The organism is Pseudomonas sp. PA-6-3C (assembly GCF_021605825.1).
GTDB lineage: Bacteria > Pseudomonadota > Gammaproteobacteria > Pseudomonadales > Pseudomonadaceae > Aquipseudomonas > Aquipseudomonas edaphica.
Genome location: NZ_WKDV01000047.1, coordinates 1 through 50046, shown reverse-complemented (window position 1 = coordinate 50046; position 50046 = coordinate 1). Strand labels below are relative to the sequence as shown.

The following is a 50046-nucleotide window of genomic DNA, read 5'->3' as shown; positions in this document are numbered from 1 at the left end:
GCGACTGTGTTGTCACGCCCACGACACGCCCCAGCGGGAGCAAGCTCCCTCGCCACATTAAGATCACTCACCACAGCGGCGATGTCAGACCTGGGATTGCGCGCCTTCAAACCACTTGAGTTTCTCGCGCAACACCACCACCTCACCGACAATCACCAGTGTCGGCGCATGCACTTCATGCTCCGCCACCATGCGCGGCAAATCCGCCAATGTGCCAGTAAAGACACGCTGGTTGGACGTGGTGCCCTGCTGGATCAACGCCGCTGGGGTATCCGCCGCGCGCCCGTGCTTGATCAGTTGCTCGCAGATGATCGGCAAGCCGATCAGGCCCATGTAGAACACCAACGTTTGCGACGGCCCTACCAGGTCATGCCAGGGCAGGTCCGAGGTCCCGTTTTTTAAATGCCCGGTGATAAAGCGCACCGACTGCGCATAGTCACGGTGCGTCAGCGGAATCCCCGCATACGCCGCGCAACCGCTGGCTGCCGTGATCCCCGGCACCACCTGGAACGGGATGCCATGGGCCGCCAGTTCTTCGATCTCTTCGCCGCCACGGCCGAAGATGAACGGATCGCCACCTTTGAGTCGCAGCACACGCTTGCCCTGCTTGGCCAGGTCCACCAGTTGCTGGTTGATCTGGTCCTGCGGCACGGCATGGTCGGCGCGACGCTTGCCGACGTAGATACGCTCGGCGTCACGGCGGCACAGCTCAAGAATCGCCGGCGCTACCAGGCGGTCATACAGCACCACGTCGGCTTGCTGCATCAGGCGCAAGGCGCGGAAGGTCAGCAGGTCCGGATCACCTGGGCCTGCACCGACCAAATAGACTTCGCCCGGCGCGTACGGCGGCGCGCCGTTGACCTTTTCGATCAACAGACGCTCAGCTTCATCGCCCTGCCCGGCCAATTGACGGTCGGCGATCGGGCCTTGGAAAACCTCTTCCCAAAAGGCCCGACGCTGCTGCACATCCGGGTATAGACCTTTGACCTGGGCGCGAAAACGCGCCGCCAAACCGGCCAACTGGCCATAGGTCGACGGAATCCAGGTTTCCAGCTTGGCGCGGATCAAGCGCGCCAGCACTGGCGCATCGCCGCCGCTGGACACCGCAATCACCAACGGTGAACGGTCGACAATTGCCGGGAAGATCACGCTGCACAGGGCTGGCGCGTCCACCACATTGACCGGTACGCACCGGCGCTTGGCATCGCTGGACACTTGCGCGTTCAGCGGCTCGTCGTCCGTGGCCGCGATAATCAGAACGCAGCCGTCAAGGTCTGCCTCCTGATAACCGCGCAGAATCAGGTCCCCGCCACTGCCCAGCACCAGTTCTCGCAACTGGTCTTCGATCTGGGGAGCAACCACCCGCAGCAACGCACCGGCGTCGGCCAGCAGCCGGGATTTGCGCAAGGCAATCTCCCCGCCACCGACGACCAACACACGACTGCCGCGCAGGTTATGAAACAGCGGCAGAAATTCCATTTAGCCGATGACCTCAACGCCGCCCATGTACGGCTTGAGCACTTCCGGCACGCGGATGGAACCGTCGGCCTGCTGGTAGTTTTCCAGCACGGCCACCAGGGTACGGCCTACGGCCAGGCCCGAACCGTTGAGGGTGTGTACCAGTTCCGGCTTGCCGGTTTCCGGGTTGCGGAAACGCGCCTGCATGCGACGGGCCTGGAAATCACCGCAGTTGGAGCACGACGAAATTTCGCGGTACTTGTCCTGGCTCGGCACCCACACTTCGAGGTCGTAGGTTTTTACAGCGCTGAAACCCATGTCGCCGGTGCACAGCGCCAGTACGCGGTAAGGCAGCTCCAGCAGTTGCAGGACGCGCTCGGCGTTGGCGGTCAGGCCTTCCAGGGCTTCCATGGAGGTCGACGGTTCAACAACCTGCACCATTTCAACTTTGTCGAACTGGTGCTGGCGGATCATGCCGCGCGTGTCACGCCCCGAAGCGCCGGCTTCACTACGGAAACACGGGCTGTGGGCCACGAACTTGATCGGCAGCTGCTTGGCGTCGAGAATTTCGCCGGCGACGATGTTGGTCAGCGACACTTCGGCGGTCGGGATCAGGTACAGGTCGGCTTCGCCGTCGCGGCTGATCTTGAACAGATCCTCCTCGAACTTAGGCAATTGGCTGGTGCCCATCAGCGCCGGCGCCTGCACCAGATACGGCGTGTAGGCTTCTTCGTAGCCGTGTTCAGCGGTGTGCAGGTTGATCATGAACTGCGCCAGGGCACGGTGCATGCGCGCGATCGGGCCGCGCAGCAGAGCAAAGCGTGCGCCGGACATTTTGGCGGCCGTTTCGAAATCCAGGCCGCCGGTCAGTTCGCCCAACGCAACGTGATCCTTGATCTCGAAATCAAAGGCTTTTGGCGTGCCCCAACGGCGCACTTCGACGTTGCCGTCTTCGTCTTCACCAATGGGCACGGATTCGTGCGGAATATTCGGGATGCCCAGCAGGATCGAATCCAGCTCGGTCTGAATGCCTTCCAGCTCGACTTTGCCGTCGGACAGCTCGGTGCCCATGCGCTCGACGTCCGCCATCAACGGCGCGATGTCTTCGCCACGCTGCTTGGCCTGACCGATGGATTTGGAACGCGCATTACGCTCAGCCTGCAGTGCTTCGGTGCGGGTCTGGACGGTCTTGCGCTGTTCTTCCAGCGCTTCGATGCGCGCAACATCCAAGGCAAAGCCACGGGATGCCAGGCGGTCCGCTACGTCCTGAAGGTTGCTACGTAACAGTTTGGAATCGAGCATGTCGGTCTCTCGTTTATCAAAGTTTGGTCAAGGACAGGCCAGCCCAGGTGGCGAGCAGCCCGCCGAACACGCTGATGCCCAGGTAACCGAAAGCTACCAAAGCTTGCCCGCTTTCCAGCAGGCGCACCGTATCCAGTGAAAAGGATGAAAAGGTCGTAAGACCGCCTACAAAACCGACAATCAAGCCGGCGCGAACCTCAATCGGCACTTCGGGGCGCAACAGGAACCAGCCGTACAACAGGCCGATAATCAGGCAACCCACCAGGTTGACAGCCAGAGTGGCCGCATAAAAATGCTTCGGCCAATTGGCGCTGACCCAAGTGCCAGTGGCGAAACGCAATAATGTACCAGCGATGCCCGCGGCGGACACGGCAAGAATGGTCTTGAGCACTACTTTCTCCGCTGTTTTGGGCTGAGACGGTCGAGTTGGGCCAGGTGATTGAGCTTTTCACCGATTTTCAGCTCCAGGCCACGCGGCACCGGCTGATACAGCGGCAAGGGCTCAAGCTCATCGGGGAAGTAGTCTTCGCCGGCCGCGTAGGCGTCCGGCTCATCGTGGGCATAGCGGTATTCGTCGCCATAACCCAACTGTTTCATAAGCTTGGTCGGCGCATTGCGCAGGTGCATCGGCACCTCAAGAGAGCCGTATTCGGCAGCGGCGCGCAGGGCGGATTTGAAGCCCATGTACACCGCGTTGCTTTTTGGCGCGCAGGCCAGATAGGTGATGGCCTGGGCCACGGCCAACTCGCCTTCCGGGCTACCCAGGCGCTCCTGCACATCCCAGGCGGCCAGGCACAGGCTCAAGGCGCGCGGGTCGGCGTTGCCGATGTCTTCGCTGGCCATGCGTACCACGCGGCGCGCCAGGTACAGCGGGTCGCAGCCGCCGTCGATCATGCGTGCAAACCAGTACAACGCGCCGTCGGGGTTGGAGCCGCGCACAGACTTGTGCAGTGCCGAGATCTGATCGTAAAAGGCTTCGCCGCCCTTGTCGAAACGGCGGCGCGTGTCGCCGAGCAGGCTTTGCAACAGGTCGACGCCAATCTCGTGGCCGTCTTCGGCCAAATCCGAGGCATTCTCCAGCAGGTTCAGAAAGCGGCGACCATCACCATCGGCGGCGGCCAGCAGAATTTTGAAGCCTTCTTCGCTGACGCTCAGCTGGCGCTTGCCCAAGCCCTTGTCTTCGCTCAGAGCCCGATGCAGCAGCTTTTGCATCGCCGCTTCGTCCAGGCTCTTGAGCACATAGACACGCGCTCGCGAGAGCAAGGCATTGTTGAGTTCAAACGAAGGGTTTTCGGTGGTAGCGCCAATAAAGATTAACGTACCGTCTTCGACATACGGCAAAAACGCGTCTTGCTGCGACTTGTTGAAACGATGCACTTCGTCGACAAACAGGATGGTGCGCTTGCCGTATTGCCCAGCCTGTTGCTTGGCAACTTCTACCGCCTGGCGAATCTCTTTGACCCCGGCCAGTACCGCCGAAACCGTTTCGAAATGTGCATCCGAGACTTTCGCCAGCAGCCGCGCCAGGGTGGTTTTACCCACGCCCGGCGGCCCCCAGAAAATCATCGAGTGCAGCGCACCCTGCTCCAGGGCTTCACGCAAAGGCTTGCCGCGAGCGAGCAGGTGTTCCTGCCCGACGTACTCATCCAGGTTGGTCGAGCGCAAACGCGCCGCCAAAGGCTGAGCAATCGGGTCACTTCGAAACAAATCCATGGGCAGCGTTTGAAACCTCTAGACAGGTTATTCCTGGATCACGTCGGCACCCTTGGGGATGACGAACTTGAACTTGGATGCGTCCACTGGCTGGTTAGCCTTGACGCCGGAGAACAGGATATCGGTCCGCTGGCCCACGCTGTCGATCAGGCGCATGTTGTTGATCACGCCATTGCCGAACGACAGGTTCAGGCTGTCAAACAGCGTGTCCTTGGATTTAGGCTTGAGGGTGAACTCGATCACGTTGCTGGTTTGCTTGGAGGTGATATCGAAGCTGTCGTTGATCTTTGATACATCGCCCGACAGCAGCAGCGCCGGCGTCTGGTTCAAACGAGGGTCGAGCTTCTTGATGGTCGCCTGCTCCAGGTCCGGGTCCCACAGGGTGACCTTCTGGCCATCGGAAACAATCGTCTGCTCGGCCTTGCCTTCGGTGTGCCAGTAGAACAGACCAGGACGCTGTACGGCCATTTCGCCTTCGGTTTGCTGCAACTGGGTGCCGCCGGCATCCAGGGTCAACTGGGAGAAGCGTGCGGTCAGGGTCTTGGACTTGTCCAGCAGGTTAGTCAGGCTGGCCACCGAGGCCGGATCAGCGTGGGCCGAAACAGCAGTCAGGGCCAGTGCCGGCAACAACAGCATGCGGATAAAGCGCATGGGAATCCTCATTGAGTCGTCAAGGCGCGCTGCGTGTTGTCACGCAGCACGGAATCAGTCGCGCATCTGCCCGGGAGCGATGACTTCACGCGAACCGTTGGTGTTCATGGCGGTTACGACGCCAGCGTTTTCCATGGATTCGATCATGCGGGCGGCGCGGTTGTAACCGATTTTGAGCTTGCGCTGCACCGCAGAGATCGAAGCGCGACGGCTTTCGAGTACGAATGCCACGGCTTCGTCGTAGAGCGCGTCGGTTTCGGCATCGTCATCACCGCTGCTACCGCCGTCGAAGCCGCTGCCGGCCTCTTCGACGCCTGCGAGGATGTCGTCGTTGTATTCCGGCGCGCCGCGCAGCTTCCAGGCTTCCACCACGCGGTGAACTTCATCATCGGAGACGAAGGCGCCGTGAACCCGGATTGGCAGGCTGGTGCCCGGAGGCATATAGAGCATGTCACCGTGACCCAGCAGTTGTTCGGCGCCGCCCTGGTCGATGATAGTGCGCGAGTCGATCTTGCTGGAAACCTGGAACGCCATCCGCGTTGGAATGTTGGCCTTGATCAAGCCGGTGATCACATCCACCGACGGCCGCTGGGTGGCGAGGATCAAGTGAATACCGGCCGCACGGGCCTTTTGGGCGATACGCGCGATCAGTTCTTCCACCTTCTTGCCGACGATCATCATCATGTCGGCAAATTCATCGACCACCACCACGATGGTCGGCAGCTTGGTCAGCAGCGGCGCTTCGTCGTGAATGCTTTCGCGCTTGTACAGTGGGTCGGTCAGCGGTGTACCGGCGTCCTGGGCTTCCTTGACCTTGGCATTGAAGCCCGACAGGTTACGCACGCCCATCTTCGCCATCAGCTTGTAGCGACGCTCCATCTCGGCGACGCTCCAGCGCAAGGCGTTGGCGGCGTCCTTCATATCGGTCACCACCGGGCACAGCAGGTGCGGGATGCCTTCGTAGATCGACAATTCGAGCATCTTCGGGTCGATCATGATCAGCTTGGCGTCATCCGGGCCGGACTTGAACAGGATCGACAGAATCATCGCGTTCACGCCCACCGACTTACCGGAACCGGTGGTACCGGCCACCAGCAAGTGCGGCATTTTTGCCAGGTCGGTGATCACCGGCTTGCCGCCGATGTCGTGGCCGAGGGCCAGGGTGACCGGCGATTTGAAGTTGTCGTATTCCGGGGTCGAGAGCACTTCGGAGAAGCGCACGATCTGACGATCTTCGTTGGGAATCTCGATGCCGACGGTGGTCTTGCCGGGTATCACTTCCACCACACGCACACTGGTCACGGCCAGGGAACGGGCCAGGTCTTTGGCCAGGTTGGAGATACGGCTGACCTTGACGCCGGCTGCCGGCTGGATTTCGTAACGGGTAATCACCGGGCCTGGGTGGATCGAATCCACCGAGACTTCGACGCCGAATTCCTTGAGCTTGATTTCCAGCAGGTGGCCGACGGCCGCCAGGGATTCCGGAGAATAATTGAGTTGTTTCTTTTCGGCCGGGTCGAGAATCGAGATCGGCGGCAAGGTGCCCTCTACGGCGCTATCGACGAACAACGGCGCCTGCTTCTCTTTCTGCACACGATGGCTCGGCTCCGGCGCTTTGGGCGGTGCCGGGGCAATCACCGGCGGCACCTGCTTCTCGCGGTCCGACATGTGCTTGCTCAGGGCTTGCTCGCGCTCGATAAGGCGTTCCTTGACCTTGGCTTGCTCGCGGCGGTCCGGCGTACTCGGGGCCACCACTTCGTTAACGCGGGTGTCCACCTCACGCAGTTGCGCGACCATGCGTTTGCGATCGACCCGGGCCGACCACCAGCGGTTGGCGGCGCCCTGGAACAATTCGAGCAGGTCCAGGGTGATCTTGCCGGTCACGTCCATCACCTTGAACCACGACAGGTCGGTGAACACAGTGAGGCCGAACAGGAACAGCGCGATAAACATCAAGGTGCTGCCCTGGATATTCAGGGTCTTGCGCGCCAGGTCGCCGAGGCTTTCGCCCAACGCCCCGCCCGCGCCCGCCGGCAAGCCGGTAGGTGCATGAAAATGAATGTGCGCCAGCGCCGCGCCGGACAACACCAGGAACACCAGGCCGATCAGGCGCCAGGAGAACAGCCAGCCGCTCCACTGCCACGGTTCGTGACGCTGGCGGAAGATCTGCCAGGTCTTGATCGCCAGCAATAACGGGAAGATATACGCGAAGTAGCCCAGCACCATAAACAGGATATCGGCGCTGTAGGAACCGGCGGGGCCGCCGAAGTTCTGCACGTCTTCGATCTTGCTGTTGTGGCTCCAGCCCGGATCGTCCTTGCCATAGGTAAGCAAGGCCATCATCAGGAACAGGCACAGGGCGCCGATAGCGATCAGCGCGCCTTCCTTGAGTCGATAATGCAGGTGCTGGCGCCAGGCCGGCACGACTGCTGCTTTAGGTGTTGCGGCGGATTTCTTCAAAACGGGTCTATTCCTGCGCCTTTAGCGCGTCCATCTGTTGAATGACTGCACACTGCTCAATCCGAGCAGCTGAAAAATGAACGAATGTCGCTGAAACTACTTTTAACATTGGGTGATGAACAGGTGAAAGGGCGAAAACGCCACAATGCCCGCATTGTACGGGTTTGCGTCGACGATGCCACGTACTTGCCCTCACCCGGTGGCCTGCACAGATGATGTGTCATAGCCTGTTCAATTTGAGCACGCATTGTCTTTGCTGACAAAGGCTTATGCGCTGTTTTTATCAAAGCAGGCAAGCTTGGCAATTGGCCTGCATGGCCCAGACCCGATTACGACCGCGCCCAAAGGGTAGAGTTGCAGAAACACCTATTAACGCTATTGCGCGCGGATGCCCGATTCGGGCTGGCCCCACAGCGCCATGTCGACAATAATCATCCCACATGCGGCAGGCGTCATACCTGCCACTCCCCTCCCCTACCGTAAGCCTGGATACCATGCTGACCTGGTTGCAACGCGATTCCCTGACTTTCCCGCCGCTGGCCAAAGCCATGCGCGAACCCAATGGCTTGCTGGCCGCCGGTGGCGACCTGTCGGCCGAGCGACTGATCCAGGCCTACCGCCATGGCTGTTTCCCGTGGTTCTCCGACGGCCAGCCGATCCTCTGGTGGTCTCCAGACCCGCGCACGGTGATATTCCCCGACGAGCTGCACGTGTCACGCAGCCTCGGCAAACTGTTGCGTCAGCAGCGCTACAGCGTGACCTTTGATCAGGACTTCGCCGCCGTCATCCAGGCCTGCGCCGCGCCCCGCGCTTATGCAGACGGCACCTGGATCACCGAAGGTATCCAAAGCGCCTACCTGGAGCTGCACCGGCGCGGCTACGCGCATTCCGTCGAAGTATGGGATGAAGGCAAGCTGGTCGGCGGCCTGTATGGCCTGGCAATGGGCCAGTTATTTTTTGGCGAATCGATGTTCAGCCGCGCCGACAATGCCTCCAAGTTCGGCTTTGCCACGCTGACCCGCCAGTTGCAGGCCTGGGGTTTTGTACTGATCGACTGCCAGATGCCCAATGATCACCTGCACAGCCTCGGCGCCCGCGCCATACCGCGCAGTGAATTTGCCGGCTTCCTGCGTAACCATTTAGACCAGCCCAGCTCTGGCCCGTGGGTTTCCTAGGCGACTTCCTCGTACCTGGCTTACACTTATTTCAAAGCTTATCCCGAGGGTTGATCATGACCGAGCTGGCACGCTTGAAGTTCTATGCCACTCAAGCTCACTCTTGCAGCTATCTGCCTGACGAGCAGGCCACCACACTGTTCCTCGACCCCAGCCAGCCGATGGACGTGCATGTGTATGCCGACCTCTCAGAGATGGGTTTTCGGCGCAGCGGCGATCATCTGTACCGGCCCCATTGCCAGAACTGCAATGCGTGCGTGCCTGCACGCATCCCGGTTGCGCAGTTTTTGCCGGACCGCAACCAGAAACGCATCCTCAAACGTAACGCCGACCTGACGGTCACGGCCACCAAGCCGCAGTACAGCGAAGAATATTTCGATCTTTACCAACGCTACATCGAACAACGCCATGCGGACGGCGATATGTTCCCGCCCAGCCGCGATCAGTTTTCGACCTTCCTGGTGCGCGACCTGCCCTTCTCGCGCTTCTATGAGTTCCGCCTGGACGGCCGCCTGTTGGCGGTGGCCGTGACCGACCTGCTGCCCAACGGCCTGTCGGCGGTCTACACCTTCTACGAGCCGGCCGAAGAACGCCGCAGCCTTGGGCGCTTTGCGATTTTGTGGCAAATCGGTGAAGCCGCGCGCCTGGAACTGGAGGCGGTGTACCTCGGATACTGGATCAAGAACTGCAAAAAGATGAACTACAAGACCCAATATCGGCCTATTGAGCTACTGATTAATCAAAGATGGGTAACGCTTAACTAGAACCCCTTGGCTTAAACACCCTTTTTCGGGCACAATGCACGCCGCTTTTGCCTGGCGCAGTTGCACCGGGCCATTCACTGGATACCGAGGGCTTTACTGCATGTCGAAAGAAGACAGCTTCGAAATGGAAGGCACTGTCGTCGACACCCTGCCCAACACCATGTTTCGTGTGGAGTTGGAAAATGGGCACGTCGTAACCGCGCATATCTCCGGCAAGATGCGCAAGAACTACATTCGTATTCTTACCGGTGACAAAGTGCGCGTCGAGCTGACGCCCTATGACTTGAGCAAAGGGCGCATCACTTACCGCGCTCGTTAAGCAAGTCAATACAAAACGCCCGGTTATACCGGGCGTTTTTGTGTGTGCGCAATTTTGTTCAACACCACAAATCCCTGTGGGAGCTGGCTTGCCTGCGATGGCGGTCTATCAGGAAAATATTCTTCAGCTGACCCACCGCTATCGCAGGCAAGCCAGCCCCCACAGTAGATCTCCAGCGTATTCAAGACAGCAAAAAGGCGCCCTTGGGCGCCTTTTTACTGTGTTGCGATCAGCTATCAGGCCATTTCGGCGGTGGTTTCGAACTCGAAGGTCAGCTCGCCATCCTTCAGGTCGATGTGCACCACGCCACCATGGTCGGAAAGCTCGCCAAACAGGATCTCTTCGGCCAGTGGCCGCTTGATCTTGTCCTGGATCAGACGCGCCATTGGACGAGCGCCCATTGCCGAGTCGTAGCCACCCTGGGCCAGCCAGTTGCGCGCCGCGTCCGTTACGTCAAGCTGCACGCGCTTGTCTTCCAACTGCGCTTGAAGCTCGGTAAGGAACTTGTCCACCACGCTTTTGATGACCTCATGGCTGAGGCGACCAAACTGGATAATGGTGTCCAGACGGTTGCGGAACTCCGGCGTGAAGCTCTTCTTGATCACTTCCATCGCATCGGACGAGTGATCCTGATGCGTAAAGCCAATAGAGGCTCGCGCAGCAGTCTCGGCACCGGCGTTGGTGGTCATGATCACGATGACGTTGCGGAAGTCCGCCTTGCGCCCGTTGTTGTCGGTCAGGGTACCGTGGTCCATGACCTGCAGCAGCAGGTTGAAGACTTCCGGGTGAGCCTTCTCGATTTCATCGAGTAACAACACGCAGTGTGGCTGCTTGGTGATGGCTTCGGTCAGCAGGCCGCCCTGGTCGAACCCGACATAGCCCGGAGGCGCGCCGATCAGGCGCGACACGGTGTGGCGCTCCATGTATTCGGACATGTCGAAACGCACCAGCTCAATACCCATGGCCTTGGCCAATTGCCGCGCTGCTTCGGTCTTGCCGACGCCGGTCGGGCCTGCGAACAGGAACGATCCGACCGGTTTGTCCGGCGACTTGAGGCCTGCACGCGAGAGCTTGATTGCGGTGGACAGCGCGTCGATAGCGGCATCCTGGCCGAACACCGTGAGCTTGAGGTCGCGCTCCAGGTTACGCAGCAGTTCCTTGTCGGAACTGTTGACGTGCTTGGGTGGAATACGTGCGATCTTGGCCACGATGTCCTCGACTTGAGGCACGTCGATGCGCTTCACACGCTTCTCGACCGGCTGCAGGCGCTGGTAGGCACCCGCCTCGTCGATCACATCGATGGCCTTGTCCGGCATATGCCGGTCATTGATGTAGCGCGACGCCAGCTCAGCAGCAGCGCGCAGGGCTTCATCGGTGTACTCGATGCCGTGATGCGCCTCGAAGCGTCCCTTGAGGCCGCGCAGGATGCCGATGGTGTCTTCAACCGAAGGCTCGGAGACGTCGACTTTCTGGAAACGACGCGCCAGGGCACGGTCTTTTTCGAAGATGCCGCGAAACTCCTGGAACGTGGTCGAACCAATGCAACGGATATCACCCGACGACAACAACGGCTTGAGCAGGTTGGAGGCGTCCATCACCCCACCGGACGCCGCGCCGGCGCCAATGATGGTGTGGATTTCATCGATAAACAGAATCGCCTGCGGGCGTTTTTTCAGCTCGCCGAGCAGCGCCTTGAAGCGCTTCTCGAAATCGCCACGGTACTTGGTCCCGGCGAGCAATGCGCCAAGATCAAGGGAGTAGACGACGCTGTTGGCCAGCAGATCAGGCACCTGGTTATCAACGATGCGCTTGGCCAGGCCTTCGGCAATTGCGGTTTTACCCACGCCGGCCTCACCCACCAGCAACGGATTGTTCTTGCGACGACGCGCGAGGATCTGCGCTACACGCTCAACCTCAAGCTCACGCCCCACCAGCGGATCAATCCGCCCCTGGCGCGCCAGTTCGTTAAGGTTGCTGGCATAGGCATCCAGTGGATTGCCCGAAGAAGAAGACTCACCGCCCTCGTCGTCCTGCATATCCTGCTCACCCTCGGAATGATCGCCGTGCCCTGGCACTTTGGAGATACCGTGGGCGATGTAGTTGACGACATCAATACGGGCAACGCTCTGCTGCTTGAGCAGGAACACTGCCTGGCTTTCCTGTTCGCTGAAAATCGCCACAAGCACATTGGCGCCCGTGACCTCACGCTTACCGGAGCTCTGTACGTGGAAGACAGCACGCTGCAATACCCGCTGGAAGCCCAGGGTTGGCTGGGTCTCACGGTCCTCGTCATGCACGGGGATCAGTGGCGTGGTGGAGTCGATGAACTCCTGCAGGTCATGCTTGAGTTTGTCGAGGTTGGCGCCGCACGCACGCAGAACGGTGGCGGCAGCTTCGTTATCCAAAAGTGCCAGCAGCAGGTGCTCGACGGTCATGAACTCATGACGCTTCGAACGAGCCTCCTTGAAGGCAAGATTGAGGGTGACTTCGAGCTCGCGGTTTAACATAGCTTCACCTCATACCCAAGTGGTCGGCGTTAACCGTCCTTCTCGATTTCACAGAGTAGCGGATGCTGGCTTTCCCTGGCGTACTGGTTGACCTGCATGGCCTTTGTCTCGGCGATGTCACGGGTAAACACTCCACATACTGCCCGTCCTTCTGTGTGAACGGCCAGCATTACCTTGGTCGCCAGCTCGCGGTTCAGGTTAAAAAACACCTCGAGCACTTCGACGACGAAATCCATCGGTGTGTAGTCATCATTAAACAAAACCACCTTGTACATCGGCGGCGCCTGAAGAGCAGGCTTCGCCTCCTGGACAGCAATGCCTGCAGAACCGTCGTCATCGTGTTCCTGATCCGGGCGATCCTGATTGAATGTTAGTCGAATCTGGCTGTTTGCATGCATGGAAAGAAAGGTTCGTCAGTGGTTCAAATACAGTGGTGGGGGCGACCTGTCAGATTTTCAACTACTGACCGGTTGGTCGCCTTGACTATCGGCGAAACGGTGTTACAACCAATAGAACCCACAGTGGGTAAAAAAGGTCCGCGCAGTCAACCTTATTTATTCGGGTTAGGACGGATAAACTGGATGATACTCCAGTGATGGAGTCTGGTGCAGAGGGATATGGTTATGTCTGGCGTCAAGGTCAGTGGCAAGGTCAAATGGTTTAACAACGCCAAGGGATATGGGTTCATCAACGCAGATGGAAAATCCGGAGAAGACCTCTTCGCGCATTATTCAGCGATTACCATGGATGGGTACAAGACCCTAAAAGCGGGCCAGCCTGTGGAGTTTTTAATCATTCAAGGGCCGAAAGGGCTGCACGCCGTCGAAATTTGTGCAGCCTGCGCAGTTACATCGGGAACAATCCACGACGAAACGCACGAAACAAAGCCCAGGACAAGTCAGGCCACCCCATCAAAAAAGAAACAAACGGCCTGATAACGCCTTAAGCAATACGACACAAAAAAGCCGGCCATTCTGAGTCATCAGAATGGCCGGCTTTTTTACAGCAGCGCTTTACATATGCGCAATCAACGCATCACCAAACCCTGACGACGACACCAGCTTCGCGCCATCCATCAAACGCTCAAAGTCATAGGTCACGGTCTTCGCCGAAATCGCGCCATTGGTGCCTTTGATGATCAAATCCGCCGCCTCAGTCCAGCCCATGTGCCGCAGCATCATTTCCGCCGACAAGATCAGCGAACCCGGGTTGACCTGATCCTTGCCGGCATATTTAGGCGCAGTACCGTGGGTGGCCTCGAACATTGCCACGGTGTCGGAGAGATTGGCCCCCGGCGCAATACCAATACCACCCACTTCCGCCGCCAGCGCGTCAGACAGGTAGTCACCGTTGAGGTTAAGCGTGGCGATCACATCATATTCCGCCGGGCGCAGTAGAATCTGCTGGAGCATGGCATCGGCAATCGCGTCCTTGACCACCACATTCTTGCCGGTCTTCGGGTTTTTGAACTGCATCCACGGGCCGCCGTCGAGCAGGGTCGCGCCAAATTCTTTTTCGGCAATACCGTAGGCCCACTCTTTGAAGGCACCCTCGGTGAACTTCATGATGTTGCCTTTGTGCACAATGGTCAGCGAATCACGATCATTATCCACTACATATTGCAGGGCTTTGCGCGCCAGGCGCTCGGTGCCTTCCTTGGAAACCGGCTTGATGCCAATGCCGCAGTCCTGGTCGAAACGGATCTTGGTAACGCCCATTTCTTCCTTGAGGAACTTGATCACCTTGATGGCTTCCGGCGAACCAGCCTTCCACTCGATACCGGCGTAAATGTCTTCGGAGTTTTCACGGAAGATGGTCATATCGACGTCGCCAGGCTTCTTGACCGGGCTGGGCACGCCTTCAAACCAGCGCACCGGGCGCAGGCACACATATAAATCGAGCTGCTGACGCAGGGCCACGTTCAGCGAACGGATGCCGCCGCCAACCGGCGTGGTCAGCGGGCCTTTGATGGAAACCACGTAATCCTTGACCGCATCCAGGGTTTCCTGGGGCAGCCAGGTGTCCTGGTCGTAGACTTGAGTCGCCTTCTCGCCGGCATACACCTCCATCCAGGAGATTTTGCGTTTTCCGCCGTAGGCCTTTTCAACAGCTGCGTCGACCACCTTGATCATCACCGGGCTGATGTCGACGCCAATACCGTCGCCTTCTATATAAGGGATGATCGGTTGGTCAGGAACATTGAGAGAATGGTCTGCATTGACGGTGATTTTGTCGCCGACTGCCGGAACCTGAATCTTCTTGTATCCCATGCTGAACTCCATCTATGGATTGAACATCTGGCTGCGTTCGAGCCTACTCCAGATAAATGGCGACTGAAACCTCACGCCATGCTCATTTGCATCGAAAACAGCATAATTTGTCGCCTACAAGCCTGAAAGCAAAGACAAAATCGCCAATCTTGAGCACATCGTGCGACTTTGGTCGCAGTCTGGGCCCTGCGACCTTTAGACCAATGGACGACACACCTTTTGTATGAAGGCTCGGCGTAAGCATAGCGACCTATGTATAATGCCGCCGCTGACCAAAGAGTCACGACGGCGGACCGCTCTAGAACAAAGCCTTCCGCTACAAAGCAGGACTAATACAATAGTCCACCCGCTTGACGCTCGACTGATGCAACCCAACATCACCGCGAAGAAACCTCGACATTTCGCTCATGGATGACTTTGAACGAACGCGCTCCACCCGGCGCATCTCGAGTTTCTGCGCACGCTTTCAGCAAAGAAGAGAGTTAATCCGAATATGCCCACCCGCTCGAAGATCATCTACACCTTCACCGACGAAGCCCCAGCCCTCGCCACCTATTCACTGCTGCCTATCGTAGAGGCCTTCACCGCTTCCGCTGATATTGCCGTGGAAACCCGCGACATTTCCCTGGCCGCGCGCATCCTCGCAAGCTTCCCCGAGCAACTGGGCACCAAGGCTATCCCGGACCACCTCGCCGAACTGGGCGACCTGGCCGTTACGCCTGAAGCCAACATCATCAAGCTGCCTAACATCAGTGCTTCGACCCCGCAGCTGCAAGCGGCGATCAAGGAACTGCAGGCCCAGGGCTACGCCCTGCCGGACTACCCGGAAACCGTAACCACCGACGCGGAAAAAGAAACCCGCGCACGTTACGACAAGGTCAAGGGCAGCGCCGTGAACCCGGTACTGCGCGAAGGCAACTCCGACCGCCGCGCACCGCTGTCGGTCAAGAACTACGCGCGCAAGCACCCGCATAAAATGGGCGCCTGGGCTGCGGACTCCAAGTCCCACGTGGCCCACATGAGCAACGGCGACTTCTACGGCAGCGAGAAAGCCGTACAGATCGAAGCGGCTGACGCCGTCAAGATCGAACTGATCGCCAAGGACGGTACCGCTACCGTCCTGAAAGAAAAAACCAGCTTGCAGGCTGGCGAGATCATCGACACCGCCGTGCTGAGCAAGAATGCCCTGCGCAGCTTCATCGCCGCTGAAATCGAAGACGCCAAGAAACAAGGCGTACTGCTGTCGGTCCACTTGAAAGCCACCATGATGAAGGTCTCCGACCCGATCATGTTCGGCCAGATCGTTGCCGAGTTTTATAAAGACGCACTGGCCAAGCACGCTGTCGTGCTGGAGCAGATCGGCTTTAACCTGAACAACGGCATCGGCGACCTGTACGCCCGCATCAAGGCCCTGCCGGCCGATCAGCAAGCGCAGATCGAAGCCGACATCCAGGCGGTGTACGCCGCTCGTCCGTCCCTGGCCATGGTCAACTCGGACAAAGGCATTACCAACCTGCACGTGCCGAGCGACGTTATCGTCGACGCCTCGATGCCTGCCATGATCCGTGACTCAGGCAAAATGTGGGGCACCGACGGCCAACTGCACGACACCAAGGCCGTGATCCCGGATCGCTGCTACGCCACCATCTACCAGGCAGTGATCGAAGACTGCAAGGCCAATGGCGCCTTCGACCCAACCACCATGGGCAGCGTGCCGAACGTTGGCCTGATGGCGAAAAAAGCCGAAGAGTACGGTTCCCACGACAAGACCTTCCAGATCAAGACTGACGGCGTGGTCCGCGTCACCGACAGCAAGGGCAACCTGCTGATGGAACAGGCTGTCGAAGCCGGCGACATCTTCCGCATGTGCCAGACCAAAGACGCGCCGATCCAGGACTGGGTCAAACTGGCCGTCAACCGTGCTCGCGCCAGCAACACCCCGGCCATTTTCTGGCTGGACCCTAAGCGTGCCCACGATGGCGTGGTGGTCGAGAAAGTTCAGGCTTACCTGAAAGACCACAACACCGAAGGCCTGGACATCCGCATCATGTCGCCGGTCGACGCGATGAAGTTCACCCTGGAGCGCACCCGCAAGGGCCTGGACACCATCTCGGTGACCGGTAACGTTCTGCGTGACTACCTGACCGACCTGTTCCCGATCATGGAACTGGGCACCAGTGCCAAGATGCTGTCGATCGTGCCGCTGATGAACGGCGGCGGCCTGTTCGAAACCGGCGCCGGCGGTTCGGCTCCAAAGCACGTGCAGCAACTGGTTGAAGAGAACTTCCTGCGCTGGGATTCCCTGGGCGAGTTCCTGGCCCTGGCCGCGTCCCTTGAGCATTTGGGTGTCACCTACAACAACCCGAAAGCCCTGGTGCTGTCCAAGACCCTGGACCAGGCCACTGGCCAGTTCCTGGACAACAACAAGTCGCCATCGCGCAAAGTCGGCAACATCGACAACCGCGGCAGCCACTTCTACCTGGCGCTGTACTGGGCTCAAGCCCTGGCCGCACAGACTGAAGATGCTGCACTGCAAGCGCAGTTTGGCGAACTGGCCAAAACCCTGGCCGAAAACGAGGCAACCATCGTTGCCGAGCTGAACGCCGTACAGGGCAAGCCAGTGGACATCGGCGGCTACTACGCGCCGAACCCGGAGCTGACCAGCAAAGCCATGCGCCCAAGCAACACCCTCAACGCGGCCATTGCCAAGTTGAAGTAAGGTTGTAAGGATGCAAAGAAGCCCCGGCCCCGTGCCGGGGTTTCTGTTTGTGCCCCCGATTTCATTGAACAACCCCGATCAAATGTGGGAGCTGGCTTGCCTGCGATAGCGGTGGTTCAGCTGCATCTGGGCCAACTGACAGACTGCTATCGCAGGCAAGCCAGCTCCCACACTGAACGAGTTTCTTCAGTCACTACACATTGAGGCACCTATGACCTGGCAACCCCACATCACCGTCGCCACCCTCGTCGAAGACAACGGCCGCTTCCTGATGGTCGAGGAACTCAAGGGCGGCCGCGCCGTGCTCAACCAGCCGGCCGGCCATCTGGACCCGCATGAAACCCTCACCGAAGCTGCCGTGCGTGAAACCCTCGAAGAAACCGGCTGGGACGTCGAGGCCACCGGCATTGTCGGCATCTACCTGTACACCGCTCCCAGCAATGGCGTGACTTATCAGCGCGTGTGTTTTACCGCCAAGGCCTTGAAACATCACCCCGACTACCAGCTCGATGAAGGCATCGTCCGCGCCCGCTGGCTGACCCGTGAGGAGCTGATGGCCCTGCGCGACGACTGGCGCAGTGAGCTGATCATCCGCTGTATCGATGATTATCTGGCCGGCCAGCGCCATAGCCTCGAATTGATCCGCCCTTCTCTTTAGCCTTGCGGGCGTGAGCCTGTTAGAATCGCGTCCTTTTTCAAGACACCCGTTGAAACCCTATGCGTGATCCAGCCCCTTCTGACACACAAAAGAAGCGCGTCATCGTCGGCATGTCCGGCGGCGTGGATTCTTCCGTTTCCGCCGTTCTGCTCATGGAGCAGGGTTATGAGGTGGAAGGCCTGTTCATGAAGAACTGGGAAGAAGACGATGGAACGGAATATTGCACCGCCATGGACGACCTGGCCGACGCCCAGGCCGTGTGCGACAAGATCGGCATCAAGCTGCACACCGCCAATTTCGCCGCCGAGTACTGGGACAACGTGTTCGAGCACTTCCTGGCCGAATACAAGGCCGGCCGTACGCCGAACCCGGACATCCTGTGTAACCGCGAAATCAAGTTCAAGGCGTTCCTCGACTACGCCATGATCCTTGGCGCCGACCTGATTGCCACTGGCCATTACGTGCGCCGTCGCGATATCGATGGCCGTACCGAACTGCTCAAAGGCCTGGACCCGAACAAGGACCAGAGCTACTTCCTGCACGCCGTGGGCGGTGAACAGATCGCCAAGACCCTGTTCCCGGTCGGCGAGCTGGAAAAACCCGAAGTGCGCAAGATCGCCGAAAAACACGGCCTGGCTACCGCCAAGAAGAAGGATTCCACCGGGATCTGCTTTATCGGCGAGCGCCGCTTCAGCGACTTCCTCAAGCAATACCTGCCGGCACAACCAGGCGAGATCAAAACCACCGACGGTGAAGTGATCGGCCGTCACCATGGCTTGATGTACCACACCATTGGCCAGCGTCAGGGGCTGGGCATCGGCGGCCTTAAAGACGCCGGTGAAGAACCCTGGTACGTGCTGGTCAAGGACCTGGAAAACAACGTGCTGGTCGTCGGCCAGGGCAACGAGCACCCGCTGCTGTTCTCGGGCGCGCTGCTGGCCTCGGAAATCTATTGGGTCAACCCGATCGACCTGAGCACGCCACGCCGCCTGACCGCCAAAGTGCGCTACCGCCAAAGCGACCAGCCCTGCACCCTGGAAAAAACCGCCAACGGCTACCGCGCCACGTTCGATGACCCGCAACGCGCGGTCACGCCCGGCCAATCGGTGGTGTTCTATGACGACGAAATCTGCCTGGGTGGCGGCGTGATTGAAGTCGCCGAAGCCTGGAGCAACCCGGCATGAGCCCGACCCAGGAGCAATTGACGGCGCTCGGCGGAGTTTTCCTCGCCGCGGTGCTGGTCGACAAGATTGCCAAGACCGGCCAGGTGACCGAGGCAGGCCTGACCTGCATGCTCGGCAGCCTGCTGATTCGCGACCCCAAGGACACACTGGAAGTCTACGGCGGTGATGATCTGGCGCTACGCGAAGGCTACCGCGCGCTGATCGGCGCCCTGGAGCGCGACCCAAGCACCTTGCAACGTGAGCCGTTGCGCTATGCGCTGTCGATGCTCGGCCTTGAACGGCAACTGGCCAAACGTGACGACCTGCTCGAAACCATCGGCAAACGCCTGCCGCAGATTCAGTCCCAAGTGGAGCACTTCGGCCCGGCCCACGAAAACGTGATTGCCGCCTGTGGCGCGCTGTACCAGGACACGTTGAGCACTTTGCGCCAACGCATCCAGGTGCACGGCGACATGCGCAACCTGCAACAACCGAACAACGCCTCGAAAATCCGCGCCCTGCTCCTGGCCGGCATTCGTTCGGCGCGGTTGTGGCGCCAGTTGGGCGGTCATCGCTGGCAGTTGGTGATCAGCCGACGCAAATTGCTCAAAGAGCTTTACCCGTTGATGCGCAACGAATAAGTCGCAGCGACCCGTTTTTTTATAGCCTCACGCGTAATACGCCGGTCAGTTGGCGACGGACCGGCGGATTTTTTCATGTATGATACGCGCCCCATTTCGTTGCCCGACTGTCCGAGAACACCCCATGCAGCTCTCTTCGCTCACTGCGGTTTCCCCTGTTGACGGCCGCTACGCCGGCAAAACCCAGGCCCTGCGCCCTATTTTCAGCGAATACGGTCTGATCCGTGCTCGTGTTCTGGTTGAAGTGCGCTGGCTCCAGCGCCTGGCCGCTCACCCTGCCATCAGCGAAGTGCCGGCGTTTTCCGCCGAAGCCAACGCTGTATTGAACACCCTGGCGGAAAACTTCTCCCTGGAGCACGCCGAGCGTGTGAAAGAGATCGAGCGCACCACCAACCACGACGTTAAAGCCATCGAATACCTGCTCAAAGAGCAAGCGGCCAAGCTGCCGGAACTGGCCAAGGTCAGCGAGTTCATCCACTTTGCCTGCACCAGCGAGGACATCAACAACCTGTCCCACGCCCTGATGCTGCGCGAAGGCCGTGATGACGTGATGCTGCCGCTGATGCGCCAGACCGCTGACGCCATCCGCGAACTGGCCATCCGTTTCGCCGACGTGCCGATGCTGTCGCGCACCCACGGCCAACCAGCTTCGCCGACCACTTTGGGCAAAGAACTGGCCAACGTGGTGTATCGCCTGGAGCGCCAGATCGCTCAAGTCGCCGCCGTGCCGCTGCTGGGCAAGATCAACGGCGCCGTGGGCAACTACAACGCCCACCTGTCGGCCTACCCGGAAATCGACTGGGAAGAAAATGCCCGCGCCTTCATCGAAGACGAGCTGGGCCTGGGCTTCAACCCCTACACCACGCAGATCGAACCGCACGACTACATCGCCGAACTGTTCGACGCCATTGCGCGCTTCAACACCATCCTGATCGACTTCGATCGCGATATCTGGGGCTACATCTCCCTGGGCTACTTCAAGCAGCGCACCATCGCCGGCGAGATCGGTTCGTCGACCATGCCGCACAAGGTCAACCCGATCGACTTCGAAAACTCCGAAGGCAACCTCGGCATCGCCAACGCCCTGTTCCAGCACTTGGCCAGCAAGTTGCCGATCTCGCGCTGGCAGCGCGACCTGACCGACTCCACCGTACTGCGTAACCTCGGCGTGGGCTTTGCCCACAGCGTGATCGCCTACGAAGCCAGCCTCAAAGGCATCAGCAAGCTTGAGCTCAACGCGCAGAAGATCGCCGCTGACCTGGATGCGTGCTGGGAAGTGCTGGCCGAGCCGATCCAGACCGTAATGCGCCGCTACAACATCGAAAACCCGTACGAGAAGCTGAAAGAGTTGACGCGCGGCAAGGGCATCAGCCCTGAGGCGCTGCAAACTTTCATCGACGGCCTGGACATGCCAGCCGCCGCCAAGGCCGAGCTGAAATTGCTCACCCCGGCCAACTACATCGGCAATGCGGTGGCCCAAGCCAAGCGCATCTGATTTAGCGCAAGCCCTCTTGAGACGCCCGGCCGCGCCGGGCGTTTTTATTCCTGTCTTAAAAGCGCTTTTTTTCAATAGGTTACACATGAATCCTGATATTCCTCTTCAACTTCTGGGCGGCATCACGGCACGCGAATTCCTGCGCGACTACTGGCAGAAAAAACCGCTGCTGATCCGTCAGGCCATCCCTGATTTCGAAAGCCCGATCGACGCCGACGAACTGGCCGGCCTGGCCCTGGAAGAAGAAGTTGAATCGCGCCTGGTAATCGAACACGGCGAGCGCCCATGGGAACTGCGCCGCGGGCCGTTCGCCGAAGATGCGTTCAGCACATTGCCAGAGCGTGAGTGGACCCTGCTGGTGCAGGCAGTCGACCAGTTCGTACCCGAAGTTGCCGAATTGCTCGGGCACTTCCGCTTTTTGCCCAGCTGGCGCATCGACGATGTGATGATCAGCTTCGCCGCACCCGGCGGCAGTGTTGGCCCGCACTTCGACAACTACGACGTGTTCCTGCTGCAGGCCCAAGGCAAGCGCAACTGGAAAATCGGCCAGATGTGCAATTCCGAAAGCCCGCTGCTGCAGCACGCCGACCTGCGCATCCTCGCAGAATTCGAACAGAGCGAAGAATGGGTGCTGGAACCGGGCGACATGCTTTACCTGCCGCCGCGTCTGGCGCACTTCGGCATCGCCGAAGATGACTGCATGACCTATTCGGTGGGCTTCCGCGCACCGAGCGCCGCCGAAGTGCTGACCCACTTCACCGACTTCCTCAGCCAGTACCTGACCGATGAAGAGCGCTACACGGACGCCGACGCCCAACCAGTCAGCGACCCGCACCAGATTCAGGCGGATGCACTCGACCGCCTCAAAGGTCTGTTGGCCGAGCACATGAGCGACGAGCGCATGCTGCTGACCTGGTTCGGCCAGTTCATGACCGAGCCGCGGTACCCGGAACTGGTCGCCGGTGAAGAATTGGGCGAAGAAGACTTTATCAGCAGCCTGGAAAACGGCGCGATTCTGGTGCGCAACCCGAGCGCGCGCATGGCGTGGTCGGAAGTGGACGATGACGTACTGCTGTTTGCCAGCGGCCAGAGCCGTTATCTGCCAGGCAAACTGCGCGAACTGTTGAAACTGGTCTGCTCGGCCGACGCCCTGCACAGCGAAAACCTCGGCACCTGGCTGGCCGACGAAGACGGTCGTGACCTGCTGTGCGAACTGGTCAAGCAAGGAAGCCTGGGATTTGCCGATGAATAAGATTCACGTAAGTGTCGCGGACTGGCAAAAGGATATCGCTGAGATTCGGCGCATTCGTGAGGCGGTGTTTATCGCTGAACAATCGGTTCCACCAGAGCTGGAATGGGATGCGGATGACGCCGACGCAATGCACTTTCTTGCATTCGAAGGCGATTTTCCGATTGGCACCGCTCGCCTGCTGCCCAGCGGCGAGATTGGTCGCGTGTCGGTACTCAAGGACTGGCGCGGACTGAAGGTCGGCGACAAGCTGATGGAAACGGTGATCGGCGAGGCCGAAAAACGTGGCCAGACCAGGCAGTTCCTGAGTGCGCAGGTGTATGCGGCGCCGTTTTATGAGCGGCTGGGTTTCAAGATCGTCAGTGACGAATTCCTGGAAGTCGGGATTCCGCACGTTGATATGGTGCGCGAGGGCTGATTCGAGATCGAGTCGCCCTTATCGCAGGCAAGCCAGCTCCCACAGGGGAATGCATTCCAAATGTGGGAGCTGGCTTGCCTGCGATAGCGCCATCAGCAACACCCAAAATGCCCTGCCTGCCAGGGCATTTTGCCGTCTACGATTCAACTTGCGACCCGCCAGGCCGACAAACTGGCACTATCAAGCCTAATTGACTCGCAGAGATAACGGACATGTCCCTACGCACCCTGCTCACCGCCCTGCTCCTCACTGCCAGCGCCTGCGCCATGGCCGACACCGAAGTCGTCAACCTGAGCAACCGCACCAGCGCCGACCTGCTGCCCGTCGCGCAGAACTTTATCGGCAAGGACGGCACCGTCAGCGCCTATGGCAACCAGCTTATTGTTAAAGCGGACCCCGGCAAGATCCAGGACCTGCGCGCCCTGCTCACGCAACTGGACACACCCGCCAAGCGCCTGTTGATCACCGTCGACAGCAACGAAAACAACCAGCAGAACAGCGGTGACAGCCAAACCCGCATCATCAGCTACGGCACTGCCAGCCGCGACGGCGGCATCCAGCAGATCCAGGCCAGTGAAGGCGTGCCCGCACTGATTCAGGTCGGCCAGAGCGTGCCACTGACCACCACGCAGCCTGACGCCTACGGCCGCCCGCAGAACCAGACCCAGTACCGCAACGTCACCCAGGGCTTTTACGTGACTGCCAGTGTCACTGGCGAGACCGTACACCTGGCTATCAGTACCAACCGTGACCGCATGAGCCAGGAACGTCCCGATGTAGTGAATATTCAAAGTACCGACACAACGGTCAGTGGCCGCCTGGGCGAATGGATCCCGCTGGCGGGTATCAATCGCGAGACCCAGGCCGATAAATCCTCTACAACCCGCAGCTACTCTACCCAGGGCCGTGATGACCTGACTTTGCGGGTCAAGGTCGACACCCTGAACTAAAGCACCAAAAACTGACTGGCGAGTCGCATTAGACTAAAGATGTAGTGCCTGAAAAATAGCACTACAAAACATTTGACGAGCCAAAAAAGCCTGTGCATGATGGCCTCGCTCCCGCTAATCAGAGGCCCTGGCAAGGGCCTTCGGATCGCCGCTCTAAGCTACCCACCTGAGCCGATTCGTGTCTGTACCGCCCACAAGGTGTGTTTGACGTTGGTTGCGACTGGAACGAAGTTGTCCCGAGGGACGGAAGCTAACCAGGTAACCCGGCTACACACTGATGGATCGTACCAAGGCCCACGATGCCCGAAGACTGTTCGCAGTTTGCCCTTACCTGCTCAACTCGCCCTCTCGCACTGCGTTTATCCCGTCGCCTTCCCCGCCAAACCCGACTTGACCGCCTAAGCTTCTGGTCAGCGAGCAGCCCTGCCCACGCATTGAATGCACGGCTGGCAAAACGGATGTTTTTCCAAACAAGACGCGACGAGGTTTTTCCCCATGGCACTGACACGCGAACAGCAAATTGCAGCCCTTGAAAAAGATTGGGCTGAAAACCCACGCTGGAAAGGCGTAACCCGCGCTTATTCCGCTGCTGACGTCGTCCGCCTGCGTGGCTCGGTTCAACCTGAGCACACCTTTGCAAAACTCGGCGCCGAGAAGCTGTGGAAGCTGGTCACCCAGGGTGCCAAGCCGTCCTTCCGCCCCGAAAAAGATTTCGTCAACTGCATGGGCGCCCTCACTGGCGGCCAGGCAGTTCAACAGGTAAAAGCCGGTATCCAGGCGATCTACCTGTCCGGCTGGCAAGTGGCAGCGGACAACAACTCCGCTGAATCCATGTACCCCGACCAATCGCTGTACCCGGTGGACTCCGTGCCGACCGTGGTCAAGCGCATCAACAACTCGTTCCGCCGCGCCGACCAGATCCAGTGGAAAGCCGGTAAAGGTCCGGGCGACGAAGGCTACATCGACTACTTCGCACCCATCGTGGCTGACGCCGAAGCGGGTTTCGGCGGCGTACTCAACGCCTACGAACTGATGAAGAGCATGATCGAGGCAGGCGCTGCCGGCGTGCACTTCGAAGACCAACTGGCGTCGGTGAAAAAATGCGGCCACATGGGCGGCAAGGTACTGGTTCCAACCCAGGAAGCCGTACAAAAGCTGACCGCAGCACGCTTGGCCGCTGACGTTGCCGGCACGCCGACCATCATCCTGGCGCGTACCGACGCCAACGCGGCAGACTTGCTGACCTCCGACTGCGACCCGTACGACCAGCCGTTCGTAACCGGCGAACGCACCCAGGAAGGCTTCTATAAAGTGCGCGCCGGTCTCGACCAGGCGATCGCCCGTGGCCTGGCCTACGCGCCTTACGCCGACCTGATCTGGTGCGAAACCGCCAAGCCGGACCTGGACGAAGCGCGTCGTTTCGCCGAAGCGATCAAGAAGGAATACCCGGACCAACTGCTGTCCTACAACTGCTCGCCTTCTTTCAACTGGAAGAAGAACCTGGACGACGCGACCATCGCCAAGTTCCAGCGCGAACTGTCGGCCATGGGCTACAAGCACCAGTTCATCACCCTGGCTGGCATTCACAACATGTGGCACAGCATGTTCAACCTGGCGCACGACTATGCCCGTAACGACATGACCGCCTACGTGAAACTGCAGGAGCAAGAGTTCGCTGACGCCGCCAAGGGTTACACCTTTGTGGCGCACCAGCAGGAAGTGGGCACCGGCTACTTCGACGACATGACCACCGTGATCCAGGGCGGCACCTCGTCCGTGACCGCGCTGACCGGCTCGACCGAAGAAGAGCAGTTCCACTAAATCGCGAGTAAACGGCCAGTGCGGCCCCACGGAAGACCTAACCGCACTGCCGCTTGATCTGACGCCCCGACTGGTTCGGGGCGTTTTTTTTTGCCCGCTTGAAAACACCACACATCACCTGTGGGAGCTGGCTTGCCTGCGATAGCGGTGGGTCAGTGACAGATTTTTCAATCTGTTCCACCGCTATTACAGGCAAGCCAGCTCCCACATCGACCGTGTCGATCCTGAAGGTTTTGCGCAAAACATTGACCCAGGGCGCTATTTGCCTGAATCAAATCGGTTAAAAGATCCCCTCCAGCAACTAGCAGCAATCACGCAAGTAACAACAACTTCCCGCGCCACACGAGAAACATTCGCTTAAATCCTGCGCAAACAATATTCATTATCATTTAGCCGATGAAAACTTCTTTACCGCTTAAACAAAACACATTTGATTAAATGCCCGCTAATCCCCGCCCCACAAGGGCTACAGCCCCAAGAAGGTGCACTATGTGCTTATTCCATCGAATAATTTCGCTATAGGAATTTTACTTGCCCGGTGTTTAGCCATAAAATCACCGCGATTGATTGCAGTGCGACATATCGTCACTGCATCGTTACTTTTTCGAGCTCAGAGACCTTTGCTCTCTGTTAAGGATTTCCAGCATGACCGAAGCGACAGGACTCATGGCCCACAACTGGGGCTTTGCCATTTTCCTCCTCGGTGTTGTCGGCCTTTGTGCCTTCATGCTCGGCGTCTCCAGCCTCCTCGGGTCAAAAGCCTGGGGCCGCAGCAAAAATGAACCGTTCGAGTCCGGCATGCTGCCTACAGGTGGCGCCCGCTTGCGGCTCTCAGCCAAATTCTATCTGGTCGCGATGCTGTTCGTGATCTTCGATATCGAAGCCCTCTTTCTCTTTGCCTGGTCTGTGTCCGTCCGCGAAAGCGGCTGGACCGGATTCGTCGAAGCCCTCGTTTTCATAGCAATTCTGTTGGCAGGCCTTGTCTACCTATTCCGAGTGGGCGCCCTTGACTGGGCTCCGGAAGCTCGTCGTAAGCGGCAAGCGAAGCTGAAACAATGAGGCTTTGGCGATGCAATACAATCTCACCAGGATCGACCCGGATGCTCCTAACGATCAGTACCCTATCGGCGAACGGGAAACCGTCTCCGATCCGTTAGAAGATCAAGTCCACAAAAACATCTACATGGGCAAACTCGAAGACGTGCTGAGTGGCGCGGTCAACTGGGGGCGTAAAAACTCCCTGTGGCCGTACAACTTCGGCCTTTCGTGCTGCTACGTGGAAATGACCACCGCCTTCACGGCGCCCCACGACATCGCGCGCTTTGGCGCCGAAGTTATCCGGGCATCACCGCGCCAGGCGGATTTCATGGTTATCGCCGGCACCTGCTTTATCAAAATGGCGCCGATCATTCAGCGTCTCTACGAGCAAATGCTCGAACCGAAGTGGGTTATCTCCATGGGTTCGTGCGCCAACTCCGGTGGCATGTACGACATCTACTCCGTCGTTCAAGGGGTGGACAAGTTCCTGCCCGTGGACGTCTACGTGCCTGGCTGCCCGCCCCGCCCTGAAGCTTTTCTGCAAGGCTTGATGCTGTTGCAGGAGTCGATTGGCAAGGAGCGTCGTCCGCTTTCCTGGGTGGTCGGTGATCAAGGCGTTTATCGCGCCGAGATGCCGTCACAAAAGGAACAGCGCCGCGAACAGCGAATCGCAGTCACCAACCTGCGCAGCCCCGACGAAGTCTGATCCAGCCCCGCTTCTTTTATAGAACGAAAACCTGGCTTCATTCTTTACGTTGACCGAAAGCGATAAAAAACCATGACTACAGGCAGTGCTCTGTACATCCCGCCTTACAAGGCAGACGACCAGGATGTGGTTGTCGAACTCAATAACCGTTTTGGCCCTGACGCCTTCACCGCCCAGGCCACACGCACCGGTATGCCGGTGCTGTGGGTGGCGCGCGCCAAGCTCGTCGAAGTCCTGAGCTTCCTGCGCAACCTGCCCAAGCCGTACGTCATGCTTTATGACCTGCATGGCGTGGACGAGCGTCTGCGCACCAAGCGTCAAGGTTTGCCGAGCGGTGCCGATTTCACCGTGTTCTACCACTTGATGTCGCTGGAACGTAACAGCGACGTGATGATCAAGGTCGCGCTGTCCGAAAGCGACTTGAGCATCCCGACCGTCACCGGTATCTGGCCGAATGCCAGCTGGTACGAGCGCGAAGTTTGGGACATGTTCGGTATCGACTTCCCGGGCCACCCGCACCTGACGCGCATCATGATGCCGCCGACCTGGGAAGGTCACCCGCTGCGCAAGGACTTTCCTGCCCGCGCAACCGAATTCGACCCGTTCAGCCTCAACCTCGCCAAGCAGCAGCTTGAAGAAGAAGCTGCACGCTTCCGTCCGGAAGACTGGGGCATGAAACGCTCCGGCACCAACGAGGACTACATGTTCCTCAACCTGGGCCCGAACCACCCTTCGGCTCACGGTGCCTTCCGTATCATCCTGCAACTGGACGGCGAAGAAATCGTCGACTGTGTGCCGGACATCGGTTACCACCACCGTGGTGCCGAGAAGATGGCCGAGCGCCAGTCCTGGCACAGCTTCATCCCGTACACCGACCGTATCGACTACCTCGGCGGCGTGATGAACAACCTGCCGTACGTGCTGTCGGTCGAGAAGCTGGCCGGTATCAAGGTGCCGGACCGCGTCGACACCATCCGCATCATGATGGCCGAGTTCTTCCGCATCACCAGCCACCTGCTGTTCCTGGGTACCTATATCCAGGACGTTGGCGCCATGACCCCGGTGTTCTTCACCTTCACCGACCGTCAGCGCGCCTACAAGGTCATCGAAGCCATTACCGGTTTCCGCCTGCACCCGGCCTGGTATCGCATCGGCGGCGTGGCGCACGACCTGCCGAACGGCTGGGAGCGCCTGGTCAAGGAATTCATCGACTGGATGCCCAAGCGTCTGGACGAGTACCAAAAGGCTGCGCTGGACAACAGCATCCTCAAGGGTCGTACCATCGGCGTCGCGCAGTACAACACCAAAGAAGCCCTGGAATGGGGCGTCACCGGTGCCGGCCTGCGTTCGACCGGCTGCGACTTCGACCTGCGTAAAGCACGGCCGTACTCGGGCTACGAGAACTTCGAGTTCGAAGTGCCGCTGGCCGCCAATGGCGATGCCTACGACCGGTGCATCGTGCGCGTTGAAGAAATGCGCCAGAGCCTGAAGATCATCGAGCAGTGCATGCGCAACATGCCGGCTGGCCCGTACAAGGCGGATCACCCGCTGACCACGCCGCCGCCGAAAGAGCGCACGCTGCAGCACATCGAAACCCTGATCACGCACTTCCTGCAAGTTTCGTGGGGCCCGGTGATGCCGGCCAACGAATCCTTCCAGATGATCGAAGCGACCAAGGGTATCAACAGTTATTACCTGACGAGCGATGGCGGCACCATGAGCTACCGCACCCGGATTCGTACCCCAAGCTTTGCCCACTTGCAGCAGATCCCTTCGGTGATCAAAGGCGAGATGGTCGCGGACTTGATTGCGTACCTGGGTAGTATCGATTTCGTTATGGCCGACGTGGACCGCTAAGCATGAACAGCACGCTTATCCAGACAGACCGTTTCACCTTGAGTGAAACCGAGCGCTCGGCCATCGAGCACGAGCTGCATCATTACGAAGACCCGCGCGCGGCGTCTATCGAAGCCTTGAAGATCGTCCAGAAGGAACGTGGCTGGGTGCCGGACGGCGCCCTCTACGCCATCGGCGAGATCCTCGGCATCCCCGCCAGCGACGTTGAAGGTGTGGCCACGTTCTACAGCCAGATCTTCCGCCAGCCGGTCGGCCGCCACATCATTCGCGTGTGCGACAGCATGGTCTGCTACATCGGTGGCCATGAATCAGTGGTCAGCGAAATCCAGAACAAGCTGGGCATTGGCCTCGGCCAAACCACTCCGGACGGCCGCTTCACGCTGCTGCCGGTGTGCTGCCTGGGCAACTGCGACAAGGCGCCGGCGTTGATGATCGACGACGACACATTCGGTGACGTGCAGCCTGCTGGCGTGACCCAATTGCTCGAGGGCTACCCATGACCCTTACATCTTTCGGCCCGGCCAACCTGATCAAGCGTTCGCCTGAAACCCACCCGCTGACCTGGCGCCTGCGTGACGACGGCGAGCCGGTATGGCTCGACGAGTACCAGGCCAAGAACGGTTACGCGGCGGCGCGCAAAGCCTTCGCCGACATGGCCCAGGACGATATCGTCCAGACCGTGAAAGACGCCGGCCTTAAAGGCCGCGGCGGTGCTGGCTTCCCCACTGGCGTTAAGTGGGGCCTGATGCCCAAAGACGAATCCATCAACATTCGCTACCTGCTGTGCAACGCGGATGAAATGGAGCCGAACACCTGGAAAGACCGCATGCTGATGGAGCAACTGCCCCATCTGCTGATCGAAGGCATGCTGATCAGTGCCCGTGCACTGAAAACCTACCGTGGCTATATCTTCCTGCGTGGCGAATACACCACCGCCGCCAAGCACCTCAACCGTGCCGTGGAAGAAGCCAAGGCTGCAGGCCTGCTGGGCAAGAACATCCTCGGCTCGGGTTTTGACTTCGAGCTGTTCGTGCACACCGGCGCCGGGCGTTACATCTGCGGTGAAGAAACCGCACTGATCAACTCCCTCGAAGGTCGCCGCGCCAACCCGCGCTCCAAGCCGCCCTTCCCTGCCGCCGTGGGCGTGTGGGGCAAGCCTACCTGCGTGAACAACGTTGAAACCCTGTGCAACGTGCCGGCGATCATCGCCGACGGCGTCGACTGGTACAAATCGTTGGCCCGCGAAGGCAGCGAAGACATGGGCACCAAGCTCATGGGCTTCTCCGGCAAGGTCAAGAACCCTGGCCTGTGGGAGCTGCCGTTCGGCGTCACCGCACGCGAGCTGTTCGAGGACTACGCCGGCGGCATGCGCGACGGCTACACCTTGAAAGCCTGGCAGCCAGGCGGCGCCGGTACCGGCTTCCTGCTCCCCGAGCACCTCGACGCACAAATGTATGCCGGCGGCATCGGCAAGGTCGGCACCCGTATGGGCACTGGCCTGGCGATGGCGGTGGACAACACCGTGAACATGGTTTCGTTGCTGCGCAACATGGAGCAGTTCTTTGCCCGTGAATCGTGCGGCTTCTGCACCCCGTGCCGTGACGGCTTGCCATGGAGCGTCAAGCTCTTGATGGCGATCGAGAACGGTGAAGGCCAGCCAGGCGACATCGAGACCCTGCTGGGTCTGGTCGGGTTCCTCGGCCCAGGCAAGACCTTCTGTGCTCACGCACCGGGCGCCGTGGAGCCATTGGGCAGCGCAATCAAATACTTCCGCTCGGAGTTCGAAGCCGGCATCGCGCCTGTCAGCGCCGCCGTCCCGCCTCTGGCAAGGCCGATCGTAGTCGGCGCGTAACGCTTTAAAGGCGAAGGGTCCGTGCCCTTCGTCTTCTCATGGGCTGACGCCGTAAAGGCTGTGTTGATGCCCATGAATAACAAGATTCCATTAGCCACGCCCGCTGACAACGGGCCAACGAAGAACTTTGAACCATGGCCACTATCCACGTAGACGGCAAAGCGCTCGAAGTCGATGGGGCAGACAACCTGTTACAGGCATGTCTCTCACTAGGCCTCGACATCCCGTATTTCTGCTGGCACCCCGCGCTTGGTAGCGTTGGTGCCTGTCGCCAGTGCGCGGTCAAGCAGTACACCGACGAGAACGACACCCGTGGTCGTATCGTCATGTCCTGCATGACCCCAGCCACCGACAACACCTGGATCTCCATCGAAGATGAAGAATCCAAGGCGTTCCGCGCCAGTGTCGTCGAATGGCTGATGACCAACCACCCGCATGACTGCCCGGTCTGTGAGGAAGGCGGTCACTGCCACCTGCAAGACATGACGGTGATGACCGGCCACAACGAGCGCCGTTATCGCTTCACCAAGCGCACCCACCAGAACCAGGACCTCGGCCCGTTCATTTCCCACGAAATGAACCGCTGCATTGCCTGCTACCGTTGCGTGCGTTTCTATAAAGACTACGCCGGCGGCACCGACCTGGGCGTCTTCGGCGCCCACGACAACGTGTACTTCGGTCGCGTTGAAGACGGCGTGCTCGAAAGCGAGTTCTCCGGCAACCTCACCGAGGTCTGCCCGACCGGTGTGTTCACCGACAAGACTCACTCCGAGCGCTACAACCGTAAGTGGGACATGCAGTTCTCGCCGAGCATCTGCCATGGCTGCTCCAGCGGTTGCAACATCTCCCCGGGCGAGCGCTACGGCGAACTGCGTCGCATCGAAAACCGCTTTAACGGTTCGGTCAACCAGTACTTCCTGTGCGACCGTGGCCGTTTCGGCTATGGCTACGTCAACCGCGAAGACCGCCCACGCCAGCCGCTGTTGGCCGGTGGCGCCAAGCTGAGCCTGGACGACGCGCTGGATAAAGCCGCCGACCTGCTGCGCGGCCGCAACATCGTCGGTATCGGTTCCCCGCGTGCCAGCCTCGAAAGCAACTACGCGTTGCGCGAGCTGGTGGGTGCCGAGCACTTCTACTCCGGTATCGAAGCCGGTGAGTTGGAGCGCATCCGCCTGGTCCTGCAAGTGCTGAACGACAGCCCGCTGCCAGTCCCGAACATGCGCGACATCGAAGACCACGATGCGATCTTCGTCCTCGGCGAAGACCTGACCCAGACTGCCGCGCGTATTGCGCTGTCGCTGCGTCAGTCGGTCAAAGGCAAGGCCGAAGACATGGCCGACGCCATGCGCGTACAGCCTTGGCTCGACGCCGCGGTGAAAAACATCGGCCAGCACGCGCTGAACCCGCTGTTTATCGCAAGCCTGGCTGAAACCAAGCTCGACGACATCGCCGAAGAATGCGTTCACGCAGCGCCGGACGACCTGGCCCGCATCGGTTTCGCCGTAGCCCACGCCCTCGACGCCAGCGCGCCTGCCGTCGAAGGCCTGGACGCTGAAGCCGCTGAACTGGCCCAGCGCATCGCCGACGCCCTGCTCGCGGCCAAGCGCCCATTGATCATTGCCGGCACCTCGTTGGGTTCCAAGGCACTGATTGAGGCTGCTGCGAATATCGCGAAGGCCTTGAAGCTGCGCGACAAGAACGGTTCCATCAGCCTGGTCGTGCCGGAAGCCAACAGCCTCGGCCTGGCGATGCTCGGTGGCGAGTCCCTGGACGCGGCCCTGCAAGCGGTGACCGACGGCAACGCCGACGCCATCGTGGTACTGGAAAACGACCTGTACACCCGCACCGATGCCGCGAAGGTTGACGCTGCACTGGACGCCGCCAAAGTACTGATCGTGGCCGACCACCAGAAGACCGCCACCAGCGAGCGTGCCGACCTGGTACTGCCAGCTGCCACCTTCGCCGAAGGCGACGGTACCCTGGTCAGCCAGGAAGGCCGCGCCCAGCGCTTCTTCCAGGTGTTCGATCCGAAGTACATGGACGCCAGCATCCTGGTTCACGAAGGCTGGCGCTGGTTGCATGCCCTGCGTGCGACCTTGCTGAACCAGCCGATCGACTGGACCCAGCTCGACCACGTGACCGCTGCTGCCGCCGCAAGCGCCCCGCAGCTGGCCCGTATCGTCGACGCTGCTCCGTCCGCCTCGTTCCGCATCAAGGGCATGAAACTCGCCCGTGAACCGCTGCGTTACTCCGGCCGTACGGCCATGCGCGCCGACATCAGCGTGCACGAGCCGCGTACCCCGCAAGACCCGGATACCGCGTTTGCCTTCTCCATGGAAGGTTACTCGGGCTCGGTCGAGCCACGCCAGCAGGTGCCATTTGCCTGGTCGCCGGGCTGGAACTCGCCGCAAGCCTGGAACAAGTTCCAGGACGAAGTCGGTGGTCACATCCGCGCTGGCGACCCAGGCACCCGCCTGATCGAAAGCACCGGTGACTCGCTGAACTGGTTCGCCGCCGTGCCGCGTCCATTCAACCCGGCCCAGGGCACCTGGCAGGTTGTGCCGTTCTTCCACCTGTTCGGCAGCGAAGAGACCTCTTCCAAAGCTGCGCCGGTGCAAAGTCGCATTCCTGAAGCCTACGTGTCCGTGGCCAAGTCCGAAGCCGATCGCCTGGGCGTCAACGACGGTGCCCTGCTCAGCCTGAACGTGGCTGGCCAGACCCTGCGTCTGCCGCTGCGTATCAATGATGAGTTGGGTGCTGGCCTGGTTGCACTGCCGAAAGGCCTTGCGGGTATTCCACCTGCGATCTTTGGCAAAACCGTTGACGGTCTGCAGGAGGCAGCGCAATGACCTGGTTCACCCCTGAAGTGATCGACGTGATCATCTCGGTCGTAAAGGCCATCGTGATCCTGTTGGCCGTGGTCGTTGCTGGCGCCCTGCTCAGCTTCGTCGAACGTCGCCTGCTGGGCTGGTGGCAGGACCGTTACGGTCCGAACCGCGTTGGCCCGTTCGGTATGTTCCAGATCGCCGCCGACATGCTGAAAATGTTCTTCAAGGAAGACTGGACCCCGCCGTTTGCCGACAAGGTGATCTTCACCCTGGCACCGGTCGTGGCCATGAGCGCCTTGCTGATCGCCTTCGCGATCATCCCGATCACCCCGACCTGGGGCGTGGCGGACCTGAACATCGGTTTGCTGTTCTTCTTCGCCATGGCCGGTTTGTCGGTCTATGCGGTGCTGTTCGCCGGTTGGTCGAGCAACAACAAGTTCGCCCTGTTGGGCAGCTTGCGGGCTTCGGCCCAGACCGTGTCCTACGAAGTGTTCATGGGCCTGGCGCTGATGGGCATCGTGGTGCAGGTCGGCTCGTTCAACATGCGCGACATCGTCGAGTACCAGGCGCAGAACCTGTGGTTCATCATTCCGCAGTTCTTTGGCTTCTGCACCTTCTTCATCGCTGGCGTCGCCGTGACTCACCGTCACCCGTTCGACCAGCCGGAAGCGGAACAGGAACTGGCTGACGGTTACCACATTGAATACGCCGGCATGAAATGGGGCATGTTCTTCGTTGGCGAATACATCGGCATCATCTTGATCTCGGCCCTGTTGGTCACGCTGTTCTTCGGCGGCTGGCACGGTCCGTTCGGCATCCTGCCGCAGTTGGCGTTCTTCTGGTTCTTCCTGAAGACCGCGTTCTTCATCATGTTGTTTATCCTGCTGCGCGCTTCCATTCCGCGTCCACGATACGACCAGGTGATGGATTTCAGCTGGCGCTTCTGCCTGCCGCTGACCCTGATCAATTTGCTGGTGACGGCTGCCGTTGTGTTGTTGAACACGCCAGCCGGCGCGGTTCAGTGAGGATTTGACCCATGTTCAAATATATTGGCGACATCGTTAAGGGTACCGGTACCCAGTTGCGAAGCCTGGTGATGGTGTTCGGTCACGGCTTTCGCAAACGCGACACCCTGCAATACCCGGAAGAAGCGGTGTACCTGCCGCCGCGCTATCGCGGCCGCATCGTACTGACCCGCGACCCCGATGGCGAAGAGCGTTGCGTAGCCTGCAACCTGTGCGCCGTGGCGTGCCCGGTGGGTTGCATCTCCCTGCAGAAAGCTGAAACCGAAGACGGTCGCTGGTACCCGGACTTCTTCCGCATCAACTTCTCGCGCTGCATTTTCTGTGGCCTCTGCGAGGAAGCTTGCCCGACCACCGCCATCCAGCTGACACCGGATTTCGAGATGGCCGAGTTCAAACGTCAGGACCTGGTGTACGAGAAAGAAGATCTGCTGATCTCTGGTCCCGGTAAAAACCCTGATTACAACTTCTATCGTGTTGCAGGTATGGCCGTTGCCGGTAAGCCGAAGGGCGCCGCACAAAACGAAGCCGAGCCGATCAACGTGAAGAGCTTGCTGCCTTAAGGAAGAAAGATGGAATTCGCTTTCTATTTCGCGTCCGGTATTGCAGTGGTGTCCACGCTTCGCGTGATCACCAACACCAATCCTGTGCACGCCCTGCTCTACCTGATCATTTCGTTGATCGCCGTGGCCATGACTTTTTTCAGCCTCGGCGCACCGTTCGCCGGTGTGCTGGAAGTGATCGCCTACGCCGGCGCCATCATGGTGCTGTTCGTGTTTGTGGTGATGATGCTCAACCTGGGGCCGGCCTCGGTCGCCCAGGAACGCGTCTGGCTCAAGCCCGGCATCTGGCTCGGCCCGGTCATCCTGGCAGCCCTGCTGCTGGGTGAACTGCTGTATGTGCTGTTCGCTCACCAGAGCGGCCAGGCCATCGGCCACACCACCGTAGACGCGAAAGCCGTGGGCGTCAGCCTGTTCGGCCCGTACCTGCTGGTGGTCGAACTGGCTTCGATGCTGCTGCTCGCGGCAGCCATCACCGCCTTCCACTTGGGCCGCAACGAAGCCAAGGAGCAATGACGATGCCTGCTATCCCTTTGGAGCATGGTCTGGCGGTCGCCGGCATCCTGTTCTGCCTTGGCCTGGTCGGCCTGATGGTTCGCCGTAACATTCTGTTCGTGTTGATGAGCCTGGAAATCATGATGAACGCCGCCGCACTGGCGTTCGTTGTTGCAGGTAGCCGATGGGCGCAGCCGGATGGGCAAGTCATGTTCATCCTGGTGATCAGCCTGGCAGCCGCCGAGGCCAGTATTGGCCTGGCGATCCTGCTGCAACTGTATCGTCGCTTCCACACGCTTGATATCGACGCTGCCAGTGAGATGCGCGGATGAACATGATCTTTCTGACTTTCGTATTTCCCCTGATCGGTTTCCTGCTGCTGTCGTTCTCTCGTGGACGCTGGTCGGAAAACCTTTCTGCCTTGATCGGCGTGGGTTCCATTGGCTTGTCGGCGATCGTCGCCGCCTACGTCATCTGGCAATTCAACGTGGCGCCGCCGGAAGGCGGCCACTACACCCTGGTGCTGTGGCAATGGATGTCGGTGGACGGCTTCAAGCCCAACTTCGCCCTCTACGTCGACGGCCTGTCGATCACCATGCTCGGCGTGGTGGTGGGTGTAGGCTTCCTGATCCACCTGTTCGCGTCCTGGTACATGCGTGGTGAGGCCGGCTACTCGCGCTTCTTCTCGTACACCAACCTGTTTATCGCCAGCATGCTGTTCCTGGTACTCGGCGATAACCTGTTGTTCCTGTACTTCGGCTGGGAAGGCGTGGGCCTGTGCTCGTACCTGTTGATCGGTTTCTACTACAGCAACCGCAACAACGGTAACGCGGCACTCAAGGCCTTTATCGTCACCCGCATCGGCGACGTGTTCATGGCCATCGGCCTGTTCATCCTGTTCCAACAAGTGGGCACGCTGAACATCCAGGAACTGCTGGTGCTGGCACCGCAGAAATTCCAGGTTGGTGACTTCTGGATCACCCTCGCGACCCTGATGCTGCTGGGCGGCGCCGTGGGTAAATCCGCGCAACTGCCGCTGCAAACCTGGCTGGCGGACGCGATGGCCGGTCCTACGCCGGTGTCGGCGCTGATCCACGCCGCAACCATGGTGACTGCGGGTGTCTACCTGATCGCGCGTACCCACGGCCTGTTCACCCTGGCGCCGGAAATCCTGCATCTTGTAGGGCTGGTCGGTGGTGTGACCCTGGTTCTGGCGGGTTTTGCCGCGCTGGTACAGACCGACATCAAGCGTATCCTCGCCTACTCGACCATGAGCCAGATCGGCTACATGTTCCTGGCCCTGGGCGTTGGCGCCTGGGACGCGGCGATTTTCCACCTGATGACCCACGCCTTCTTCAAGGCCCTGCTGTTCCTTGCCTCCGGTGCAGTGATCGTTGCCTGCCACCACGAGCAGAACATCTTCAAGATGGGCGGCCTGTGGAAGAAACTGCCATTGGCCTACGCCAGCTTCATCGTCGGGGGTGCCGCCCTGGCCGCCCTGCCGTTGGTGACCGCAGGTTTCTACTCCAAGGACGAAATCCTCTGGGAAGCGTTCGCCAGCGGTAACCAGAACCTGCTGTATGCAGGCCTGGTCGGTGCGTTCATGACCTCGCTGTACACCTTCCGCCTGATCTTCATCACCTTCCACGGTGAAGCCAAGACCGAAGCACACGCAGGCCATGGCATCTCCCACTGGTTGCCACTGTCGGTGCTGATCATCCTGTCGACCTTCATCGGCGCCATGATCACCCCGCCTCTGGCCGGTGTACTGCCGGAAAGCGCCGGGCATGCCGGTGGCGCCGCCAAGCACAGCCTGGAAATCGCCTCGGGCGCCATCGCCATCGCCGGTATCCTGCTGGCCGCGCTGCTGTTCCTCGGCAAGCGTCGCTTCGTGACGGCTGTGGCCAACAGTGGCATTGGTCGCTTCCTGTCAGCCTGGTGGTTCGCTGCGTGGGGCTTCGACTGGATCTACGACAAACTGTTCGTCAAGCCATACCTTGCTATCAGCCACCTTCTGCGCAAAGACCCGCTCGACCAGACCATCGGTTTGATCCCGCGCGCCGCCAAGGCCGGTCACACCGCCCTGAGCCGCAGCGAGACGGGCCAATTGCGTTGGTATGCCGCGTCCATGGCTGCCGGTGCGGTGCTGGTGATCGGTGCCATCGTGGTGGTGGCGGTATGACTATGAACATTGCGTACTTTGCGAACTTGCAAAAGGAAACGAGCCCGTCATGATTCTGCCCTGGCTAATCCTGATCCCCTTTATCGGCGGCCTGCTCTGCTGGATGGGTGAACGCTTCGGCGCCACCCTGCCCCGCTGGATTGCGTTGCTGACCATGTCCCTGGAACTCGCGCTCGGCCTCTGGCTGTGGGCGCACGGTGACTATTCATTCGCTCCGGCACCGGGTGTCGATCCAACCTTCGCGCTTGAATTCAAGCACGTGTGGATCCAGCGCTTCGGCATCAACGTGCACCTGGCCCTCGACGGCCTGTCGCTGTTGATGATTTTGCTGACCGGCTTGCTGGGTATCCTCTCGGTACTCTGCTCCTGGAAAGAAATTCAGCGTCACGTGGGCTTCTTCCACCTGAACCTGATGTGGATTTTGGGCGGCGTTGTCGGCGTGTTCCTGGCGCTGGACCTGTTCATGTTCTTCTTCTTCTGGGAAATGATGCTGGTGCCGATGTACTTCCTCATCGCGCTCTGGGGTCACAGTTCTTCGGACGGCAAGAAAACCCGGATCTACGCGGCGACCAAGTTCTTCATCTTCACCCAGGCTTCCGGCCTGATCATGTTGGTGGCGATCCTGGGTCTGGTACTGGTCAACTTCAACAACACTGGCGTGATTACCTTCAACTACGCCGACCTGTTGAAAACCAAGATGTCGCTGACCACCGAGTACATCCTGATGCTGGGCTTCTTCATCGCCTTCGCGGTGAAGCTGCCGGTGGTGCCGTTCCACTCCTGGTTGCCTGACGCTCACGCCCAGGCACCGACCGCAGGTTCCGTCGACCTCGCCGGTATCCTGCTTAAGACTGCTGCTTATGGCCTGCTGCGTTTCGCCCTGCCACTGTTCCCGAATGCCTCGGCCGAGTTCGCGCCGATCGCCATGACCCTGGGTCTGATCGGGATCTTCTACGGTGCGTTCCTGGCTTTTGCGCAAACCGACATCAAGCGTCTGATTGCCTTCTCGTCCGTTTCCCACATGGGTTTCGTACTGATCGGCATCTACTCCGGCAGCCAACTGGCGCTGCAAGGCGCGGTGATCCAGATGTTGGCCCACGGTGTTTCGGCCGCGGCACTGTTTATCCTCAGTGGTCAGCTGTACGAGCGCCTGCACACCCGTGACATGCGTGAAATGGGTGGCGTGTGGTCGCGCATCGCGTACCTGCCGGCCATCAGCCTGTTCTTCGCCGCCGCATCCCTGGGCTTGCCGGGCACCGGTAACTTCATCGGCGAGTTCCTGATCCTGATGGGTTCGTTCGTACACACGCCGTGGATCAGCGCCATTGCTACCTCGGGCCTGGTGTTTGGTTCGGTCTACTCGCTGATCATGATCCACCGCGCCTACTTCGGCCCGGCCAAGTCCGACACCGTCCTGCAAGGGATGGATGCTCGCGAACTGATCATGGTGCTCGGCCTTGCGGTGCTGCTGATCTACATCGGTGTGTACCCGCAACCGTTCCTGGACACTTCTGCCGCGACGATGCATGGCGTGCAGCAGTGGATCGGCACCGCCTTCTCTCAACTCGCTTCGGCCCGGTAAGAGCGCTATGGAATTCACGATCCAACACTTTATCGCGCTTGCGCCGCTGCTGATTACCAGCCTCACCGTTGTGGCGGTGATGCTGGCAATCGCCTGGCGCCGCAATCACTCGCAAACGTTCCTGCTGTCGTGTGCCGGTCTTAACCTGGCCCTGCTGTCGATCATCCCGGCACTCAAGGTCGCGCCATTGGCCGTGACCCCGCTGATGATGGTCGATGACTTCGCGCTGCTGTACATCGCGTTGATCCTCGTTGCCACCCTGGCCTGCGTCACCCTCGCCCACGCCTACCTCGGCGAAGGCGGCACCGGCTACCCCGGCAACAAGGAAGAGCTGTACCTGCTGATTCTGCTGGCTGCGGCCGGTGGCATCGTGCTGGTCAGCGCTCAGCACCTGGCCGGCTTGTTCATCGGCCTGGAACTGCTGTCGATCCCGACTTACGGCCTGGTGGCCTACGCGTTCTTCAACAAGCGCTCGCTGGAAGCCGGCATCAAGTACATGGTGCTGTCGGCGGCCGGTTCCGCGTTCCTGTTGTTCGGTATGGCCTTGCTCTACGCAGAGGCTGGCAACCTGAGCTTCACCGGTATCGGTCACGCCCTGGCGGCCACCAACATGCCTGCGCCGATTGCCCAACTGGGCCTGGCGATGATGCTGATCGGCCTGGCGTTCAAGCTGTCCCTGGTGCCGTTCCACTTGTGGACCCCGGACGTGTACGAAGGCGCCCCGGCGCCAGTGGCGGCGTTCCTGGCCACCGCGTCCAAGGTTGCCGTGTTTGCTGTGATGGTGCGTTTGTTCCAGATCTCGCCTGCGGCCAACACCGGCGTGCTGAGCACCGTGCTGACCGTGATCGCCATTGCGTCGATCCTGTTCGGTAACTTGCTGGCCTTGACCCAGAACAACCTCAAGCGTCTGCTCGGTTATTCCTCCATCGCGCACTTCGGCTACCTGCTGATCGCCCTGGTGGCGAGCAAAGGCCTGGCCGTGGAAGCCATGGGCGTGTACCTGGTCACCTACGTGATCACCAGCCTGGGCGCATTTGGCGTGATCACGTTGATGTCCTCGCCGTTCAAAGGTCGTGATGCCGACGCCCTGTACGAATACCGCGGCCTGTTCTGGCGCCGTCCGTACCTGACCGCCGTGCTTACCGTGATGATGCTGTCCCTGGCCGGTATCCCGCTGACCGCAGGCTTTATCGGCAAGTTCTACATCGTGGCTACCGGTGTTGAAGCCCATGAATGGTGGTTGGTTGCTTCGTTGGTACTGGGCAGCGCCATCGGCGTGTTCTACTACCTGCGCGTGATGGTCACTCTGTACCTGATCGAGCCAAACCTGCGCCGCGTAGACGCCGAGCTGCACTGGGAACAGAAGGCAGGCGGCGTGATGCTGCTGGCCATCGCCCTGCTCGCGTTCTTCCTGGGCGTGTACCCACAACCGTTGCTCACCCTGGTGCAGCACGCGGTACTGGGCGTTTGATCGCTTAGCTTGATGCAGTAAACGAAACGGCGCCTTCGGGCGCCGTTTTGCGTTTCTGGAGTTTCAATTCTTTTGCCCTCCCCTGTGCGCTGAAATTTCCTTCCTCCTCTACCTCTTTGTCTGGCATCTAGCCGCTGAACCTAGCCGTATGGTGATTGTGTTTTAGGAAAGTTCCCACAGCCAGGTCACTTGACCCCGGGCGCGTGGGCCACCACACTATACGCAGGCTACGTACAGAACATGGATGCTCTATTTATCGAGTTGCCGGCCTTTGAACGGCATCGCAGGGACTATCTGAGTGACGAGCTATTCCAAGGCTTTCAACAGGAGTTGATGAAGAATCCGCAAGCGGGCGACGTCATCGAAGGAACCGGCGGGTTGCGCAAGGTCCGTTTCGTCGATGAGCGACGCAACAAAGGCAAACGCGGAGGCTTGCGGGTCATTTACTACTGGTGGTCGGGCGGCACGCAGTTCTGGTTATTCACCCTGTACGGCAAACACGAACAGGATGACCTTACCCCCAATCACAAGAAAGCCTTAAAACACATGCTGGACAGGGAAATCAAAGCGAGAACACATCATGAAACGTGAAATCTTTTCCGAACTGGTCGAAGGCTTCGACGCCCTGGCCGAAGAACGCCAAGGCAAAGTCACCCTGCGGACCCACAAGGTCCATCTCAACAACCTGGCCCCCCTGAGCGCCGACGAAGTGGTGGCCGTGCGCCAACAGCTCAACCTCTCGCGCTCGGTGTTCGCCATGTACCTGCGTACCAACGTGCGCACCCTGGAAAACTGGGAACAAGGCCGGGCCAAGCCCAACGCCCAGGCCACCACCTTGATTCGGCTGGTGTCGCGCTTTCCGGAAACCGTGGCGCAGCTCGCGGCCTTGGGTTGATGGACAAAGCCCCGACAGGTTCGGGGCTTCTTCATACAGGCTTATCGGCTCCCCCGAGGACTAGGCCCCTCCTCCTTCGCCACGAAACGCACTCGGGCTCACCCCTGTCCAGCGCTTGAAGGCCCGCCGAAAACTGCGCACATCGCTATAACCGACTTCCTCGGTAATACGTTCGATCGACAGCCCCGGATTCCCCAGCAACCCCATGGTACGTGCACGTCGCACTTGCTCCTGCAACGCTTCGAACGTCAGCCCGTGTTCGGTCAGGCGCCTGCGCAGGGTGCGCCCACTCATGTTCAAGTCGCCGGCGACCTTCTCCAGCTGGCTGCCCTGCAAATCCCGCGAAATAGCGCGTTCAACGGCCTGGATCAGGTCCATCTTCTGGTGCAACTGCGCGCTCTCCAACTCCAGCAACTCCAGGGCCTGGCGCAACGCCAAGGCGTGGTGATTAGGCAGGCGTTTATCCAGCCAATGCGGGGCCAGCACCATGCGATTGTGCAGGCAGCCAAAGCGCACATCCGCGCCAAACAGGCGTTGGTACTCAGCCTGGTAAGGCGGCGCAGCGTGCACGAACTCCATGCGCAGGGGCATAAACGTCTCCCCCACGAGCGCGCGGCCATACACCATCAGGCTGGCGAAGAACTCTTCGGCCGCAAACACCTGCACCTCGGCAAACGGCAGCAGGCATTCGACGTCGACGTGTACTTCTTCCAAGGTCTCATGGGTACGGGTGGTGGCGATGCCGCCTGAGGTGTGCTGATGGCGCTCGCCAATGGCAAATGCATCGCGCAGGGTTTTGCACAGGGAGATCACATGGCCGAGCAGGCCGAGGGTGCCCAGCACGTTCTGATGCCCCACCCACAGGCCCAGCCCCTGATCGGGAAGCACCTTGAGTGCGCGCTGGATCATCGCCACAGCCTGGCGATAGGAAATACGCTGGGCCGGGTCATCCAGGTCGGCCAGGGTAAACCCCAGGCCTCGGCACAACGCTTCGGCATTCGCGCCCTTTTGCGCTACCACCTGCCCGAGGGTCTGCAACAGGAAGGGCGACACCAGCGCCAATTCAAATTGCGGGTCAACGGCTTTCCTTTGCATGGCTCACGGGTTCCCGACTGAGTACTTCAGTTCTTGTTTTAGAAACATCCTGTTAATCATAGGCGCTTGCAAGAGCCGCTGCATCCTGAGTGAAACCTGTCCGGCAAAGTCCCCCTATCTGGCCGCCAAAACCCTGCCCCGCCGGGCGCTGAAGGCATATTTCTAACGTCAGCGGTGCCCTAACAATAATAAAGAGGCCAGACATGAACCCCACCCGTGCACTTCCCCCCCTGCAACTGGCGTTGTTGAGCCTGCTCAGCCTGCCGGCCCTGGCCACCGAAGGCGGCGTCGACAACATCGGCCCCGGCACCGATGGCTTCTACATCCTGCCGCTGGACGTGAACAACCTGCCCGACCATATGTTCGCGTTCAACCTGTATTACAACCACTACCAGGCACGCAAACTGGACATCAGCTCCCTCGGCGGCAAGGTCTCGCAAGTGCGGATCAAGTCCGACGCGATCATCCCACGCCTGGACTACCTGAGCCCCGTGCGTGTGTTCGGCGGGCGCCTGGGCGGCTACATCGCCCAGCCGTATATCAAGCAACAGGTGTCGCTGTTCGGTATGTCCGACACCCGCGAAAGCATGGGCGACACCACCCTGGCGCCGATCATCCTGTGGGACATGGGCAAAAACCTGACCCTGGCCGCCGCCGTGGAAATCACCCTGCCCACCGGCGAATACGACGCCACGCGCCTGGCCAACACCAGCAACAACTTCTACACCTACAAGCCGCTGGTCTCGGCGACCTGGATGCCCAATGAACGCACCGAACTGTCGATCAAGACCACCTACAGCTTCAACGAAGAAAACCACGACACCGACTACCGCTCCGGCCAGATTTTCCATTTCGACTACTCGGCCAGCTACAAGGTGACCGACAACCTGAGCCTGGGGGTCAACGGCTATTACCTCAAGCAGACCACCGACGATAAGCAGTACGGGCGCACGGTGGTAAACATCTATGGTGATGAAGTGAATGATGGGGTCAAGGGACAAGTGTTTGCCATTGGCCCGGCGGTGTATTTCACCTTCTTGAAATACGCCAGTGCAGAGGTGCGCTGGGCTAAAGAGTTTGATGTGAAGAACCGGCCGGAAGGCGATATGTTGTGGGCCAAGCTCACCATTCCCTTTGCCCTGTAAAAACCCGACTTGAAACAGGAACACTGACTTGTGTGGGAGCTGGCTTGCCTGCTCCCACACAAGCCAGCCCCCCACAATCACACTCCCACATTTCGAGCGCTTTGCGTCAGGCATAAACAGGCCAGGTCTCGACGATTTTCCCGTCCCGCACCCCCAGCAAATCCCCAAACTGCAACAACACAAACTCACTCTGGGTCGGGCGCAAAAACACTTGATCCTCAATATTCAATCCCACCGCTGGCGAGCCGTTGACCATCTCCTGATTGGAACTGCGCCCAAACAGCTCATTGCTTTGCAGCCCCTGCGGCGACTCGAATTGCGCCATCCAGTTACCGCCATAAATAAAGAACGTCTCGCGCTGATTCGGATCCCACCACGAAAACACCCGCGACTTGCCATCCAGCGCCGGAATCTCCACCGACCCGGTGCTTTTCAACACTGGCGTGGCGATAAACGCTGCCGGCACATGCTCGCTCAACGACGGCAAATCGTAATGCGTGGGCTTGAGCAACGCGGTACCCACCGACACCTCGGTACTGAGTGTTTCCTGCTCGTGAATCCGATAGCTGGGGCTGCCAGCCGTGTTCAACGTCAGCCCCTCACGCCATAACCCGGCAAACTGCTGACGGGTGAAATCAACATGGCCGTTGTAGCGCTGCATCACCTGCTCAAACAGCGCCTGGGGCGAACCGAGAATACCCGGCACGCCCATGCCCACAAACGGGTCGTAGCCCATAAATCCCGCAAACTCCAAGTGCTGCGGGTTGGCGCTGATCAGCGTGAGCATCCGCCCCAGCACCGCGTTATCGCTAATGCCGCCGCGATGCAGCCCCACATCCAGCTCGATGTTCACCCGCAACCGCGTGCCCAACCCTTGCGCCAACGCCAGGTAGTGCTGCAACCGCTCTGGCGTGTCCAGTAGCCACTGCAATTGCCTGGCCGGGTCAAACGGACCTTTATGGGTTTGATAAAACAGCTCGGCCGAGCGCACCGGCAACGGCTTGCCCATGAGGATGTCGGCCTCGGGAAACACCTGCGCATCGTGGTTCAGAAACGGTTGATGAAACGACATCAGCCGCGCAGTACCCGCGCGCTTGGCGATATACGCCAGCAACCCCGGCGACGGCAGCGACTTCTCCACCAGGCGCAAATGCTTGCCACCACGCTGCACCGACTGCATCACCACGTCGATATTGTGATCAAGGCGATCCAGGTCGATCAGCATCACCGGACGCATTGGTCCATGGGCTTTGAGTTCATCATTAAGGCTGCGGAAATACTCGCTGTACGGGCCGCCGCGATCACTGGGGCGCAGCCACCAGCCACCCGCCACTGCCGCCACTGCGGCGCCCAGCACAAAATGTCGGCGTTTCATCAGGCCACTCCCAGGATGGATTGCAGGTGCGCATTGAGGAACTTGCCGCTCGGGTCCAGCTCGCGGCGCACGCGGGTGAATTCGTCCCAGCGCGGGTACAGCGGCTGCAAGGTGCGCGCGTTAAGGGTGTGCAATTTGCCCCAGTGCGGGCGGCCGGCGTACTTCCAGAAAATCGGCTCCACGGCGGCAAAGAAGTTGTGATGGTCCATGGCGTAATGCTGATGGACCGAAATCGAACAGCTGTCGCGGCCTTCGAACATGCTCAAAGGGATGTCATCGGCCTTGACGTAGCGATACTCGATAGGAAACCAGGTGCGCAGGTCCTTGTCGGTGATCAGCTTGAGGATTTCCCGCAGGCACGCCGGGCCATGTTCGGCAGGAACCGAATATTCCATCTCGTTGAAACGCACGTTGCGCACATTGGCATAGACCTGGAACGACTCGGCCACGCGGTCCTGGAAGCTGGCAAAAAAACGCAGGCTGTTGAGCAAGGTGCGGCGGGTGCCCGGGAAATCACTGCCATACTTGTCGAGCTTTTCGATGATCGACACAAACTCATTGCCGCCCGCCTCCGCCGGGTCGACGGGAGGCGTTTCGGGGTCATCGGTTTCGTTGAGGGCGATGGACAGCGCGTAGTCGGAATGGGTGACCACGAGCATTTCCCAGTGCTGGTTTTCGCGGGTGTTCTTGTGCACATCCTCCAGCAACTCTTCGGTCTTGGCGATCCACTGACGCTCACGCAAGCGGTACGGTGCGCGGTTCTGCGAGCGGATCTGGGTGACCACCCCCAGCGCACCGAGGGACACGCGGGCGGCGCTGAACAGCTCGGGATGGCGTTGCGCATCGCAGTCCAGCACGGCGCCTTGGGCGGTGACCAGTTGCAGGCCGGTGACGCAACCGGAATACGAGGTAAAGCCCACGCCGGTGCCATGGGTGGAGGTGGAAATCGCCCCGGCCAGGGTCTGGTAATCGATGTCCGCCATGTTCGGCAGCGCCTGGCCGACGGCCTTGAGCGCCGGGCCCATGCGCGACATCGGCGTGCCGGCGGCAAAGGTCGCTTGCAAGGTTGCGGGGTCATGGTCCAACAGCCCATTGAAGTAACTCAGCGACAACAAGGTGCCGTCGGTGGGCACCAGGGCACTGAACGAATGTGCCGAGCCTACGGGCCGAATAGTGCTCGGTGCCTGGCGAATCATTTGCACCAATTCATCCAGGTCTTTGGGCGCCAGGCGCGCCAGCGGCAGGCAGGTCTGCGCGCCCGACCAGTTGCGCCACGGGATCAACCGTGGCGCGCGGGCCAACTGGGCCAGTACCGGGTTGCTCGACAGGGCCAGAAAAACCCCGGCCACTGCCGAGCGTTGCAAGAGTTGCCGCCGTGAAAGCGCCATCCACCACCTCTTTTTATTATTGGAGTTGAACACCGGCCATAAAGCTGATCAGCGCCAGAAACTGCGCTTCGGAACACTGCATGCACAGCCCCATCGGCGGCATGCCGTTGTAGCCGTTGATGCTGTGGTCCAGCAGCGTGTCGGCGCCCTGGGCGACGCGCGGGCTCCAGGCAGCCTTGTCACCCGCCAACGGCGCGCCGGCCGCCGGGTTGGCGTGGCATAGCTTGCAGCTGGTGTCGTAGACCTGGGCCAGTGCCGGGTCGGTGGGCACGGTCGTGGTCGCAGCAGTGCGTTCGGGGGCAGGTTTGGGCGTGTCGTCACAGGCCGTCAGCAGGCTGAGTACGAGCAACAGTAACGCGGTGCGGGGCATGGCCACCCTCTCTTATTGTGCAGTGGAAGCTGTTTGCACACTAAGGCAGCGAAGGCAGGGCGTTGAGGGTTTTGGGGGACACAAAGGGGGCTTGGGCGGACAGTCGAATGCGGGGCGTAAGGGTTGGTGCGGTCCTTGAGGTCCACCGTGTCGCTGCCACCTTCGAGTTTGAAATCGTTATAGCTGCCCTGCAGGCCCAGGACTGAAATCGGGCCAGTCGGTGCTGCGGCGAACACCACAGCAGGCGCGGTGACCAGCGCCAGCAGTGAGGAACCCTTGAGGAATTTTCCGAATAGCTTGGACATCGTTTTACATCTCCTTGTCTGGTGAGCAAATTATTCAGGAACCGGTTCGAACCTCGGCTTTTGCCAAAGGCTCGAATTAATTTGCATTGACATGAAGGTAAAACGGTTCAGCGAAGGCTCTAGCTCAAGGCTCCCTGGAGTTTTCCATTACTAAGCCATCAAGGGTTTGGCGAAGCTGCGGATGACTTGGCAAACGAATACCGAAGGTGCCCTGCAGCAATTCCAGTAACTCATCAGCACTCTCGACTGCGCGCTTTTCGCTGGGCTGGTCAAGGCAGTGAACCGCGTAATTGGCATTGGCCAGGGTATGGCGTTTACCCGGTGCCAATCGCGCCGCTTTCAGCTGACCGACAAAAACGGAAGCCGGGTGCGTCGACACGTACCAATTGCCGATGGTGTAGTCGATATCGGCCTGCACTTGCAGGTCGAACACATATAAGCCACGCCATTCCTCACCCACCTGCGCCCACAGGGTGTAATCGGCACCGTTGAAGGTCAGGCGATAAGGTTCATGGGCGGTGGCCTGGGGCACCTCGGTATCCAGCTGCAACGGACTGCTGGGCACCATGCCGCCGAAGCCGACATCGGTGACATAACGCACGCCGTCCAGGGTCACCAGGCTCAGGCGATGGGTGCGCCCGGTGCGCGCATCAGGCGGCCCGCCCATCACCACCCAGCCGGTAAGCCCGCGGGCGTCGAAACCCAGCTCCTGCAACAGCGCCAGGAACAGGTAGTTAAGCTCGAAACAGTAACCACCACGCCCGTCCAGCAAGACCTTTTGCTCGATGCTGGGCAGGTCAATCGGCACCGGTGAATGCAGCAATGTCGACAGGCTCTCAAAGGCGAAGGTGCACACGTGACGCAGCTGCAGGTCTTGCAAGGTTTTGAGCGTGGGTGGCGGGGCTGAGTCGTAGCCCAGACGCTGCAGGTAGAGCTGGCTGTGAGTCAATCGGGACATGGCGCGATCCTTGGGCGCGTGGCGGATGCGTCACTATGCCGCGCCAGTGTGCGACTTGTCATTTTGAGTGAACCTTTTTGAACGCCCGCCTATCCATCTATAACAAGACAGGGAGGCAACATGAGTACCGCAAAAATCTACACCATTCACTATCAACTGCACGGTCAACCGAAGTCCTTTGTGGTACGCGCCGAAGTGATGAATAACGCTGAAGCGTGGCATTGGGCGGCGGTCGATGCTGATATTGCCCATGTCAGCCGCATTGGGCGCGTGGGTCATGAGCAGGTCAAGAAAACTACCCGGCCTTGGGCGGAGAAGTTTGGGATCAGCGAGGTGACCTGGGTGCCGCCCAAGTAGGTTTCGTTTGGATGTGATCAGGCCCCGCTTTTGCGGGGTTTGGTTTGTGGGGGGTGTTGGGGGGTGTGTATATCCGTTATTTAGGTAACGGCGGCTTATGGTTCCGCTCTTACAGCGGCTCACTTTTCGAAGGACCGGAATGCCGGCCCAGCAAAAAGTAAGCAAAAAGTCCTCGCCCCAACACTCGGTGCCTCGCTATGGCTCGGCATGCCCGCAATCCGCCAGTGATTTGGGGGGCCGCCGCGATGGGCCATCCTTGGCCCAGCGCGGCTAAACCGGCATCCCTGCCGGTTTACCCCCCAAATCCCTGTCAGATTCCGGCCATCGTGTTTGACGGGGCGATTTCAGATCAAGATCAAAAACACAGATCAAAAGACCGCTGACTTCGTCATCGAAAAGGATGTAAGGGCCAGAGCAACAGCAACAGCAACAGCAACAGCAACAGCAACAGCAACAGCAACAGCAACAGCAACAGCAACAGCAACAGCAACAGCAACAGCAAAGCCATACTCGGTCTAATGTGGGAGCTGGCTTGCCTGCGATGGCATCAACTCGGTGTGTCTGATGTACCGAGGTGTCTGCATCGCAGGCAAGCCAGCTCCCACAGAAAAGCAGCTCTTCAGTGTATGCAAATCCGCTTTTCGCTTTTGATCCAACCACTCAGGTCGGCTTTCAGGCCGCCGTGCTCTGCTTTTGATCTTGATCTGCTTTTGATCTGAGGCGCCCCGTTAACCACGATGGCCGAACGCAGGCTTGAATCCGTGGGTAACCCGGCAGGACGCCGGGTTAGCCGCGCTGGGCCAAGGATGGCCCATCGCGGCGGCCCACGGAT

General features: G+C 59.8%; 44 protein-coding genes. 30 read left to right on the top strand and 14 right to left on the bottom strand.

The features are described 5' to 3' along the window. Positions 1-84: 84 nt before the first annotated feature. The 6 genes from cysG to GIW48_RS25190 are packed head-to-tail and all read right to left on the bottom strand — an operon-like array spanning position 85 to position 7584. Entirely contained in the window at positions 85-1479 is a 1395-nt protein-coding gene (gene cysG, locus GIW48_RS25215; protein ID WP_017137497.1) for a siroheme synthase CysG, read from the bottom strand. Further along, entirely contained in the window at positions 1480-2760 is a 1281-nt protein-coding gene (gene serS / locus GIW48_RS25210; protein ID WP_017137498.1) for a serine--tRNA ligase, read from the bottom strand. 16 nt (positions 2761-2776) lie between these two features. Beyond that, positions 2777-3151 (bottom strand): fluoride efflux transporter CrcB, encoded by a 375-nt coding sequence (gene crcB, locus GIW48_RS25205; protein WP_017137499.1) that lies wholly within the window; start codon positions 3149-3151, stop codon positions 2777-2779. Then, complete coding sequence (locus tag GIW48_RS25200) at positions 3151-4473, bottom strand: replication-associated recombination protein A (protein WP_017137500.1); 1323 nt, start codon at positions 4471-4473, stop codon at positions 3151-3153. The genes crcB and GIW48_RS25200 overlap by 1 nt, the downstream gene beginning before the upstream one ends. A gap of 27 nt (positions 4474-4500) precedes the next feature. Continuing rightward, a complete protein-coding gene (gene lolA / locus GIW48_RS25195; protein ID WP_017137501.1) occupies positions 4501-5124 on the bottom strand; it encodes an outer membrane lipoprotein chaperone LolA in 624 nt (207 codons plus the stop codon). Positions 5125-5178: 54 nt separating this feature from the next. Continuing rightward, positions 5179-7584, bottom strand: a complete 2406-nt coding sequence (locus GIW48_RS25190; protein WP_069788233.1) for a DNA translocase FtsK — start codon at positions 7582-7584, stop codon at positions 5179-5181. 494 nt (positions 7585-8078) lie between these two features. Here GIW48_RS25190 and aat point away from each other — a divergent pair, with 494 nt between their 5' ends. The 3 genes from aat (at position 8079) to infA (ending at position 9842) form a co-directional block, all read left to right on the top strand. Next, complete coding sequence (gene aat, locus GIW48_RS25185) at positions 8079-8759, top strand: leucyl/phenylalanyl-tRNA--protein transferase (RefSeq protein WP_017137503.1); 681 nt, start codon at positions 8079-8081, stop codon at positions 8757-8759. A 56-nt stretch (positions 8760-8815) separates the two neighbouring features. Beyond that, a complete protein-coding gene (locus GIW48_RS25180) occupies positions 8816-9523 on the top strand; it encodes an arginyltransferase (protein ID WP_017137504.1) in 708 nt (235 codons plus the stop codon). 100 nt (positions 9524-9623) lie between these two features. After that, complete coding sequence (gene infA, locus GIW48_RS25175) at positions 9624-9842, top strand: translation initiation factor IF-1 (protein WP_002553999.1); 219 nt, start codon at positions 9624-9626, stop codon at positions 9840-9842. 236 nt (positions 9843-10078) lie between these two features. Here infA and clpA read toward each other — a convergent pair whose 3' ends face one another. Together clpA and clpS are read right to left on the bottom strand one after the other, a co-directional pair. After that, positions 10079-12349, bottom strand: coding sequence for an ATP-dependent Clp protease ATP-binding subunit ClpA (gene clpA / locus GIW48_RS25170; RefSeq protein ID WP_053256828.1), 2271 nt, complete (start codon positions 12347-12349; stop codon positions 10079-10081). A gap of 29 nt (positions 12350-12378) precedes the next feature. Then, complete coding sequence (clpS, locus tag GIW48_RS25165) at positions 12379-12747, bottom strand: ATP-dependent Clp protease adapter ClpS (protein ID WP_005789091.1); 369 nt, start codon at positions 12745-12747, stop codon at positions 12379-12381. Positions 12748-12972: 225 nt separating this feature from the next. On the opposite strand from clpS, the gene GIW48_RS25160 reads away from it, so the two are divergent. Beyond that, the gene (locus GIW48_RS25160) at positions 12973-13284 is read left to right on the top strand and encodes a cold shock domain-containing protein (RefSeq protein WP_099548040.1); all 312 of its coding nucleotides are present in this window, start codon (positions 12973-12975) and stop codon (positions 13282-13284) included. 78 nt (positions 13285-13362) lie between these two features. Here the strand turns inward: GIW48_RS25160 and icd are convergent, their stop codons facing one another. After that, positions 13363-14619 carry an NADP-dependent isocitrate dehydrogenase gene (gene icd, locus GIW48_RS25155; protein ID WP_017137506.1) on the bottom strand — a complete coding sequence of 419 codons (1257 nt, stop codon included), beginning with the start codon at positions 14617-14619 and terminating at the stop codon, positions 13363-13365. A 493-nt stretch (positions 14620-15112) separates the two neighbouring features. Here icd and GIW48_RS25150 point away from each other — a divergent pair, with 493 nt between their 5' ends. The 24 genes from GIW48_RS25150 to GIW48_RS25035 all read left to right on the top strand — a co-directional run bounded on the left by GIW48_RS25150 (position 15113) and on the right by GIW48_RS25035 (position 42221). Further along, positions 15113-17338 carry an NADP-dependent isocitrate dehydrogenase gene (locus tag GIW48_RS25150; protein ID WP_236460784.1) on the top strand — a complete coding sequence of 742 codons (2226 nt, stop codon included), beginning with the start codon at positions 15113-15115 and terminating at the stop codon, positions 17336-17338. Positions 17339-17549: 211 nt separating this feature from the next. After that, positions 17550-17996, top strand: coding sequence for an NUDIX hydrolase (locus GIW48_RS25145; RefSeq protein WP_169988258.1), 447 nt, complete (start codon positions 17550-17552; stop codon positions 17994-17996). A 59-nt stretch (positions 17997-18055) separates the two neighbouring features. Continuing rightward, positions 18056-19180 carry a tRNA 2-thiouridine(34) synthase MnmA gene (gene mnmA / locus GIW48_RS25140; RefSeq protein ID WP_236460785.1) on the top strand — a complete coding sequence of 375 codons (1125 nt, stop codon included), beginning with the start codon at positions 18056-18058 and terminating at the stop codon, positions 19178-19180. Beyond that, positions 19177-19800: a high frequency lysogenization protein HflD gene (gene hflD / locus GIW48_RS25135; RefSeq protein WP_017137510.1), complete on the top strand. Its 624-nt coding sequence runs from the start codon at positions 19177-19179 to the stop codon at positions 19798-19800. The genes mnmA and hflD overlap by 4 nt, the downstream gene beginning before the upstream one ends. Before the next feature lie 124 nt (positions 19801-19924). Further along, a complete protein-coding gene (gene purB / locus GIW48_RS25130; protein WP_170040222.1) occupies positions 19925-21295 on the top strand; it encodes an adenylosuccinate lyase in 1371 nt (456 codons plus the stop codon). An 85-nt stretch (positions 21296-21380) separates the two neighbouring features. Continuing rightward, positions 21381-22547: a ribosomal protein uL16 3-hydroxylase gene (locus GIW48_RS25125; RefSeq protein WP_017137512.1), complete on the top strand. Its 1167-nt coding sequence runs from the start codon at positions 21381-21383 to the stop codon at positions 22545-22547. Continuing rightward, a complete protein-coding gene (locus GIW48_RS25120; RefSeq protein ID WP_017137513.1) occupies positions 22540-22962 on the top strand; it encodes a GNAT family N-acetyltransferase in 423 nt (140 codons plus the stop codon). The genes GIW48_RS25125 and GIW48_RS25120 overlap by 8 nt, the downstream gene beginning before the upstream one ends. 212 nt (positions 22963-23174) lie before the next feature. After that, entirely contained in the window at positions 23175-23912 is a 738-nt protein-coding gene (locus GIW48_RS25115) for a secretin N-terminal domain-containing protein (RefSeq protein WP_138453639.1), read from the top strand. Between the two features lie 495 nt (positions 23913-24407). Then, positions 24408-25733, top strand: a complete 1326-nt coding sequence (aceA, locus tag GIW48_RS25110) for an isocitrate lyase (RefSeq protein ID WP_003219577.1) — start codon at positions 24408-24410, stop codon at positions 25731-25733. 645 nt (positions 25734-26378) lie between these two features. Beyond that, positions 26379-26792, top strand: a complete 414-nt coding sequence (locus GIW48_RS25105) for an NADH-quinone oxidoreductase subunit A (protein ID WP_003219575.1) — start codon at positions 26379-26381, stop codon at positions 26790-26792. A 10-nt stretch (positions 26793-26802) separates the two neighbouring features. Further along, positions 26803-27477, top strand: coding sequence for a NuoB/complex I 20 kDa subunit family protein (locus tag GIW48_RS25100; protein WP_012724951.1), 675 nt, complete (start codon positions 26803-26805; stop codon positions 27475-27477). 72 nt (positions 27478-27549) lie between these two features. Next, positions 27550-29334: an NADH-quinone oxidoreductase subunit C/D gene (nuoC, locus tag GIW48_RS25095; RefSeq protein ID WP_017137515.1), complete on the top strand. Its 1785-nt coding sequence runs from the start codon at positions 27550-27552 to the stop codon at positions 29332-29334. A 2-nt stretch (positions 29335-29336) separates the two neighbouring features. Beyond that, positions 29337-29834 (top strand): NADH-quinone oxidoreductase subunit NuoE, encoded by a 498-nt coding sequence (nuoE, locus tag GIW48_RS25090; protein ID WP_003174721.1) that lies wholly within the window; start codon positions 29337-29339, stop codon positions 29832-29834. After that, entirely contained in the window at positions 29831-31186 is a 1356-nt protein-coding gene (gene nuoF / locus GIW48_RS25085) for an NADH-quinone oxidoreductase subunit NuoF (RefSeq protein WP_017137516.1), read from the top strand. The genes nuoE and nuoF overlap by 4 nt, the downstream gene beginning before the upstream one ends. A 134-nt stretch (positions 31187-31320) precedes the next feature. Next, a complete protein-coding gene (gene nuoG, locus GIW48_RS25080) occupies positions 31321-34035 on the top strand; it encodes an NADH-quinone oxidoreductase subunit NuoG (RefSeq protein WP_176992567.1) in 2715 nt (904 codons plus the stop codon). Next, on the top strand, positions 34032-35039 hold the full coding sequence (gene nuoH, locus GIW48_RS25075) for an NADH-quinone oxidoreductase subunit NuoH (protein WP_017137518.1): 1008 nt from the start codon (positions 34032-34034) through the stop codon (positions 35037-35039). The genes nuoG and nuoH overlap by 4 nt, the downstream gene beginning before the upstream one ends. A gap of 11 nt (positions 35040-35050) precedes the next feature. After that, the gene (gene nuoI, locus GIW48_RS25070; RefSeq protein ID WP_003174725.1) at positions 35051-35599 is read left to right on the top strand and encodes an NADH-quinone oxidoreductase subunit NuoI; all 549 of its coding nucleotides are present in this window, start codon (positions 35051-35053) and stop codon (positions 35597-35599) included. A gap of 9 nt (positions 35600-35608) precedes the next feature. Then, positions 35609-36112, top strand: a complete 504-nt coding sequence (gene nuoJ / locus GIW48_RS25065) for an NADH-quinone oxidoreductase subunit J (RefSeq protein ID WP_017137519.1) — start codon at positions 35609-35611, stop codon at positions 36110-36112. 2 nt (positions 36113-36114) lie between these two features. Further along, positions 36115-36423, top strand: coding sequence for an NADH-quinone oxidoreductase subunit NuoK (nuoK, locus tag GIW48_RS25060; RefSeq protein WP_017137520.1), 309 nt, complete (start codon positions 36115-36117; stop codon positions 36421-36423). Continuing rightward, positions 36420-38273, top strand: a complete 1854-nt coding sequence (gene nuoL, locus GIW48_RS25055; protein ID WP_138450408.1) for an NADH-quinone oxidoreductase subunit L — start codon at positions 36420-36422, stop codon at positions 38271-38273. Before nuoK ends, nuoL begins: the two co-directional genes overlap by 4 nt. A gap of 49 nt (positions 38274-38322) precedes the next feature. Further along, on the top strand, positions 38323-39855 hold the full coding sequence (nuoM, locus tag GIW48_RS25050) for an NADH-quinone oxidoreductase subunit M (RefSeq protein WP_017137522.1): 1533 nt from the start codon (positions 38323-38325) through the stop codon (positions 39853-39855). 7 nt (positions 39856-39862) lie between these two features. After that, positions 39863-41326: an NADH-quinone oxidoreductase subunit NuoN gene (gene nuoN / locus GIW48_RS25045; RefSeq protein WP_017137523.1), complete on the top strand. Its 1464-nt coding sequence runs from the start codon at positions 39863-39865 to the stop codon at positions 41324-41326. A 240-nt stretch (positions 41327-41566) separates the two neighbouring features. After that, positions 41567-41917, top strand: coding sequence for a toxin (locus GIW48_RS25040; protein ID WP_026013737.1), 351 nt, complete (start codon positions 41567-41569; stop codon positions 41915-41917). Beyond that, entirely contained in the window at positions 41907-42221 is a 315-nt protein-coding gene (locus tag GIW48_RS25035; protein WP_236460786.1) for a helix-turn-helix domain-containing protein, read from the top strand. Before GIW48_RS25040 ends, GIW48_RS25035 begins: the two co-directional genes overlap by 11 nt. Positions 42222-42281: 60 nt before the next feature. Here GIW48_RS25035 and GIW48_RS25030 read toward each other — a convergent pair whose 3' ends face one another. Further along, complete coding sequence (locus GIW48_RS25030; RefSeq protein WP_176992565.1) at positions 42282-43316, bottom strand: AraC family transcriptional regulator; 1035 nt, start codon at positions 43314-43316, stop codon at positions 42282-42284. Positions 43317-43519: 203 nt separating this feature from the next. Here GIW48_RS25030 and GIW48_RS25025 point away from each other — a divergent pair, with 203 nt between their 5' ends. Then, complete coding sequence (locus GIW48_RS25025) at positions 43520-44461, top strand: SphA family protein (protein ID WP_017137527.1); 942 nt, start codon at positions 43520-43522, stop codon at positions 44459-44461. Positions 44462-44567: 106 nt separating this feature from the next. On the opposite strand, the gene GIW48_RS25020 is transcribed toward GIW48_RS25025, so the two are convergent. The 4 genes from GIW48_RS25020 to GIW48_RS25005 form a co-directional block, all read right to left on the bottom strand. After that, positions 44568-45776 carry a DSD1 family PLP-dependent enzyme gene (locus GIW48_RS25020; protein ID WP_170040239.1) on the bottom strand — a complete coding sequence of 403 codons (1209 nt, stop codon included), beginning with the start codon at positions 45774-45776 and terminating at the stop codon, positions 44568-44570. 59 nt (positions 45777-45835) lie between these two features. Then, on the bottom strand, positions 45836-47164 hold the full coding sequence (locus GIW48_RS25015) for a D-arabinono-1,4-lactone oxidase (protein ID WP_236460796.1): 1329 nt from the start codon (positions 47162-47164) through the stop codon (positions 45836-45838). Positions 47165-47240: 76 nt separating this feature from the next. Beyond that, positions 47241-47594: a c-type cytochrome gene (locus GIW48_RS25010; RefSeq protein ID WP_099548032.1), complete on the bottom strand. Its 354-nt coding sequence runs from the start codon at positions 47592-47594 to the stop codon at positions 47241-47243. Between the two features lie 429 nt (positions 47595-48023). After that, positions 48024-48857 carry an arylamine N-acetyltransferase family protein gene (locus GIW48_RS25005; protein ID WP_017137531.1) on the bottom strand — a complete coding sequence of 278 codons (834 nt, stop codon included), beginning with the start codon at positions 48855-48857 and terminating at the stop codon, positions 48024-48026. Between the two features lie 120 nt (positions 48858-48977). Here GIW48_RS25005 and GIW48_RS25000 point away from each other — a divergent pair, with 120 nt between their 5' ends. Continuing rightward, on the top strand, positions 48978-49214 hold the full coding sequence (locus tag GIW48_RS25000; RefSeq protein ID WP_017137532.1) for a DUF6555 family protein: 237 nt from the start codon (positions 48978-48980) through the stop codon (positions 49212-49214). Positions 49215-50046 lie beyond the last annotated feature (832 nt).

Excerpts from the sequence above, each read along its gene's own strand:
- cysG (WP_017137497.1), bottom strand. The coding sequence starts at position 1,479 with ATGGAATTTCTGCCGCTGTTTCATAACCTGCGCGGCAGTCGTGTGTTG.
- serS (WP_017137498.1), bottom strand. The coding sequence starts at position 2,760 with ATGCTCGATTCCAAACTGTTACGTAGCAACCTTCAGGACGTAGCGGAC.
- GIW48_RS25200 (WP_017137500.1), bottom strand. The coding sequence starts at position 4,473 with ATGGATTTGTTTCGAAGTGACCCGATTGCTCAGCCTTTGGCGGCGCGT.
- lolA (WP_017137501.1), bottom strand. The coding sequence starts at position 5,124 with ATGCGCTTTATCCGCATGCTGTTGTTGCCGGCACTGGCCCTGACTGCT.
- aat (WP_017137503.1), top strand. The coding sequence starts at position 8,079 with ATGCTGACCTGGTTGCAACGCGATTCCCTGACTTTCCCGCCGCTGGCC.
- GIW48_RS25180 (WP_017137504.1), top strand. The coding sequence starts at position 8,816 with ATGACCGAGCTGGCACGCTTGAAGTTCTATGCCACTCAAGCTCACTCT.
- infA (WP_002553999.1), top strand. The coding sequence starts at position 9,624 with ATGTCGAAAGAAGACAGCTTCGAAATGGAAGGCACTGTCGTCGACACC.
- clpA (WP_053256828.1), bottom strand. The coding sequence starts at position 12,349 with ATGTTAAACCGCGAGCTCGAAGTCACCCTCAATCTTGCCTTCAAGGAG.
- clpS (WP_005789091.1), bottom strand. The coding sequence starts at position 12,747 with ATGCATGCAAACAGCCAGATTCGACTAACATTCAATCAGGATCGCCCG.
- GIW48_RS25160 (WP_099548040.1), top strand. The coding sequence starts at position 12,973 with ATGTCTGGCGTCAAGGTCAGTGGCAAGGTCAAATGGTTTAACAACGCC.
- icd (WP_017137506.1), bottom strand. The coding sequence starts at position 14,619 with ATGGGATACAAGAAGATTCAGGTTCCGGCAGTCGGCGACAAAATCACC.
- GIW48_RS25150 (WP_236460784.1), top strand. The coding sequence starts at position 15,113 with ATGCCCACCCGCTCGAAGATCATCTACACCTTCACCGACGAAGCCCCA.
- GIW48_RS25145 (WP_169988258.1), top strand. The coding sequence starts at position 17,550 with ATGACCTGGCAACCCCACATCACCGTCGCCACCCTCGTCGAAGACAAC.
- mnmA (WP_236460785.1), top strand. The coding sequence starts at position 18,056 with ATGCGTGATCCAGCCCCTTCTGACACACAAAAGAAGCGCGTCATCGTC.
- hflD (WP_017137510.1), top strand. The coding sequence starts at position 19,177 with ATGAGCCCGACCCAGGAGCAATTGACGGCGCTCGGCGGAGTTTTCCTC.
- purB (WP_170040222.1), top strand. The coding sequence starts at position 19,925 with ATGCAGCTCTCTTCGCTCACTGCGGTTTCCCCTGTTGACGGCCGCTAC.
- GIW48_RS25125 (WP_017137512.1), top strand. The coding sequence starts at position 21,381 with ATGAATCCTGATATTCCTCTTCAACTTCTGGGCGGCATCACGGCACGC.
- GIW48_RS25120 (WP_017137513.1), top strand. The coding sequence starts at position 22,540 with ATGAATAAGATTCACGTAAGTGTCGCGGACTGGCAAAAGGATATCGCT.
- GIW48_RS25115 (WP_138453639.1), top strand. The coding sequence starts at position 23,175 with ATGTCCCTACGCACCCTGCTCACCGCCCTGCTCCTCACTGCCAGCGCC.
- aceA (WP_003219577.1), top strand. The coding sequence starts at position 24,408 with ATGGCACTGACACGCGAACAGCAAATTGCAGCCCTTGAAAAAGATTGG.
- GIW48_RS25105 (WP_003219575.1), top strand. The coding sequence starts at position 26,379 with ATGACCGAAGCGACAGGACTCATGGCCCACAACTGGGGCTTTGCCATT.
- GIW48_RS25100 (WP_012724951.1), top strand. The coding sequence starts at position 26,803 with ATGCAATACAATCTCACCAGGATCGACCCGGATGCTCCTAACGATCAG.
- nuoC (WP_017137515.1), top strand. The coding sequence starts at position 27,550 with ATGACTACAGGCAGTGCTCTGTACATCCCGCCTTACAAGGCAGACGAC.
- nuoE (WP_003174721.1), top strand. The coding sequence starts at position 29,337 with ATGAACAGCACGCTTATCCAGACAGACCGTTTCACCTTGAGTGAAACC.
- nuoF (WP_017137516.1), top strand. The coding sequence starts at position 29,831 with ATGACCCTTACATCTTTCGGCCCGGCCAACCTGATCAAGCGTTCGCCT.
- nuoG (WP_176992567.1), top strand. The coding sequence starts at position 31,321 with ATGGCCACTATCCACGTAGACGGCAAAGCGCTCGAAGTCGATGGGGCA.
- nuoH (WP_017137518.1), top strand. The coding sequence starts at position 34,032 with ATGACCTGGTTCACCCCTGAAGTGATCGACGTGATCATCTCGGTCGTA.
- nuoI (WP_003174725.1), top strand. The coding sequence starts at position 35,051 with ATGTTCAAATATATTGGCGACATCGTTAAGGGTACCGGTACCCAGTTG.
- nuoJ (WP_017137519.1), top strand. The coding sequence starts at position 35,609 with ATGGAATTCGCTTTCTATTTCGCGTCCGGTATTGCAGTGGTGTCCACG.
- nuoK (WP_017137520.1), top strand. The coding sequence starts at position 36,115 with ATGCCTGCTATCCCTTTGGAGCATGGTCTGGCGGTCGCCGGCATCCTG.
- nuoL (WP_138450408.1), top strand. The coding sequence starts at position 36,420 with ATGAACATGATCTTTCTGACTTTCGTATTTCCCCTGATCGGTTTCCTG.
- nuoM (WP_017137522.1), top strand. The coding sequence starts at position 38,323 with ATGATTCTGCCCTGGCTAATCCTGATCCCCTTTATCGGCGGCCTGCTC.
- nuoN (WP_017137523.1), top strand. The coding sequence starts at position 39,863 with ATGGAATTCACGATCCAACACTTTATCGCGCTTGCGCCGCTGCTGATT.
- GIW48_RS25040 (WP_026013737.1), top strand. The coding sequence starts at position 41,567 with ATGGATGCTCTATTTATCGAGTTGCCGGCCTTTGAACGGCATCGCAGG.
- GIW48_RS25035 (WP_236460786.1), top strand. The coding sequence starts at position 41,907 with ATGAAACGTGAAATCTTTTCCGAACTGGTCGAAGGCTTCGACGCCCTG.
- GIW48_RS25030 (WP_176992565.1), bottom strand. The coding sequence starts at position 43,316 with ATGCAAAGGAAAGCCGTTGACCCGCAATTTGAATTGGCGCTGGTGTCG.
- GIW48_RS25025 (WP_017137527.1), top strand. The coding sequence starts at position 43,520 with ATGAACCCCACCCGTGCACTTCCCCCCCTGCAACTGGCGTTGTTGAGC.
- GIW48_RS25010 (WP_099548032.1), bottom strand. The coding sequence starts at position 47,594 with ATGCCCCGCACCGCGTTACTGTTGCTCGTACTCAGCCTGCTGACGGCC.
- GIW48_RS25005 (WP_017137531.1), bottom strand. The coding sequence starts at position 48,857 with ATGTCCCGATTGACTCACAGCCAGCTCTACCTGCAGCGTCTGGGCTAC.
- GIW48_RS25000 (WP_017137532.1), top strand. The coding sequence starts at position 48,978 with ATGAGTACCGCAAAAATCTACACCATTCACTATCAACTGCACGGTCAA.